We start from the raw sequence: 57,671 nt of genomic DNA on the forward strand, positions 1-57,671 counted from the left end.
GATCGTCCAGGTCCGGCACGTCGCCGCCCGCTTGCGCGAGCGTCTGCGCGAGGATGCTTGCGCCCATGCGATGGCGGCCCTTGCCGAGATCGACGAGGATGAGCGACGTGTCGCCTTCCCTCGCGAGTTGGGGGGTGAGCGTGCCGCGCACGTTGTCGAGGGTCGCGAAGGCGCTCACGATGAGGCTGACGGGCGAAGTCACCTTGCCGCCTTCCCATTGCGTGCGCATCGAAAGACTGTCCTTGCCGACGGGGATCGACACGCCAAGCGCAGGGCACAGCGCCATGCCGACGGCCTTCACGGTCTCGTAGAGCGCGGCGTCCTCGCCGGCCTCGCCGCACGCGGCCATCCAGTTGGCCGAGAGCTTCACGCGTTCGAGTGCGATCGGCGCGGCAAGGAGGTTGGTGATTGCCTCGGCGACCGCCATGCGGCCCGAAGCCGGTGCGTCGACCGAGGCGAGCGGCGTGCGTTCGCCCATGCTCATGGCTTCGCCCGCGAAGCCGCTGAAGTCCGCGAGGGTGACGGCGCAATCGGCGACAGGGATTTGCCATGGACCGACCATCTGGTCGCGATGGGAAAGGCCGCCGACGGTGCGGTCGCCGATGGTGACGAGGAAACGCTTGGAGGCGACCGTGGGGTGGCCGAGGACCTGGATCGCGGCGTCTTGGAGGTTGACGCCGTCGAGGTGAAGGGGGGGGACTTCGCGAGGGAGGGACGCGACGTCGCGATGCATGCGAGGGGGTTTGCCGAGGAGGACCTCGAGGGGGAGGTTGACGGGGGTGTCGCCGCTCGTGCCCCTCACCCCCGCCCGACCCCTCGCTTCGCTCTCCCCCGAGGGGAGAGGGAGCAAGGCAGAACTCCCTCTCCCCTCTGGGGAGAGGGTGGGGGTGAGGGGCACCGCGAGCCCGTCACCCACGACAAGCTCACGATCCTCAGTCGCCACCCCCACCACCGCGAACGGACACCGCTCCCGCTCGCACCACCCCGCGAACCGCTCCAGCCCCTGCGGCCCAATCGCCAGCACATACCTTTCCTGGCTCTCGTTGCACCAGATCTCCTTCGGCGCCAGCCCCGACTCCTCCAGCGGAATCCTGCTCAGATCGAACCGCGCCCCGCGCCCCGCATCGTTCACCAGTTCCGGAAACGCGTTCGACAACCCGCCCGCCCCCACGTCATGGATCGCGAGAATCGGATTGGCCTCGCCCGCGGCCCAGCAATGGTTGATCACCTCCTGCGCGCGCCGCTGGATTTCCGGGTTGCCGCGCTGCACCGAATCGAAATCGAGCTCGGCCGCATTGGTCCCCGTGGCCATCGAACTCGCGGCCCCGCCGCCCATGCCGATGCGCATCCCCGGCCCGCCCAGCTGCACGAGCAGCGTCCCGGCGGGAAACTCGATCTTCTTCGTGAGCCTCGCGTCGATGTTGCCCACCCCGCCCGCGATCATGATCGGCTTGTGATAGCCGCGTTTCACGCCCGCCACTTCCTGCTCGTATTCGCGGAAGTAACCAAGCAGGTTCGGCCGGCCGAATTCGTTGTTGAAGGCCGCCCCGCCGAGCGGGCCTTCGATCATGATCTGCAATGGACTCGCGATGTGTTCGGGCTTGCCGAACCGCCCGCCCCACAGCTTCGACACCGAAAAGCCCGTGAGCCCCGCCTTGGGCCTCGCGCCGCGGCCGGTCGCGCCTTCGTCGCGAATCTCTCCGCCCGCCCCGGTCGAAGCGCCGGGGAAGGGCGAGATCGCGGTCGGATGGTTGTGCGTCTCCACCTTCATCAGCACGTGATGCGTGGCCGCCGTCTTCGCGTACTTGCCTTCTTCGTCGGGCACGAAACGCTCCGCGCGGTAGCCTTCCATCACCGCCGCGTTGTCCGCGTAGGCGATCACCGTGTGCCCCGGCTCGCGCTCGTGCGTGTGGCGGATCATGCCGAAGAGGCTCCTGTCCTGCGCGACGCCGTCGATCGTGAAGTCCGCGTTGAAGATCTTGTGGCGGCAGTGTTCGCTGTTGGCCTGCGCGAACATCATGAGTTCCACGTCGGTCGGGTTGCGGCCGAGCTTGCGGAAGTTCTCGACGAGGTAGTCGATCTCGTCGTCCGCGAGCGCGAGGCCGAACCGCACATTGGCCGCGGCGAGCGCGGCGCGGCCACCGGCCAGCACGTCCACGTGCTCCAGCGGCTGCGGCGCGAGCTCGGTGAAGAGCCGCGACGCGCCATCGCGCGACGGCATCGCGCTTTCGGTCATCCTGTCGTGCAAGAGCGCCGCGACCGCATGAAACGCCGCATCATCCATCCTCGCCGCGCCGAGCGGCCACCGCGCCTTCTGCGCGATCCGGTATTCGACGATGCGCTCGATGCGCTTCACGGCGATGCCGCAGTTGTGCGCGATGTCGGTGGCCTTCGAAGCCCAGGGCGACACCGTGCCCAGGCGCGGCGTGACGACGACGAGCGGCCCCGCCGAAGGCCCGTCATAGGCCTCTCCGTAGGTCAGCAGCGCCGCGAGCCGCGTCACTTCGCCGGGGTCGGGTGCGTGGGCGAAGGCCGCGAGATGGACGTAGCGCGCGGCGATGCCGTCGATGCCGGAGTCGAGCGCCTTCAGGCGGGCGACGAGTTGCTGGGTTCGGAAGTCGCCGAGGGCATTGCCGCCCTCGAACTCTGTGATGTGGAGGGACACTAGCCGGCCTCGAGAGTAGGCCCAGGATTTTACCGGGCATGCGCGGATGCACGCGGGAAGGCGTCCCCGGTGGGATAATTCGACCCATGAGCATCACCTACAAGGACACCGCCGGCATCCAGGGCATGCGCGTGGCCGGGCGGCTCGCCTCCGAGGTGCTCGACTACCTCACGCCGCTCATCAAGCCGGGCCTCACCACGCGCGAAATCGACCGGCTCGCCGCGGAGTACATGAAAAAGCAGGGCACGACTTCGGCCACGCTCGGCTACCAGCCCGCGGGCTATCCGCCCTACCCCGCGTCGCTGTGCACGTCGGTGAACAACGTCGTGTGCCACGGCATCCCGAACGACAAGCCGCTCAAGAAGGGCGACATCGTCAACGTCGACGTCACAGTGATCAAGGACGGCTGGTTCGGCGACACGAGCCGGATGTTCATGGTGGGCGAAGTCTCCATCGCCGCGAAGCGCCTCGTGAACGTCACGTACGAAGCGATGTGGCACGGCATCGTGCGCGTGAAGCCCGGCGTGCGCCTGGGCGACATCGGCTGGGAAATCCAGAAATTCGCCGAAAGCCAGGGCTTTTCGGTGGTGCGCGAATTCTGCGGGCACGGCATCGGGCGCAACTTCCACGAAGAGCCGCAGGTGCTGCACTACGGCAAGCCCGGCACGCTCGAGGAACTCGTGCCCGGCATGACCTTCACGATCGAGCCGATGATCAACGCGGGCCGGCGCGAGGTGAAGGAATTCGGCAACGACGGCTGGACCATCGTGACGAAGGACCACTCGCTCTCCGCGCAATGGGAGCACACGGTGCTCGTCACCGAGACCGGCTACGAAGTGATGACGCTTTCGGCCGCGAGCCCGCCGCCGCCCGCGTTCGTGAAGGGATGATGCTTCAGGCGGCGGATGCGGGCGTCGCATGCGCGGCGCAGGCGTTGCGCGACGACTACCGGACCCGCAAGGACGCCGTGCTCGCCACGCTGCGAGGCAAGGGCGGCTCCACGCGCGGCATCCACACACTGCTGCAGCGGCTCGCCGCGCTCGCCGACGACGCGCTCGGGCAGCTCTGGTCGCGCTCGGGGCTGCCCGCGTCGATCGCGCTCGTGGCGGTCGGCGGGTATGGACGCGGCGAACTCTTTCCCCATTCGGACATCGATGTCCTCGTGCTCCTGCCCGACGGCGTGTCGGCCGACCACGACGCCGAGCTGAAGCGCGGGCTCGAAGCTTTCATCGGCGGCTGCTGGGACGCGGGGCTGGAAATCGGCTCGAGCGTGCGCACGGTCGGCGAATGCGTGTCGCTCGCGCAGGGCGACGTCACGGTGCGGACTTCGCTCCTCGAGGCGCGTCTCCTCGCGGGAGACCGAAAGCTCTTCACGGAGTTCCAGCAGCGCTTCGCCCCCACCGTCGATCCGCAAGCCTTCTTCGTGGCGAAGACGCTCGAGATGCGCCAGCGCCACAACAAGTTCGAGAACACGCCCTACTCGCTGGAGCCCAACTGCAAGGAGTCTCCCGGGGGCCTGCGCGACCTGCAGGTGATCCTCTGGGTCGCGCGAGCCGCGGGTCTGGGCAAGAGCTGGGACGAACTCGCGCGACGCGGTCTCGCGACGCCGCTCGAAGCGCGCCAGATCAAGCGCAACGAAGCGCTGCTCTCGCTCATCCGGGCGCGGCTGCACGTGATCGCGAAGCGCAGGGAAGACCGGCTCGTGTTCGACCTGCAGACGGCGGTGGCGGAATCGTTCGGCTACACGAACACCGTGAAGCCGAACGGCCGCATCGTCGCGCGGGCGAGCGAGGCGCTCATGAAGCGGTTCTACTGGGCCGCGAAGGCCGTGGCGCAGCTGAACCAGATCCTGCTGCTGAACATCGAAGAAAGGCTCAACCCGACCGCGCACGCGCCGCGGCCGATCAACGAACGCTTTCACGAGAAGGCGGGGATGATCGATGTGGCGAGCGACGACCTGTACCGGCGAGAGCCGCACGCGATCCTCGAAACCTTTTTGCTCTTTCAGACGACGGTGGGCGTGAGGGGGCTTTCGGCACGGACGCTGCGCGCGCTCTACAACGCGCGCGACATCATGGATGCGAAGTTCCGCGCCGATCCCGCGAACCACGCGACCTTCCGCGCGATCCTCATGCAGCCGTACGGCATCACCCATGCGATGCGGCTCATGAACCAGACCTCCGTGCTCGGGCGCTACCTGTGGGTCTTTCGCCGCATCGTGGGGCAGATGCAGCACGACCTCTTCCACGTCTACACGGTGGACCAGCACATCCTCATGGTGCTGCGCAACGTGCGGCGCTTCTTCATCGCGGAGCACGCGCACGAGTATCCCTTCTGCTCGCAGCTCGCGGCCGGCTGGGACAAGCCGTGGATCCTTTGCGTCGCCGCGCTCTTCCACGACATCGCCAAGGGTCGCGGCGGCGATCATTCGCAGCTCGGCGCGAAGGAAGTGCGGCGCTTCTGCCGGGACCACGGCATCGAAGGCGACGACTGCGAGCTGATCGAATTCCTCGTGCGCGAGCACCTCGCGATGAGCCATACGGCGCAGAAGGCGGACCTGGGCGACCCCGAGGTGATCGGCGATTTCGCGCGGCGCGTGGGCAACGAGCGGCGGCTCACGGCGCTTTACCTGCTCACCGTCGCCGACATCCGCGGCACGAGCCCGAAGGTGTGGAACGCGTGGAAGGGCAAGCTCCTGGAGGACCTCTACCGCTACACGCTGCGCGTGCTGGGCGGCCGCGCGCCCGACCCCGACGCCGAAGTGGAGGCGCGCAAGCGCGAAGCGCTGGTGCAGCTGCAGCTCTTCGCGCTGCCGTTCCAGGCGCACAAGAAACTGTGGGACACGCTGGACGTGGGCTACTTCATGCGGCACGAGGCCGGCGACATCGCCTGGCATACGCGCCACATCTCGCGCCACGTGGGCACGGGCGCCACCATCGTGCGCGCGCGGCTCTCGCCGGCCGGCGAGGGATTGCAGGTGGTGGTGTACACGCCCGACCAGCCCGATCTCTTCGCGCGCATCTGCGGCTACTTCGACCAGGCGGGGTTCTCGATCCTCGATGCGAAGATCCACACGACGAGCAACGGCTACGCGCTCGACACCTTCCAGGCGGTCACGAGCATGATGCCCGACCACTACCGCGAGCTGATCAGCATGGTGGAGTCGGAGCTGGCCCACACCATCCAGCAGGCAGGGCCGCTGCCCGCGCCCAGCCGCGGGCGCGTGTCGCGCCGGGTGAAGAGCTTTCCCATTGCGCCGCGCATCGATCTGCGGCCCGACGAGAAAGCGCAGCGCTGGGTGCTATCGATTTCGGCGAGCGACCGCATCGGCCTGCTCTATTCGGTCGCGCGCGTGCTCGCGCGGCACAAGGTGAACCTGCAGCTCGCCAAAGTCACGACGCTCGGCGAGCGGGTGGAGGACACCTTTCTCGTCGATGGGGCGGAGCTTCAGCAGAACAGGAAGCAGATCGAGATCGAGACGGAGCTGCTCGAGGCGCTCGGGGCTTGAGGCGACTATCATCCCGTGCAAGATCGGCGAAGCGAGGAAGCCATGCGTCCATCGGTCATTCTCGAAATGAAGCGAGCTGCGATCCGCGATGCGGCGAGCCGGTTTCACGTGGCAAACCCACGAGTCTTCGGCTCGGTGGTACGCGGCAACGATCGAGACGGCAGCGACCTGGATGTTCTCGTCGACGCGCTGCCCGGCGCCACGCTCTTCGACCTGGGCGGACTCCAGGACGAACTGGAATCACTGCTGGGCATTCACGTCGATGTGTTGACGCCGGCGGACCTTCCGGTGAAATTCCGCGCCCTGGTGCTCGCCGAGGCCCGCCCGGTATGAGTGGAAATCGGCTTGCCGACTATCTGAGTCACATGCAGCAGGCTGCGGCCGATGCGTGCGAATTTGTCGCGGGATGCGACAAGGTCGAGTTCACCTCCGACAAGAGGACGCAGCAAGCCGTGATCTTGAGCCTCATCATCATCGGTGAGGCCGCAACCAAGGTCATGGACACATACCCGAACTTCACGAATGCGCATCCGGAGATTCCCTGGCGAAACATGAGAGGCATGCGCAACCGGATTGCTCACGGCTATTTCGAGATCAATCTCGATCTGGTCTGGGACACGGTGCAGACCGCGCTTCCGGAGTTGTTGAAGCGATTGCCGTCGGCGAGCGAGTAGCCATCTCACCCGCCAAGCCGCTCGCAGCGTCGTGGGCGCATTCTTCCATGCAACCCTGCAGTTCGCGAAAGTCACGACGCTCGGCGAGCGGGTGGAGGACACCTTTCTCGTCGACGGGGCGGAGCTTCAGCAGAACAGGAAGCAGATCGAGATCGAGACGGAGCTGCTCGAGGCGCTCGAGGCTTGAGGCGACTCATCCCCAGGCAAGATCGGCGAAGCGAGGAAACTCTGCAGCTTGCGAAGTCATGACGCTCTCAACCCTCGGCATCCGGTGGAACTCCGGCGTCATCGTCCATGCGAATTGCCTGCACTCGAGCAGGAGTGGCCCCTTCCACGGCGGCGCGTTCCCGTCTTGACGCGGAGAAAGCCTTGCTCACCGCGACTCGCTCCTTCTCGGCTTGCTCGGCGCGCTGCCTGGGAGCGTCCCTTGCGTCCCGGATCGACTGCAAGGTCGCGTCCAGTTCTCCAAGCCTCTTTTTCGCCAACTGGAGCGCGTCTTTCGCCTCGACTTCCTCCTGCGCTACTCGGCTTGAAGCCGCCGACAGCTTCTGGAATTTGGGTTGAAGCTCGCGGCCCCGCGACGGGTCGCGCAGTTGCTGAGAAAGCTCAGCAAACTTCATCTGGAGATCAGCGTTCTCTTCTCCAACGCGCTCCAGGGTCCCTTTGATCGACTCGATGCGGGCCGCCACGTCGGCGATTTCGGCGAGAACCGACTCTTCGGTCTGACCCACGGGTCCGTGATCCGCACGGGGCAGGTTCGCCATCTTGACCGCGTCTTTCGACCTGGATTGCGCCGCCCGGGCGTCGTACCATTCGCGCGCTGCCTCAACCTGCTCGCGGGGCACCGTTCCTGGACGGGCGCGTTCACGCCGAAGGGTCTCATCCATGTGATCTCGCACGCGTCGGTCGTAGATCGCTTCGGACGCCTGCGTTCTCGCCCGCACCACGCCCTGCGTCGTGCCGGCCGGCGGCACGTATGAACTTCCCACTTTCGGTGGCATGGAAACTACTCCTCAGTCCGAGCGAGCATGCGTGCGTGCTTCTGCTCGTGGCGCGGTGCGAGCGGCTCGCGAGGGCCGCGCCGAAAAACTCCCTCAGATGCAAGTTGGTAACGTCGTGCGAGAATTCGTTCCACGTCGCGTCGGTGCGCAGCACGCTGTCCGACGATCGGCACGCCAATTCACCACCGAGGGAGCGATTCATGGTCTCCAGTACCGCAGGGCAGGCGCTGCCGGGCGACGTCCCGGCTCTTTACGATATGCGAGGATCGCCCGGCCTGGCCGATGCGCACGATGCGCACGATGGGCGCGTGGAGACTTACAGGCGCGGTCATCCGCATGGCCAGCACGCGCCGAACAGGCTGCCGGGGCGGGCGGATGGACAGTCCTTCCGACTGCGAAGCCCGCATCCCAGGAGGAGCAGCCCGCCAGGCGACGATCAATTCGAAAGGCTGCTGTCGAGCCTGCGAGCGAGCTCGATCGGTCTGGGTCAGGTGCGCAAGGACATACAGGATTTCGCGGTCGCGCCGAGTCCCGAACAGATGCTGGCTCTCTTCGACATTTGCTTCACCCTCGTCGGATTCGAGCAGGCGGAGCAGCTGTGGGCGGATTCGTCATGCACGGCATTGCTGCGCCACCGCCGTCCGGAGGTGGCGTCCCGACTGATCGATGCGTACGCCGCGGCCGGCAAATGGGAACACGCGGCGAAGCTGCTCACGACCGGGAACTTCGGTGACGGCCTCTCCGTTTGCGCGCTGGGTTTTGTCAATCGGTGCATTGCGCCGGAGATGCCCGTGGACGGAAACTTCGTCGAGCGCGTCGAAGTGGCGTTCAGCCTGGTCTATCGCGGCGTGATGCGGGAAGGTCTGGACAGCGCGCTCGCGGTCGTCCTTCGAGCGCTGGCGCGCGGCGGTGCGTCCGTATCCCCTGACATGCTGGACATGTTGTCGCCCGAGTGGCGCGCGCAACATGGCATCACACCGGAGAGATGGGTGGCGCTCAAGTCGGATGCCGGCTTCCGATCGGTCGGGTGAGGCGCCAACGCTGCCATCGCGCCCGACGCAGACTCAGTCGTCTTCCGTCGCTTCGAGTTCGGGAAACAGCACCTCCGTGAACCCGAACCGCGAGAAGTCCCTCACGCGCATCGGATAGAGCTTGCCGATCAGGTGGTCGCACTCGTGCTGGACCACGCGCGCGTGGAAGCCCTCGACGGTGCGATCGATGGCCCGGCCGTACGGATCGACGCCCGTATAGCGAATCGTCTTCCAGCGCGGCACGACGCCGCGCAGCCCGGGCACCGAAAGGCAGCCTTCCCAGCCCTCCTCCTCCTCTTCGCCGATCGGCGTGATGACCGGATTGAGCAGCACCGTGCGCGGCACGATCGGCGCATCCGGATAGCGCGGGTTCACGGCGTCGGCGCCGAAGATAACGAGCTGCAGGTCGACCCCGATCTGAGGCGCGGCGAGTCCCGCGCCGTTGGCTGCGGCCATCGTGTCGAACATGTCGGCGATGAGCGCGTGCAGCTCGGGCGTGTCGAACGCCTTCACGGGCTGCGCGATGCGCAGGAGGCGCGGGTCGCCCATCTTCAGGATTTCATGGACCGTCATGGCGACTCCAGCATCCGGTTTGCGAAAATATCATCGTCCCAGCAACCGGGCACCGCCCACCTTCGAAGCGCCGCGATCGAACGTCCATAGCGGCTCTTCTCCCGCATCCGCCGCCAGAGCGACGTGCAGGCAATCGGCGAAGTCCGCGGAAGACTCGCGGTACAGCTCCAGGGCGACTTCGAGAGCACGTTCGGATTCGAACGTCATCTCGGCCGCGGAGAAGAGCGTGGCGATGACAAGCAGCACTTCGTCCTTCGCGTATCCGAAACTCGAGCGCAGGACCCATTCGAATTCGAGGAGGACGGTGACCGGTATGAAAAGTGTCTGCCCCTCAGCGACGCAACGCGAGACAAGGCGCCGCGCCGACGCCAACTGCCCCATGTCGTCCTGGACGACATAGCGGACGAGGACGTTCGTGTCGAGGGCAGGCAAACGGGAGCCCGCCTCAACGCCACGGATTCATCTGGTCGATGCGCACCCGCTTGCCCTTCGGCGCCTTGAGCATCCCCGCCATGTCGAGAATGGACCGCGTCTTGGCGCGCACGATGATCGTTCCGTCCGGCATGACCGACCAGACGAGCCGGGTGCCGGGCTTCGCATCCACGAAGCCACGGATGTCGGCGGGGACAGTGGTCTGCCCCTTGGCGGTGAGGGTCGATTCGGACATGCGCCGGGCTCCTTACTTTTCGATGGATTGTAATGCAGGACTATCGCCCCTCCCCTCCCCCCGCATCCGATGAGCCTGGGCCCTCACCCCGCGAGCAGCCGCTTCAATCCCTCTTCGTCCAGCACCGCCACGCCCAGCTCGCGCGCCTTCTCCAGCTTGCTGCCGGCTTCCGCGCCCGCGACGACGTAGTCCGTCTTCCTGCTCACCGAGCCCGCGACCTTCGCGCCCGCGGCTTCGAGCATGTCCTTCGCTTCGTCGCGCGTGAGCGAAGGCAGCGTCCCCGTGAGCACCACGGTCTTGCCGGACAAGGGCTTCGGCGCCCGCGCGGCGGGCTCGCTTTCTTCCCAATGCACGCCGCACGCGCGCAACTGCTCGATCACCTCGCGGTTGTGCGGCTGCTGGAAGAAGGTGTGGATGCTCTCCGCGACCACCGGCCCGACGTCCGGGACTTCGAGCAGGCGCTCCACGTCCGCTTCCATGATGGCGTCGAGCTTGCCGAAGTGCCGCGCGAGGTCCTTCGCGGTCGCCTCACCCACGTGACGGATGCCCAGCGAATAGAGAAACCGCGGCAGCGTCGTCGCCTTCGACTGCTCGAGCCCGGCCAGCAGGTTCTGCGCCGACTTTTCGCCCATGCGTTCGAGCGCGACGAGACTGAGCAGCCCGAGCCGGTAGAGATCGGGGAGCGTCTTCACCACGCCTTCGTCGACGAGCTGGTCGACGAGCTTCTCGCCGAGCCCCTCGATGTCCATCGCCCGGCGCTGCGCGAAATGCAGCAGCGCCTGCTTGCGCTGCGCGCCACAGAAGAGGCCGCCCGTGCAGCGATGGTCCGCCTCGCCTTCCTCGCGCACGGCCTCGGAGCCGCACACGGGACAGTGCTTCGGCATCTGGAAGACCTGCGCCTCCTCGTGGCGCCTGTCGGGAACGACCGCGACCACTTCCGGGATCACGTCGCCCGCGCGCCGCACGATCACGGTGTCGCCCACGCGCACGTCCTTGCGATGCACTTCGTCTTCGTTGTGCAGCGTCGCGTTGGTCACGGTCACGCCGCCCACGAAGACGGGCTTCAGCCGCGCCACCGGCGTGAGCTTGCCGGTGCGGCCCACGTACACGTCGATCGATTCGACGGTCGTGATCTGCTCTTGCGCCGGGAACTTGTGCGCCACGGCCCAGCGCGGCTCGCGCGTGACGAAGCCGAGCTTCTTCTGCAGCGCGAGGCTGTTCACCTTGTAGACGACGCCGTCGATGTCGAACGGGAGCCGGTCGCGCTCGCGCCCGATCGCGTCGTGATAGGCCACGAGTTCTTCCGCGCCCCGGCAGACCGCGATGCGGTCGGACACCGGCAGGCCCCACGCCTTCAGCGCATCGAGGACTTCGTGATGCGTCTCGAACGCCGGGCCGCCTTCGATCTCACCCCAGCCGTACGCGTAGAAGCTGAGCGGGCGCTGCCGCGTGATCGCGGGGTCGAGCTGGCGGACGGCGCCCGCGGCCGCGTTGCGCGGATTCACGAAGGTCTTTTCGTTCTTCGCGCCCCTTGCGATCTTCTCGCGCTGCTCTTCGTTCATGCGCTCGAAATCGTCGCGGCGCATGAAGACCTCGCCGCGCGCTTCGAGGACGGCAGGCGCGCTGCCATGAAGACGCAGCGGAATCTGCCCGATCGTGCGGATGTTCTGCGTCACGTCCTCCCCGATCTCGCCATCGCCGCGCGTGGCCGCCTGCACGAGCACGCCGTTTTCGTAGCGCAGGTTGATCGCGAGCCCGTCGAACTTCAGCTCGGCGACGTATTCGACGGGCGGCTCCGATTCGGCCAATGCCAGCTCGCGCCGCACGCGCCCGTCGAAATTCTTCGCGCCCGTGGCCTCGATGTCGGTTTCGGTGCGGATGGAGAGCATCGGCACCTTGTGCCGCACTTTCGCGAACGCATCGAGCGCGCGGCCGCCGACGCGCTGCGTTGGCGAATCGGCCACCCGCAGTTCAGGGTGGCTTTCTTCGAGTGCCTGCAGTTCGCGAAACAGCTTGTCGTATTCCGCGTCGGGAATCTCCGGCGCATCGAGCACGTAGTACCGGTGCGCGTGATGGTGAAGCAGTTCGCGCAACGCGTCGGCGCGTTCGCGGGTCCGGGCGTCGACCATGCGCGGCGCCTCAGCTGAACAGCCGCCGCGCCTGCGCGGACCCGGCCGGCAGGTCGCGCGACTCCAGCGTGTCGTAGAGCGTCTCGAGGTCGTTGCCGATCACGTCGAGCGCCTCCGCGCGGATCACCTCGCCGCGGTCGTCGGTGATGAGGCCGTCCATCGACGCCGCAAGCGCGATGGCCGCGTCGCGCATGCGCACGAAGGGCTGTTCGGTGCGCGACACCTGCGGCACGTCCAGGCTCAGCGTCACTTCGCGCACGGCGGTGTGCGCGGGGTCCTCGGCGAGCGCGGCCTGCGTGTCGAACGACAGCGCCAGCACCGGCAAGCCTCCATCCATGCGCGCGGGCAGCACCATGCGCCCGGGGATGGCGCCGGCGACGAAGCCATGCCGGGCCGCGCTCTGCTGAAGGTAACCCGGGCTCCAGGCCGCGTTGCGCGCGCGCAGCGTGAAGCTCAGTTGCGCGTCGTGCGCGCTGGCGAACTGGTCCAGCTCGCGCGCGCGCGCCACCTCCTGCAGCATCTCCGGAAACTCGGGCGCGGCGTTCACGGCGTCGGCGAAGGCCTGAGCCTTCATCACGAATTCGGAGAATTCGATCTCGTTCAACGCACCGGTGCGGCTCGCGAGCTGCACGCCGGCCTGGAAGGCGGCGTAGCGCCGGCCCGGGCGCGGTGTTTCCCAATGGCCGGTCGCGGCGTCGCGGCCTTCGATGGCGAACGGCTTGCTGCCCACGCGCCGCGTGGGCGGCAAAGCGGCCAGCGCGGCGTCGCCGGATACGGGGGCGTCGACGGCAAGCGGGGCGATGGTGTCGATGAGCGGGTCGAGGGTGGCCTTGCGTTCCGCATGCGCGGGCACGGGGAGTTCGAGATCGAGCGTGGGCTCGGCGGGGGGCGCCGGGTCCCCCGGGGACAGGGAGACGGCGACTTCGGGCTGGCGCGGCGCGTTGCGGCGATTGGCCCAGGCGTTCCAGGCGACGAGCAAGGCGAGGACCAGGCCGCCGAGGATCGCGACACCGACGGTGAAGCCGCTCATGAGGCGGTGCCCTCACCCCAGCCCTCTCCCGGAGCGAGAGGGAGCAAGAAAGGACTCGGGTTCATGCGGCCTCGGCCATCGACACCGCCGACTCCATGTCCACCGCCACGATCCGCGACACGCCCTGCTCCTGCATCGTGACGCCGATCAGCTGCTCGGCCATCTCCATCGCGATCTTGTTGTGGCTGATGAAGAGGAACTGCGTCTCGCGGCTCATGCTCGTCACGAGCTTCGAATAACGCTCCGTGTTCGCGTCGTCCAGCGGCGCGTCCACTTCGTCCAGCAGGCAGAACGGCGCCGGATTCAGCTGGAAGATCGCAAACACCAGCGCGATCGCCGTGAGCGCCTTCTCGCCGCCCGACAGCAGATGGATGGTCTGGTTCTTCTTGCCCGGCGGCTGCGCCATCACCTGCACACCGGAGTCGAGGATTTCCTCGCCCGTCATCACGAGCTTCGCGTTGCCCCCGCCGAACAGCTCGGGGAACATCCGCCCGAAATGCTCGTTCACCGTGTTGAACGTGTTGCCGAGCAGATCGCGCGTTTCGTGGTCGATCTTGCGGATCGCGTCTTCGAGCGTCGTGATCGCTTCGTTCAGGTCGGCCGACTGCGCATCGAGGAAGTGCTTGCGCTCGCGCGCGGCCGTGAGTTCCTCCAGCGCGGCCAGGTTCACCGCGCCGAGCGCCGCGAGCTCGCGATGCAGCCGGTCGATTTCGGCCGACAGGCCCGAAAGCCGTACGCTGCCGTCGCGCACGGAAGCCGCCACCGCCTCGACATCGGCCTGCGCCTCGGCAAGCTGCCCGGCGTACTGCTCGAAGCCGAGGCGGGCGGCCTGCTCCTTCAGTTGCAATTCGGTGATGCGCTGGCGCAGCGGCTCCAGCTCGCGCTCGAGCCGCAGCCGGCGCTCGTCGCTCGCGCGCAGTTTCGCGGTGAGGTCGTCGTATTCGCTGCGTTTGGCGCCCAGCGCCTGCTCGCGTTCCGACTTGAGCGCAAGCGCCGCCTGCAATCCGGCCTGCGCGGCGGCGTCGGTGAGGCGCGCCAGTTCGTCGCGTGCGCGCTGGTCCTCGGCCGCGAGGGAGTCGCCCTGCTGCGTCGCGGTCTCGATCGTCCGCTGCAGCTCGCCCCGGCGCGCTTGGAGCGAACGTTGCGAGAACTGCGCCTCCTGGGCTTCCCGCTCGAGGCTGCGATGCTTCTCGCGCGCCTGCGCGAGCAGGCGCTCGGCGTCGATCACGCGCTCGTCGAGCTGCGCATGCCGCTCCTGGCTGTCGGCGAGCTGCATGTCGAGCGATTCGAACTTCGCTTCGGACGCCACGCGGCGTTCCTGCAGGTCATCGATGAGCGCATCGACTTCCGCGAGGTCGAGCGCGATCTGCTCGCTGCGCGCGCGCGTCTGCTCGGCCAGTTGCGTGAGGCGCACGAACTCCACCTGCAGTTCGTGCGCGCGCTCGCGCGTCTGCGCGCTTTCGCGCCGTGCCGACACGAGCCGCTGCGACGCATCCGTGTACGCGGCCTCCGCACGCACCAGCGCCGCGCGCGACTCCTCGGCAATGAGCGTCTGCGCGCGCAGCTGCTTTTCCAGGTTCTCGATCTCCTGCTGGCGCGCAAGCAGCCCCGCCTGCTCGGAATCCTGCGCATAGAAGCTCACGCTGTGGGACGTGACGCAGTGGCCGCTTCTCACGTAGATCGCCTCGCCCGCGCGAAGCGTCTCGCGCGCGGCCAGCGCTTCGGCGAACGAAGCGGCCGTGTAGCAGCCGTGCAGCCAGTCGGCGAGCAGCGCCTTCTGCCCGGCGTCGTTCAGCCGCAGCAAGTCGGCCAGGCGCGGCAGCGCACCCGCCGTCTCGGGCGACCCCGCCTGAGGCGGCGAGTAGAACGCGAGCTTCGCGGGCGGCGCGTCGTTCGCGAACGCGCGCACCATGTCCAGCCGCGAGACCTCCAGCGAGTTGAGCCGTTCGCGCAGCGCCGCTTCGAGCGCGCCTTCCCAGCCCTGCTCGATGTGGATGCGGCTCCAGAGGCCCTGCAAGCCGTCGAGGCCGTGCCGCGCGAGCCAGGGCTGCAGCTTGCCGTCAGTCTTCACCTTCTCCTGCAGGGCCTTGAGCGCTTCCATGCGCGCGGACAGGTCGGCCTGCTTCGCGCCCTCGTCGTTCACCGCCTGCTGCTTCGCGCGGCGCTGCTCATCGAGCTCAGGCACCTGGTCCTGCAGCTCGTGCAGGCGCGCGTCGGCCAGTTCCGCGGCTTCGGTCGCGGAGGCCGACTGCGCCTGGAGATTCGCAAGCCGCGCTTCGTCGGGCGCGGCGAGCGCGGTGCGGTCCGCGAGCAGCCGCTCGCGCCGCGTGCCGAGCTGGCGCGATTGCTCCTCGATGCTGCGCTGCTCGGCGGCGAGCACCTGTATCTGCTGCTGCACCTCGGCGACGCTCGCGCGCTGCCCCGCGGAGCGGGCCTGCGCCTGCCGCACCGCGTCTTCGAGGTCGGGCAGCTGCCGGTCGTGTTCCTCGACCTGCGCGGCCAGCAGCGCGGCGTTCTCTTCGGCTTCGGCGGCCGATGCCGCGAGTGTCTCGACTTCCGCCGCCGCGTCGTCGCGGCGGGCGGCCCACTGGCTCATCTGCTCCTTCAGCTGCGAAAGACGCTGCTCCACGCGCTGGCGGCCTTCGACCACGAAGCGAATTTCCGCTTCGAGCTTGCCCACTTCCGCGCTCGCTTCGTAGAGGTGCCCCTGCGCCTGGTTCACCTGGTCGCCGGCCGTGTAGTGCGCCTGGCGGATCGTTTCCAGGTCGTTCTCCACGGAGCGCAGATCGGCCACGCGCGACTCGAGGTCGTTGGCCGCGCGGTCGGCATCGGCCTTCAGGCGCACCTGGTCGGCTTCGGCTTCCGCGCGCTTCAGGAACCACAGCTGATGCTGCTTGAGTGTCGCATCCGCCTGCAGTTCGTTGTACTGCTGCGCGACCTTCGCCTGCTGCTCCAGGCGCTCGAGATTGGCGTTCAGCTCGCGCAGGATGTCCTCCACGCGCGTGAGGTTCTCGCGCGTGTCCTGCAGGCGGTTTTCGGTTTCGCGGCGGCGTTCCTTGTACTTGGAAACGCCCGCGGCTTCCTCCAGGAATAGCCGCAGCTCCTCGGGCTTGGATTCGATGATGCGGCTGATCGTGCCTTGCCCGATGATCGCGTAGGCGCGCGGACCGAGCCCGGTGCCGAGGAAGACGTCCTGCACGTCGCGCCTGCGCACCGGCTGGTTGTTGATGTAGTAGCTGGAGGTGCCGTCGCGCGTGAGGACGCGCTTCACCGCGATTTCGGTGAACTGGCTCCACTGGCCGCCCGCGCGGTGGTCGGCGTTGTCGAAGACGAGTTCGACGGAGGCGCGCGAGGCGGGCTTCCTGCTCGTCGTGCCGTTGAAGATGACGTCCTGCATCGACTCGCCGCGCAGTTCGGACGCGCGCGACTCGCCGAGCACCCAGCGCACGGCATCCATGATGTTGGACTTGCCGCAGCCGTTGGGGCCGACGACGCCCACGAGCTGGCCGGGCAGCATGAAGTTGGTGGGTTCGGCGAAGGACTTGAACCCGGAAAGCTTGATGGAAGTTAGACGCACGGCCCCTGCCTTGTAATGCCCGACTTTCTGCTCGGTCGGGGCGATGATACCGTGGGGCGCGTGGAGGCCCCATGGAACCAATCCCCACGCCGGGTTACGAAGTGAAGTGCCCGGGCCTGGGGATTGCGAGCCCGCCGCCGCCCTTGTAATCTGTACTGGCCAGCACCGGATCATCCGACCCAACAGATGCCGTTTTCGCCCAAGGCGATCGCCACGACGAGTCCCCCCGCCGCGGAGGCGGCCGATAACCTTTATACGAGCGAAACGACCCGCGTGTTCCGCCTGCGGGGCGCAACGGGCGCGCATCGCGTGGTCTGCAAGGAATACCTCGGTTCGGGCGCGCAGGAGCGGCTGCGCAACGAACGCACGCTGCTTGCCCGCCTCTTCGGCGTCGACGGCGTCGCGCAGCTCGCCGACTGGACCGGCCGGGCGGGCGTCCTCGCCTTGCGCGATCGCGGCGGCACGAGTCTCGCGCAGGTGCTCACGGCCGGTCCGTGCGACATCGCGACGCTCCTCGCGTTCGCCGAGCGCCTTGCGCGCACGCTCGCCGAAGTCCATCGCGCCGGCATCCTCCACCGCGACATCAATCCCGCCAACATCGTGATATCGGAGGGCGCGGAGCCGATCCTGATCGACTTCGACCTGGCGGCGGACACCGACCAGCGCACCGGGACCGTGCGGCAGGAAGACGTGGTGGGCACGCTCGCCTACCTCGCTCCCGAGCAGACCGGACGCACCGGACACGCGCTCGACCAGCGCACCGACCTCTACGCGCTGGGCGCGACGCTCTACGAGATGGCCACCGGCCGGCCGCCCTTCGAGTCGCAGGACGCGCTGCGGCTCGTGCACGATCACATGGTGCGCGAGCCCGTGGCGCCTTCGGAACTCGACGCGCGCGTTCCCGCCGGCCTGTCGAAGATCATCCTTCGCCTGCTCGCGAAGGCGCCCGACATGCGCTACCAGAGCGCCGAGGGCCTGCGGCACGACCTGAAGCGCCTGCGCACCGAACTGGATCAGGGCCGCGAGGGCGGATTCGATCTGGGCGAACGCGATTTCCCGGCGCGGCTTCAGCCGCCGCGGCAGCTCGTCGGCCGCGATGCACAGGTGGCGATGCTGCGCGAGGCGCTGGCCGATGCCGTTCGCGCGCCAGGCCGCACCGTGCTGATCGAAGGCCCGGCCGGCGTCGGCAAGAGCGCCCTCGTCCACGAACTGCGAAGCATCGTGGCCGAGCGGGGCGGCTGGTTCGTGCAGGGCAAGTTCGACCAGTTGCAGCAGGGCGAATCCACCGCGGGCGGGGTCACCCAGGCGATGCGCGCGATCGGCCGCCTGCTGCTCGCCATGCCGCGCGACGCGCTGGCGGCGATGCGCCAGCGCCTGCTCGCGCAGATGGGAAGCGCCGCTCTCCTCATGTCGCGGGTGTCGCCTGAATTCGCGCTTCTCCTCGGCGACCCGGCCGGGTCGGAGGTCGACCCGCGCCAGGCCGAGGCACAGCTGCAGCAGGCCACCGTGGATCTGCTCGCGGAGGTCGTGTCGCGCGACCGGCCGCTCGTGCTCGTGCTGGAGGATCTGCAGTGGGCCTCGGCGCTGTCGCTGCGCACATTCGAGCGCCTGCACGGCGAAGCGCGGCTGAGGGGCGTGCTGCTGGTCGGCGTGTACCGGGCAAGCGAGGTCGAAGACGACCACGCCCTGCCGAAGACGCTCGAGCGTCTCGACCGCACGAGCCGGCCTCCTGCCTTCATTGCGCTCGACAATCTGCCGACCGCGGACATGGGCGAGCTGATCGCGCGGATGCTGCGCCTTGCCGCCGGGCCCGCGAACGAACTCGCGCGCGCGGTGGGTGCGCTTGCGGGCGGCAATCCGTTCGACACCGTGGAGATGCTCAACGCGCTGCGCCGCGAGGGCGTGCTCGTCCTCGCCGACGAAGGCTGGCGCTGGGACGAAGCGCAGATTCGGCACTTCGTCGGGCGCGGCAACGTCGTGGACCTGCTGGCCGCCCGCATCGCGCGCTTGCCCGCGGCATCGCGCGACCTGCTCGAGTGCCTGAGCTGCCTCGGCAACGCCGCGGAATGCAACCTGCTCGCGACGGCGGCCGGACTGGATGACGTGGCCTTGCGCGAGCACCTGCAGGTGCCCGTCGCCGATGGCCTGCTGCTCCTGGAGACCGGGCCCGGCCAGGACGCTGTGCGCTTCCGGCACGACCGCGTGCAGCAGGCGGTGCACGGCGCGATGGACGACGCGCGGCGCGGCGACCATCAGCTCGCGATGGCGCGGCGGCTGGCGCGCGAACCGGCGTTCGGCGGCGAGGCGGCGCAGCAGTATCTCGCGGTCCTTCACCGGCTGGCCGATCCGCGGGAGCGGCGAGCCGCGGCGCAGCTGTTTCATGAGCAGGCGGTGCGGCTCGCCGGCACGGCGGCCTATGCGCCGGCCGAACGGTTCCTGGCCGCGGCGGCGGGGCAACTCGCGGCGATCGGCGAGCCGGCGGCCTCACCGCTGCGCGAAGCCATCGAGACGGCGCGCCACGCGGCGCTCTACAGCCTCGGCCGGCTCGACGAAGCGGACGCGTGCTACGAGGCACTGCAGGCGCGCGAGGCCGATGCGCTGGACCTCGTTGAGCCCGCGTGCGTGCAGATGCGCAGCTTCGACATGCGGGGCATGATGGAAAGCGCCGTGGCGATCGGCCTTCGCATGCTCGCGCGGCTGGGACTCGCCATGCCCGCCGGACTCGGCGATGCCGAGATCGCGCGCGAACTCGATGGGCTCGCGGCCTGGGTCCGGGAGGACAGCCGCATCGACCCGTCGCGGCGGATGCCGGTCACCGACCGCCGCGTGCTCGCGCTTGCGAAGCTGCTCACGCGCACGGTTCGATCGTCCCTCGTGGCGTACGACACGCGTGCCATCGCGTGGCTGCTGCTTCAGAGCCGGCGCCTCTGGGCGGAACACGGGCCTTGCCCCGAACTCGTGGCGAACCTCGGCCGGCTCGCGAGCATCCTCGTCAGCCTGCGGCAGGACTATCGGGGCGGCTACGAGCTCGCGCGGCACGTGCTCGCGGTGGGCGAGGCCATGGGCTGCGAGCCGCAGGTCTCCGAGGCGCGATTCATCTTCGCGACGTACGCGTGCCACTGGCTCGAGCCCGTCGAGAACATGCTGCACCAGTCGATGCGCGCGTTCGAGGGCGTGAAGGCGGGAGGCGACGTGTCGTACTCGTGCTACGTCCACATCCTCGTGATCACGGGCGTACTGGAGACGGCTGAGACGATCGACGCCTCCGTCGCCGAGGTCGACGCCGGGATCGCCGTGTGCCAGCGCACGGGAAACCTCCACGCCGTCCTCATGCACACGTGCGAGCGGCAGATGCTGCGCGCGCTCCTCGGCCAGACCGTGGACCCCGCGAGCTTCGACGACGCGCAGTTCGGCGAAGCAGCCTTTCTCGCGCGCGTGAGCCAGGCGCCCTACGTCGCGCACACCTATTCGGCGTGCCGCGCGATGCATGCGCTCCTGATGGGCGACGCCGGGACGCTTGCCACGCATGCCGCGATCGCGATGGCGCACGCGCGCAACCTCGCGGGCTACTACATGACGGTCTATGCGCACCTCTTCCTGGGCATGGCCCGGGCCTGGCAGGCTCGCAGCGACGCGTCCGTGCCGAATCGCGAAGCGCTCATCGCCGGACTCGAATCGCACCGCGCGTGGTTCGCCGAGCGCGCGGCCTCGCAGCCCGGCAATTACCTGCACTTGCTGCGCCTCCTGGAGGCCGAACAGGCCTGGACGCTCGGCGACATGTGGAAGGCCACGACCGCGTTCGACGAGGCGGTCGCGCTGGCCGAGCCATCGGCGCGTCCCTGGCACCGGGCGCTCATCACCGAGCGCGCCGCGCTCTTTCAGCTCGCTCGCGGCCTCGCGCACGGGGGCCGGCGCCTGTTGGCCGAAGCACGCGACCATTTCCGTGCGTGGGGCGCCACGGCGAAGGTCGCGCGCATGGAACGCGAGCACGACTTCCTGCGCCCGCGCGCGCCGGGCGCGCCCGCCAGAGCCGACTCGGTCCTGTCGAGGAGCAGCCCGTCGCTGAAGGGCAGCAACAGCGTCTCGGCCGCCGCGCTGGACCTGATGGGCGTGCTGCGCGCCTCGCAGGCGCTCAGCTCCGAAACGAACCTGGAGCGCCTCACCGCGCAGGTGACCGAAGTGCTGGCGGGCCTCACGGGCGCGACCAAGGTGCTCGTGCTCTCGTCGCGCGATGACCAGTGGTGGCTGCTCGCGCCCGAGCCGGGCGAAGCGGCAACCCCGGTGGCCGAGGCCGCTCGGCGCGGCCTCTTGCCGATGTCGGTCTTCAGCTATGCCGAACTCGTTGCCGAGCCGCTCCTCGTGGACGACGCGCTCGGCGACGACCGGTTTGCGCGCGACCCCTACTTCTCGGGGATGGACCGGTGTTCGGTGCTCGCCGCGCCCATCGCGGGCCAGGGGACGCTGCGTGCGATGCTGTATCTGGAAAACCGCCTGGGCCGAGAGGCGTTCAACGCGCAGCGTCTGGACGCGGTCATGCTCATCGCGGGCCAGCTGGCCGTCTCGCTCGCCAACGCGCAACTCTACGAAGGCCTCGAGCAGCGCGTGCAGGCGCGCACGCGCGAGCTGCAGCAGATGCAGACGCAGCTCGTGGACACGGCCCGCCGCGCGGGCAAGGCCGAAATCGCCGCGAACGTGCTGCACAACGTGGGCAACGTGCTCAACAGCGTCAATGTGTCGGCCGGCATGGTGCGGCGCACGATCAGCGAATCGCGCGCGCAGGGCCTTGCGCGTGCCGTGGAACTCATGAAGGCACACGAGCACGACCTCGGCCGGTTCATGGAAAGCGACCCGCGCGGCAAGGCGCTGCTGGAATACCTGGGCCGTGCCGTGGGCGAGTTGCAGGAAGAGCAGAAGACCGCGCTGGACGACCTGGACCGCGTCGTGCGCAGCGTGGATCACATCAGCTACGTCGTGGCCACCCAGCAGTCGCACGCCGGCCCCTCCAGCGTGGTGGAGACCGTGAGACCGCAGGAGCTGCTCGAAGAGGCGCTTCGCGTGAGCGACGAGGCGCTCGCGCGGCACGGTGTCCGCGTGGATCGCGCCTACGGCGACGTGCCGCCCATCGAGCTGGACCGGCAACGCCTCCTGCAGATCATGGTGAACCTGATCGGCAACGCGGCGCAGGCGATGGAAAGCATGCCCGAGGGGACTCGCCTCATCACGCTGCAGACGAGCCTCGTGAACGCGGGCGGCAGCGAAGAGCTTCGCATCGTCGTGAAGGATGCGGGGGAAGGCATCCCCGCGGAGAACCTGACGCGCATCTTCGCGCACGGCTTCACGACCCGCCGCGACGGGCACGGCTTCGGGCTGCACAGCAGCGTGCTCGCGGCCACGGAAATGGGCGGGCGGCTCACCGCGCACAGCGACGGACCCGGCAAGGGGGCGGCGTTCACGCTCGAGATTCCGCTGGTGGTGAGCGGGTGACACCGTGACACCGTGGATGGTGGAGGCGGGCAAGCCGAAAGGCTTGCCCCGGGGCCACGGCGACACGCTTCAATGCGGCATCGCCAGCTGCGGCGCGTGGACCGGGGTCTGCGGCACGGGCGTGGCGATTGCGCTTGCCGGGGGAGCAAACGAAGCCAGCGCCTGAATCAGTTGCGCAGTGGCGTTGTTGATCTTCACCGACGACAGCGACGCGCTGCTGTTGGCGTTTCCGGCGGCATCGGTGAAGCTTCCCGCCGCGATGCCGATCGGAGCCGCCGTGTTCACGAGCCCCGGATCGGGCGTGAACAGCGCCGTGTAGACCAGGTTGCTCGATGCGGATTGGGCAAATCCGCTCAGGCTCCCGTGGGCCACCGAAATGTCGCTCGCATCGAAGGAATTGGCTGCCGCCGCTTCGCTCAACTTGAATGTGAGGGTGGCGGATTGTCCGCTGGTCAGAAGCAGATCGTTGGAGGTGATCGTCACGGTGGGCACCTTCGTGTCCACGGTCACCGGCAGGGGCGCGCTCCACGGGCTCGCGTTGCCCGCAAGGTCCGTCTGCATGACGGAGAGCTGGTGAACGCCGTCGCCCCGGGCGCTCGTGGGGACGATGGAGTAGCTGCCGTCGGCCAGGGCGGTCGTCGATCCGATGACGGTCGCGCCGTCCCTCAGCTGCACCTTGGCGCCCGCCTCGGCCACGCCGGTGATCGTCGGCAATTTCACGTTGGTGATGTTGTCGCCCGGAAGACCCGAATCGCTGGCGGCCGCCAGTGACAGACTGGGTGCCACCGGCGGCTTCGTGTCGACCGCGATGACGGTGCTGTCGCTCGAGAGGCTCGGGTTGCCGGCCGCATCGCTGAATGCGCCATCGGCGACCGTGATCGTCGCGTTGCCTTCATAGCCCGGCGCCGGCGTGAACCTGACCGTGTACGTGAGCTCCACGACCCGCTCGAACAGGCCGAAGAAATACCTTACCGTGGCCTGGCTGAAGTTGCTGAGTGTCCCGCTGCCGGGCGGCACGAGGATCAGGTCGCCGAGGGCGAACGATGTCCCGGACCCGGGGTATTCGGACAGGACGATGGTCAAGGTGCTGTATTCCCCGGCTTTCAGCGCATAGTCGTTCGCGGTGACCTTGACGGTCGGATTCGTCCTGTCCACGGCGATGGACAGGCCCGTCGATGCCGCATTGTTGTTGCCGACGTCATCCGTGAACTGGTTGGCCGCGACGCTGATCAGCGCCGTCCCCGTGAAGGCGGGGTCGGGCGTGAACGTGCCGCTGAACGTGACGTCGTCGCTGGTGGTCAGCTCGCCCATCGTGCCCACGACCTTGCCGGCGCTGTTCTTCACGCTGACGTCGCCGGCGGTGAACGTGCCCGCGGCCGCGGGCTCGCTGAGCGTGAAGGTGATCGTGGGATCGGCATCGCCGACGACCAGCGACAGGTCGCTCGAGATGATCGAGGTGACCTTGGGCGCCACCTTGTCGACCACGATCGCCAGTTGCGGCGAGGCGAGATTGCCTCTGCCGGCCGCGTCGGTGAATCGATCGGCGGCCACGCTGATCAGGGCCGTTCCGTTGAAGCCGGACTTCGGGGTGAACGTCCCGGTGAAGGTCTTGTTGTCGGTGGTCGTCCATCCACTCATCGTGCCGACCACCGCGCCGGTGCTGTCCGTGACGCTGATGTCGCTGGCCGTGAAGGTCCCCGCCTTCGCGGCACCGCCGAGGGTGAAGGTGATCTTCGGGTTGGCATCGCCGTTTTTCAGCGCCACGTCCGTCGATGTGATGGCGGCGATGATGGGGGGGCGCAGGTCCACCGCAATGCCCAGCACCGGGGAAGCGGCGTTGCCGTTACCGACCGCGTCCGTGAATCGATTGGCGGCAACGCTGATCAGGGCGGTCCCGACGAAGCCGACGTTCGGCGTGAAAGTGCCGGTGAAGATCCGGTTGTCTCTGGTGCTCAGGGCGCCCAGGGTGCCGACGACCGTGCCCGTGCCGTCCAGCACGCTGACGTCGGCGGCCGTGAAGCTGCCTGCCGTTGCCGCTTCGCTGAGGGTGAACGTGATGGTCGGGGCGGCGTCCCAGTCGATGAGATCCACGTCGGTGGAGGTGATGGCCGTGACCGTCGGCACGGCGGTGTCCATCGCGATGCCGAGCGTCGACGAGGCCGTGTTCGCGTTTCCGGCGGCATCGGTGAAGCTTCCCGCCGCGATGCCGACCGCAGCCGGCGTCGTCTGGCCCGGATCGGGTGTGAACAGCGCCGTATAGACCAGGTCGCTCGTCGCGGATTGGGCAAAACCGCTCAGGCTTCCATGGGTGACCGAAATGTCGCTTGCATCGAAGGTGCCGCTTGCCGCCGCTTCGCTCAACTTGAAGGTCAGCGTGGCGGTTTCTCCGCTGGCAAGAAGCGGGTCGCTGGAGGAGATCGTCGTCACGGTGGGCACTTTCGTGTCCACCGTCACCGCCAGGGGCGCGCTCCACGGGCTCGCGTTGCCCGCAAGGTCGGTCTGCATGACGGTGAGCTGGTGAACGCCGTCGCCCCGGGCGCTCGTGGGGACGATGGAGTAGCTGCCGTCGGCCAGGGCGGTCGTCGATCCGATGACGGTGGTGCCGTCCCTCAGCTGCACCTTCGCGCCCGCCTCGGCCACGCCGGCGATCGTCGGCAATTTCACGTTGGTCAGGTTGTCGCCCGGAAGACCCGCATCGCTGGCGGCCGCCAATGACAGACTGGGCGCCACCGGCGGCTTCGTGTCGACCGCGATGACGGTGCTGTTGCTCGGCAGGCTCGGGTTGCCGGCCGCATCGCTGAATGCGCCATCGGCGACCGTGATCGTCGCGTCACCTTCATAGCCCGGCGCCGGCGTGAACCTGACTGTGTAGGTGGGTGGCGAGCCCGATGTCTGGCTGAAGTTGCCGAGCGTGCCGCTGCCGGGCGTGACGCTCAGGTCGCCGAGCGTGAACCCAGTCCCGGTTTCGGAAAGGACGATGGTCAACGTGCTGGTTTCGCCCGCTTTCAGCGCATGGTCGCTGGCGGTGACCGTGACGGTCGGAGCGGTCCTGTCGACCGCGACGGACAAGTTCGTCGATGCGGTGTTGTTGTTGCCGACGACATCCGTGAACTGGTTCGCCGCGACGCCGATCAGCGCCGTCCCCGTGAAGGCGGAGTTGGGTGTGAACGTGCCGCTGAACGTGATGTCGTCGCTCGTGGTCAAGGCGCCCATCGTGCCCACGACCGCGCCGGCGCTGTTCTTCACGCTGACGTCGGCGGCGGTGAACGTGCCCGCGGCCGCGGGCTCGCTGAGCGTGAAGGTGATCGTGGGATCGGCATCGCCGACCACCAGCGACAGGTCGCTCGATGTGATCGAGGTGACCTTGGGCGCGACCTTGTCGACCACGATGGCCAGTTGCGGCGAGGCCAGGTTGCCCTTGCCGGCCGCGTTCGTGAATTGATCGGCGGCAACGCTGATGAGGGCCGTTCCGTTGAACCCGGTCTTCGGAGTGAAAGTCCCGGAGAAGGTCTTGTTGTCCGCAGTCGTCAGTCCGCCCATCGTCCCGACCACCGCGCCGGTGCTGTCCTGGATGGTGATGTCGGCGGCCGTGAACGTGCCCGCCTTGACCGCTTCGCTCACGGTGAAGCTGACCTTCGGGTTGGCATCGCCGTTTTTCAGCGCCACGTCCGTCGACGTGATGGCCGTGATGACGGGCGACCTGCGGTCCACCGCGATGCTCAGGACCGAGGATGCGGCGTTGCCGTTGCCGACCGCGTCCGTGAATTCGTTGGCGGCAATGCTGATCAGGGCGGTCCCGAGGTATGCGGCGTTCGGTGTGAAAGTGCCGGTGAAGGTCCGGTTGTCGCTGGTGGCCAGGGCCCCCATCGTGCCCACGACAGCGCCCGTGCCGTCCAGCACGCTGACGTCGCCGGCCGTGAAGGTCCCCGGCGCCGGTGCTTCGCTGAGGGTGAACGTGATGGCCGGGTCGGCATCCGCGTTGGTCACGGACAGATTGGTGGAGGCGATCGACGTGACGGTCGGGGCGACGGTGTCCACCTCGATCACGAGTGTCGACGACGCAGTGTTCGCATTGCCGATGACATCGGTGAACCGGGCGGCCGCGATGCTCATCCAGGCAGTTCCATTGAAGCCGGGGTTCGGCGTGAAGGTGCCGGTGAAGGTCTGGCTGTCGCTGGTGCTCCAAGCGTTCAGGGTTCCCACCACGGCGCCGGTGCCGTCGACCACACTGACGTCGGCGGCGGTGAAGCTGCCCGCGGCCGCTGGCTCGCTCAGCGTGAAGGTGATCGTCGGGTCGGCATCGCCATTGGCCAGCGCGACGTCGCTGGAGGCGATGGAGTTGACGGTCGGCGCCACTTTGTCGACGTCGATGCCGAGGGCGGCGGATGCGGCGTTGCCATTGCCGGGCGCGTCGGTGAACCGATTGGCCCCGACGCTGACGAAGGCCGTGCCCGTGAAGCCCGCATTCGGCGTGAAGGTGCTGGTGAAGGCGATGTTGTCCTTGGTGCTCAATGCGCCGATCGTCCCCACCACGGCGCCGCTGCCGTCCAGCACGCTGACGTCGGCGGCGGTGAAGCTGTCCGCGGCGGCCGCCTCGCTCAGGGTGAAGGTGATCGTGGGGTCCGCGTCGCCGATGGCCAGCGCGGTGTCGCTGGACGCGATGGAGGCGATCGTCGGCGCCACCTCGTCCACCGCGATGGCGAGCGCCGACGAGGCGGCGTTGCCGTTGCCGGGCACGTCGGTGAACCGGTTGGCCCCGACGCTCACGAAGGCCGTTCCGGTGTAGCCCGCATTCGGCGTGAAGGTGCTGGTGAAGGTGATGTTGTCCTTGGTGCTCAATGCGCCGATCGTCCCCACCACGGCACCGCTGCCGTCCTGCACGCTGACGTCGGCGCCGGTGAAGCTGTCCGCGGCGGCCGCCTCGCTCAGGGTGAAGGTGATAATCGGGTCGGCATCGCCGATGATGAGGGAGTTGTCGGTGGTGGTGATCGACGTGACCGTCGGCGCCACCTTGTCCACCACGATCCTCAGCGTGGATGAGGCTGTGTCGTTGCTGTTGCCCGGCACGTCGGTGAACCGGTTGGCCGCGACGCTGATCAGCGCCGTGCCCGTGAAGCCGGCATTGGGTGTGAAGATGCCGGTGAAGGTCTGACTGTCGGTGGTGCCCAGCTTGCCGATCGTTCCGACGATGTTGCCCGTGCTGTCCGTGACGCTCACGTCGCTGGCCGTGAAGGTGTCCGGGGCCGCGGGCTCGCTCAGAGTGAACGTGATGGCGGGATTGGCATCGCCGGCGAGGAGGGTCAGATCGGTGGAGGTGATGGACGTGACCGCCGGCGCCACCTTGTCGACCGTCACGTGAAGGGTAGGCGACACCTGGTTGCCGATGCCCGAGGTGCTGGTGACGCGGTTCGCCGCGACGCTGATCAGCGCGTCACCGTTGAATCCGGCATTGGGCGTGAGGGTGCCTGTGAAGGTCAGGTTGTCGGTGGTGCTGAGCGCGCCCACCGCGCCGACGGTATTCCCCGCGCCGTCTTTGACGCTCACGTCGCCGCCCTTGAACGTGCCCGCGGCCGCGGGCGTGTTGAGCACGAAGGTGATCGTGGGATTGGGGTCGCTCGCGATGAGCGAAACATCGCTGGACGTGATCGAAGTGATCAGCAGTGCCAGCGAATAGGCGCCCAGATCGGGCGGGGCACCGCGCCCCAGGCCGCGCTGATCCACCGTGATGCCGGTGCCGGCGGCGCCGGCCTGCAGGGCCGCGGTGCTTGCAGTGGTCAGCGCGATGGTGGGTGTCGGCCCGCCGTTGTCGGCCAGCCCGGCCGGATCGAAGTTCGGGTTGGTGCCGGCGACCAGCGCGCCGGGCGCGAGTCCGTTGCTGCCACTCGCATTGAGCGTGACCAGGTTGTTGCTGCTGGCCGAAAGATCGGCCGCCTGGCCGCCCCCGTTGGTCGTGGCGAAGAAGTCGGTCACGCTGGTGGCCGCGTTCTGCCCGAGGATGCTGTTCTTCAGGGTCACGGTGGCCCGCTGGCCGCTGCCGTCGCTCAGTACGAAGAGGTCCGTTCCGCCCTGGGCCGCCGTGTTGCCGCTCATGGTCACGAAGGTCGCGTTCAGCGTGCCGTTGCGCACGAAGACGGCGCCGCCCCTGCCGCTGCCGGCGCCGCCGTCCCCGGCAGCCGAGCCGCTGCCGGTGCCGCCGATGCCGCCGGTGGCGCCGTTCTGCGTAAACGTGCTGTTGACCAGCGTGATCGTCCCGCCATTGCTGAAGATGGCGCCGCCAAGGCCGGCACCGCCACCGCCACCGCCGCCCTTGTTGTTGAAGGCGCCGCGGCCGCCGTTGCCGGCGCCGAAGCCACCGGCGCCGCCGAGGCTGGTGCCACGCCCACCGCCACCGCCTCCTCCACCCCCTCCGAAGCCGCCGAAGCCGCCGTGGCTGAAGTTGCCACCGCCGCCACCGCCGCCGCCCAGGCCACCCGCGCCTCCGGGACGGCCGATCGACGTGCCATTGGCGCCGCCGCCGCCGCCGCCGGCCCCGCCGCCGAGGCCACCGAGGCCGCCTGCATTGAGGATCGGCCCGCCATTGGCACCATTGACCCCGCCGCCGTGGCCGCCTGTTGTTCCCGAGGCCGCCGAGCCGGCGGCGCCCATGCCGCCACCGCCGCCGCCGGCTTGCGAGCTGCCCGCGTCGGTCGAGCCACCCTTGCCGCCCTGGGCCTGGTTGTTGACGAAGGTGACGCCATTGGCGGTGAAGCTGCTGGTGCTGCCATCCACGAGTACCGCGCCGCCCAGGCCCGCACCGCCGCCGCCGCCACCCCCGACACCGCCGTTGCCGCCCGCCCCACCCAGGGCGTAGCCACCTGTCAGCGTCGTGTTGATCAGGCTCAGGCTGCCGCCACCCTCGACGGCGAAGAGCCTCGTCGCCCCGACGCCGTCGATGGTGATGCCCCGCATGCCCGCGCCGAGCGAACCGTCGATGGTCACATCGTCGGCGCCGATGACGAAGGCGGTCTGCCCGTAGGGATTGACGTAGCCGCCGGGAACCGTCGACAGGATCGCGCTCAGCGTGATGGTGCTTGCGCCGGCGAAGACCGAGCTGTCGAAGGTGATGGTGTCGACGACGCCGTCCAGGCTCGCCTGGTACAGGCAGTAGCGCAGGTCGCCGCTGGTCCCCGAGCCGGTGCCGGCGCTGGAGCCGGATGCATCGCCGGTGATGTTGACGAGGAAAGTGGTCATTGTGTTGCTTTTGTCCGGTTGAAATTCAAGTTCGATTTTCGGCGCGCAATAATAGCTGCTTAGTTTGTTCAATCTCGAAAAATTAGTTTCTTTGATTTATTCATCGAACACGGTCGACCACCTGCGTGCTCGCGCGCTCGCGCACCACGAGGCCGGCCGTTTTGCGGACGCGGCGCGCGACTACCAGCGCCTGCTCGAACAGAGGCCCGGGGACCCTGACGCGCTGCACCTGTTCGGCCTGCTGCACCGGCAGTGCGGCTATCCGCAGCGTGCACTGGAGTTGATCGGTGCCGCCATCGCGCTGCGCCCTCGGGTAGCCGCATTCCATGCGAACCTGGCCGAGGCGCATCGGGCTTTGGGACAGTTCGGCTCCGCCGCCGAGTGCTGCCGCGAGGCCTTGCGGCTGCAGCCCGATGACCCCGACGCAGCCAACAACCTCGGGCTGGCCCTGCACGGCCTGGGGCGCTTCGATGAAGCGCTGGAGCAATTCGATTGCGCGCTGGCACACCGCCCCGGTTTCGCGCTGGCGCAAAACAATCGAGGCACCTCTCTGGTCCAGCTGGGCAGGTTGCGCGAAGCCGAGGCGGCCTACGCCCACGCGATCGGAATGGATCCCGGGCTTGCGATGGCGCATTCCAACCTGGCGCGTCTGCGGCAGCTGGATGGCAGGCTGGACTCGGCCGTGCCCCACGCGGAGCGCGCCGCAGGGCTCGAGCCCGGCAACGCCGGCCTGCAGCAGCACGCGGCCATGCTGCACGCCCTGCGCGATGATTGGGCGAACGCCATCCCCTTTTGCGAGCGTCGCGTCGCGCTCGCGCCGGGCGACGCCGATGCGCTGTGCGATCTGGGCTTCGCATACCAGTCGCGCGAGCGGACTGCGCTTGCGCAGGCGACGTTGCAGCGGGCGCTGGACCACGATCGCAGTCATCTGCAGGCGTGGCTCAACATGGCCGACCTGCATGAGCAGCAAGGTGCGCTGGACGAGGCGCAGGCGTGCTATCGCAAGGCGCAAGCCTGCCACCCGCAGTCGCTGCTGCCCGCTGCCCACCGAGCTCAACTGGCGCCACACTGTACGAGCGACTCCGAGCGGGACCGTCTTCGCTTCGCGCTGTATCGGCACGACCTCGAACCGCAGGAGCGCGCCTGCGCGCTCTTTGCGCTGGCGCAGGTGGCCGATGCGCGCGGCGACTACGCCGAGGCCGCCGCCTGCCTGGCACCGGCCAATGCGCTCACGCGCGGGCTGCGGCGCGCAAGTGGGCAGCACTACGATCCGGATGAACACATGCGCTACGTCGACTGGCTGATGGCGGCGTTCACGCCGCAGCTGTTCGCGCGGCTCGGCGCAGGCGGCGCAGGCGGCGCAGTTGGCGCAGTCGGAAACGACTCGGCGCAACAGGTCTTCGTGTTCGGCATGCCGCGCTCGGGGACCTCCCTGGTCGAGCAGGTTCTGTCCAGTCACCCGCGCATTCACGGCGCGGGCGAACTGACGCTGGTGCGGGATGCGATGGACTCGTTGCCGGTTCCCGCCGGTGAGCCGGGCGAACCGCTGCCGGATCTGGCCTTCCTGGAGGCCGCCGACGTGACGCGCCTGGCTGCCGGCTACCTCGGCGGCTTGCGCGGGGTGCTCGAGCGGCAGGGCGTGGCAGGGATGCATGGGGCCGAATCGCCGGCGGCCACGCGCGTCGTCGACAAGATGCCGGACAACTACCTGTATCTCGGCATGATCGCGCTCATGTTCCCGCGCGCGACGCTCATCCACGTACGGCGCGACCTGCGCGACGTGGCGCTCTCTTGCTGGCAGACGCGCTTTCGCAGCGTGCGCTGGGCCGACGACATGCATGACCTGGCCCACCGCATCGGCAACTACCGGCGGCTCGGCGAGCACTGGCGAGCCGTGTTGCCGGGGCGGGTGCACGAAGTCCACTATGAGCGACTTGTCGGCGACTTCGAGGCGCAGGCGCGCCGGCTGGTCGCCGCCTGCGGCCTGGACTGGGAGCCGGCATGCCTCGCGTTCCACCGGAATTCGCGGCCGGTGCGAACCGCCAGCCTCGCGCAGGTGCGCCGGCCGCTCTACACCGGGTCCCTGGCGCGCTGGCGCCGCTACGAGCCTTACCTGGGTGCCTTGTTCGAGGCGTGCGCGGACGGCCGCGAGCATGAGCTCGAGATGCGAGAAGCCGCGATCACGCCGATCAACGCGGGAGACCACAACGCCGTCCATTGATGGGCAGGCGGCGTGATAGCTTCCGGTCCATGGCGGGTCGTGTCTTCATCGGCGTGTCGGGCTGGCGGTATACCCCGTGGCGCGGACACTTCTATCCGAAGGGGCTCGCGCAATCGCGCGAACTCGAGTACGCCTCGCGGCAATTCCATACTCTGGAACTCAACGGCTCGTTCTACTCGCTGCAGCGGCCTTCGAGCTACGCGGCGTGGGCGCGGGCCACACCGCCGGGCTTCATCTTCGCGGTGAAGGGTAGCCGCTACATCACGCACATGCTGAAGCTGCGCAACATCGAGACCGCGCTCGCGAACTTCCTTGCTTCGGGACTGTTCGAGCTGGGCGACAAGCTCGGTCCGATCCTCTGGCAGTTCGCGCCGCAGATGCGGTTTCATGCCGATCTGTTCGACGAGTTCCTCGCGCGACTGCCGAAGACAGCGAACGCCGCGGCGAAGATCGCGCGAGGCCGGGATGCCCGTGTGCGCGACCGCGAATCGCTCGTGCCCGATCGCAACCGGCGCATGAGGCACGCCGTCGAAGTGAGGCACGAAAGCTTTGTCGATGCGGCCTTCATCCGCATGCTGCGCAGGCACGGCGTCGCGTGGGTGGTGGCCGATACGCCGAATTCGTGGCCGCTCTTCGAGGACGTGACGGCGGACTTCGTGTACGTGCGCCTGCACGGATCGACCGAGCTTTACAACAGCCGGTATTCGCCCGAAGAGATCGCCTACTGGGCGCGATGCATCCGCGCGTGGGCGCGAGGCGGGCAGCCGCGCGGCGCGCGGCTCATCTCGAAGGAGAAGCCGCGCGAGCGCGCCTCGCGCGACGTGTACTGCTACTTCGACAACACGGACAAGCGCTGCGCGCCGGAGAATGCGAGGGAGTTGATGGCGCGCACGGAGCGCGACATCACGTCCTGCTGACCGTCGGCAACGCCCCTTCTAGCGCTGAGCGAAGGCGCTGAGCTCGCCGGCGAGTTGGATCAGTTCCGTGAGAGCGGCCGGGTTGCCTTGCTCGATCCAGGCTGTCCGAGCGTCCCCAAAGAGAGTCACGAGGCCCGCGTTCGTCGAGAACAGGGGATTCGCGATGTCTTCGGCAATCCGCTCGATCAGCTGCATAGCTCTGGGCTCTCCCTGTGCCGGTGTCCACGTGGTCAGGGCATTGCAGAAGTGAAGCAGGCTTTCTCGCGAGCCCAAGGCTTGTCCTTCACGATTCAGGAAGTTGCCGGCGCCGCTGCTGCTGCCGCTGTTGCCGATCTCGGCGTACGGCGGAGGCCCACCATCGACGGCGCTGCTGCTGCTGCTTCCGCTACTGCTACTGCTGCTGCTTCCGCTACTGCTGCTGCTTCCGCTACTGCTGCTTCCGCTTCCTGCGCTGCTCGCCTCACTGTAGGGCGGCGGCGGCGTGTCCTGCGACGGATCCTGATCTTCCGGCAACGGCACCGATTCCCTCTGGATTTCCCTGACGATCCCTTGCATGACAGCGGCGTTCCTCACTCCTTCTCTCCACGCAGCCAGCTTATCAAGGAACTGTGCCTTGAGGCCTTCGTCGAGCTGGAATCCTCTGACTCCCGCCAGCAGGTCGCGTTCGATCGCTGCCAGGTGTTCATCCTTCTTCGAGAGAGGAACGTTGCCCTTGGCAAGAAACTTCTGGCAATTGGAATTCAGGCTCTCCATCGTTCCGGCCGTGGTCGCAGGCAACTGCGAGGCGCCGGCATTCGCCTGGGCTCCATTGGCTTGCCTGGCTCGGCGCACGAATTCGGGCACGACCTCCGGGTGCCGGTACGGGCCCGCCTCGTCGGCATCGCCTGCGAGCAACTGCCGGTCGAGCAACGCGACGTCCGGCAAAACGCCGGCACGGGCAACGATCCTGGCCTGGACAATCTGCTTGACCCGCTCGCTCTCCGCCGGCGCAACGAGCGCCGGGGGCCACCGCTCGGACTGCGCACCCTCGGACGACGAATGGCCGAGCGAGTTCGCGAGCGCGCTGCCATAGCGCGCGACAGCCCCCTTCATGTCGGCCACGGCGGCGCGGGCGCGGCCCATGAAACTTGCCCTTCGCGCATCGGAAGGCGAGACGGGCTTGTGCTCCTCTTCATGCGGCTTGTGCTCTTCCGTCTTGAGGAAGCGCTTGTGAAAGTCCCGCCTCACCAACCCGTGGACCTCTTCGATGGCATGCTCCAGAAGAGCGGTCAGTACCCGGAAATCCCATGGTCCCACCGCCTGGTTGCGAAGCAGGTTCCACTCGTGGAGGATTTCGCCTTGCGTGTAGCTCGAGACATTGAGCTGCATCGGGCTGCTTGGGCTGAAATAGGTGCGGAGAACCTGCCGAAAGAAGTTGTACTGGGCAAAGGGTGGCGAATTGGCCGGCAGCTTTCCGAATTCGAACATCGTCTCCATGAACTTGACGTTCTCGGCGCAATGCGCTTCTTCCGCCGATCTGCTCATCCGCTCATGCCCCTCGGCATAACGGAGATGGTCGTTGAAGTCCGGCTTGGCACTCGTCGAGCGGCGGGTGGCCGATCCCCTGCTGGAAGGAGTGTCGGATTCCCAGGGGTCGCTGCTGCCCCAGAGTTCCTCCGTGCCGCTTTCGCTCTTGCCGTTTCGTCCGGAGCGAGGCGTGGTCGGTGCGATGCTCGGGCTCGCCGGTCTCGCGATGGTCGGCGTGACAGCGGCAGTCTCTCTTCTGCTGGGCGACTTGCTGGGCCCTCTGCTGTGCGCTCTCGGACGCATGAAGCTTTCCAGACGCGACAACGAGGGAGAACTGCCGGGCAAGGCGAGCGTCTTCGATCCGCCACCGTTGCGCGAACTGCCGCCGGTTCGCGAGTCGCCGCCCGATCGCTGGCCATTCGTCAACGAGCCTTCTCTCGATGAAGGCGGCGTGTCCGCGGCGGCCGGCATGTCGTGCGAGGATTGACTCGCGCTGGACGCGCTGGACGCGCTGGACGCGCTGGACGCGCTCGACCCGCTTGCCGTCGTGCCGGATGCGGAAGACGATGAAGCGGTGGACGTCGAGACGCCCGAGCCGCTGCTGGAACTCCCGCCGGCGGCAGCAGAACGCTCCATTGCGGCGTCGATACTGCCCGAAACGAAGCCGGGGCCGGCCTGAATCCCGCCGTTGCTCGTAGAGGACTGAGGTGGCTGGGCCGACGCATCGCCATCGACGGGCGAAGGAAGGGCTTGCGAAGTGAAGACTGTTGGACGGGTGGAATCCATGATGGGTGGTAGGTAGGAATGGGGATGGACGGGCTGCGCTGCGCCAAGTCTCACGCGATGTGCAACAGCATGTCGAGCGGCGGACTCTCGTGCTCGTGGCCGCGATCGACCGCGACGGCGGGCAGGTCCTCGCGGCATTGGACGATCGTGTCGATGCCCTTGTTGATCAATTCATACAGACCGCTCGGTGAGGCTTCGAAAAGCGAATAGACGTATTGCAGGATCGCGTCGCCGGTGGCTGGGTTTCGGCTGAACACCGGCGGGTTCACCTGCAGCAGAACGAAGTTGGCTTCGAGGAAAGCCTGGAACTGAACGGACGCACGCTCGCGGTCCTCCCCCAGGGGACCTACTTCGAAGACGACGAACACGTGGTCGGGGCTGACGTCCGGTCGATGCACCAGATTGACGATCATGTCGCGAAAGATCACGTGAAACGCGACCAGGCCGTTGGCGTCGGCCTTCAGTGCGGGCGGCGCAACGCCGATCACTTCGCAGAAGCCGGCGCACAATTCCTCGAAATTTGCAATTGCCACGGGAGAGCGCTGCCTTTCCTCAGTCAGCTGTCTGCTCCCCTGGAAATGCCGGTCCCGGGCGCGTGGCGCGGGTTACGTCTTCCTGGGTTCGATTATTCGCAATCGAACGTTCAATTTCACCTAGACGGAAGTCGGGGTCCCCGAACCCGCAGGCGTTCGGACCCCGCTCACGCGGCAGCGGCGGGCTGCTCGTTTCGTTGTCTGCCAGGCACGCCCTCGAGGGGACGCAATACCGGCGTGCCCATGGCCGGCGCGGCCAGAGGAGCGGCAACCCTCTTGCCGGCGGCGTTCCAGTAAGTGATCCGGGTCGCGCGCAGCAGCGCATCTTGACCCTCGCCCTCGGCGCGAACTTCCTTCACCGAGTCGGGCAGATCGAGCCTCAGTGCTTCATTCCGAAACCGGATCGCGAGTGTTTCGAGTTGGAGCGCATTGCCGCGCAGCCCGCGCAAGTTCATGTAGATTCCCTCGTCTGGCGCCGCCACGGACAAGGCGGTGAGGGGCGAGAAGCAGGCGAGCCCCGCCACGAAGTCATCGTCCAGGTCGACTCCATCAGGCAGAGCGAGCCAGGCGGTGCCGCCTTCGCCGGCATCCAGACTGCAATCCTGCAGCGCCATGAAGGCCTCCTGCGGCAGGAACTGCAGCCATGGAACGAATTCGGGATCGAGGCGCCTGAAGTCCCATCCGAACCTGCCCTGGGCATCGAATTCGGCACATTCCAGGAAGGCGTGGGCAATCGTTGACGGGTCATGATCGGAAAGCGCGTCCATACCCGAGAACACATCGGTCAGTGTGTCGAGCAGAGCCTCTCCGCCGACAGGGCGGTGAACGTACGCCGCGTCGAGATCCTGGCCCGTCGCGCCCTGGCGCGTCACTTTCCACCGCGACGGCGTTTCCGCGTCGGCCGACTCTTCGGCACGCACGGTTGTCACGATGGCCGGCACGGTGATCCACAGCGCCCTGTCCTTCGCCTCGCGGATGACGACTTCGCCCAGGTACACCCCCGGCCCCTGCAAGGCGCCAAGATCCACGAAGAGGCTTCGAGCAGGCGCCGCCACCGAAAGCCTGCAAAGCGGCGACAGTTGCTTCAGGCACGTCACCAGATAGGCATCGATCTCCAACCCCTCGGGCAAGGCGAGCCAGGCGGTGCCCGTGCCGGCGCGTTCGGCGCTGTCCTGCAAGGCGACGAAAGCCGCAACGCCGAGCGCCTGCACCCAGGGCAGATGCTCGGGCGGCACCTGCCTGAAATCCCAGCCGAAATCGCCGGATCCGTCGAGACTCGCGCAGTCCATGATGGCTTGAGCCACCACGCCCACGTCCATCTCGCTCTCCGCAAAATCGGGTTCTTTGGCGATCACCGTGAGGATTTCGACGAGTCGCTCGCGCAGCACGGGGTCGCCGGTGCACGGACAAGCCTCGGCCTGCGGCGTCGCGGGCACGACACGCGCCGGGGCGCTCGCCCCCGGGGCATCGCCCGCCTTCGCACCGCGGACTTCCCTCGGCGCCATGACGGTCGTCCCGCCGTGTCCGTGCACGATCACGTGCTGCAGCTGCGCAAAGCACTCTTCGTTGAGGACGTCCTCGAAGAGGAGGAGCCCTTGGGAATCGACGTGCACGTGCGCAATCCCGATCCCGCCACTGCTCGCCACCGCCTGCACCAGCGCCTTCACGTCGTCTTCGGTGAGCGAACGCAGACACTGCTGCAGCTCGTCGCTCGGCGCACACAGGTTCAGCTTGAGCCCGGAGATCCGCGCATCCAGATCCGCGGCCACGCTCTCGACATCGAATGCGGGGCGCGAAGGGTCCTCGCGTTCGGCCACGCGGCGCAGCACTTCCACCACGCCAGGCCTCACGAATCTCACCCGCGGCATCCCTTCGTCGTCCTGCAGGCCGCGTTTCTCGGCGTGGTCCAGGAACGGGTAGAGGGGATCGCGCATCACGGTCACGCAATGCAGTTTCGCGAACGTGCGCTGGAAAAGCGCCGGACGCACGATCGCAAGGCTGTCCGCATCCACCTTGAGATGCGTGACGTTCTGTCCTGCCTCTTCGAGCACCTTCTGCAAGTCGCGCCAGTCGTCGGCGGAGAAGGCGCGAAGCAGATCGGCCAGCTCGGGACTCATCCCACGCAGATCGATTTCGCCGCCCTGGACGCGTTCGCGCAGCTGCGACGCAGCGCGCTCGGGGTCGAGCGGGACCTTCATGGAACCGGACACCGACGCCACGGTACCGAACAGCTTCAAGAGCGACTGCAGCAAAGGATCCTGCAGCCTGGGGGTGTCCCCGGTGCCGCTCACCTGCTGCTTGAGTTCCGGCCTGGCCACGAAGTCGAAGAACGACGCATGCGGCGACGCATACGCCAGCAACATAACCTCACCGGCCATGACCTTCCCCCCAGAATAATCGCAAAGCGCCGAGTCTAACCCGAAAGATAACTACTCCCAAACCGGACTGATACTCCAGACCAAAGTCTCTGCGCGCTCGAAACACGTGGCGCCTCTGGGGACCGACGGGAACGCTCACCCCGGCCGCGTTACCCAGAACTCTCCAGGAGATCGGCCCCGTGTTTCTCAATTCCCGCAGCCTCGAGCAATGCTTTACCGATGCCGAGCCCGGCAACTTCTTCGAAGCAGAGTGGATCGCCGGCAACGCGGCACCCCCAGAGTTCGACCCGCTCGTGGCCGATCCGCCATTTCGGGTGGAAGCAGCCGGCGAGCGACGATCGCCGCCCGAGGACGACCTGTCGCTCGCGACCGACGCCCTCCGGAGCGCCAACGATTTGCTGCACGCCGGCCCTGAGCGCGCTGCGAACGGGGCGGCCGCGGCGAGCCGAGGTCTCGGGGCCCATCTGGCGCAAGCGTATCGGCATGCGTGCCGGATCGATCGGAAGTCGGCGAGGAATTCCCTCCTGAGCCTGATCGCGGACGCCTGCGCCGATGGCGTGCGCAGCGGGATGGATGTCGGCACATGCGCCGCCTTGCTGGAGACGATGGGCAGGGCATGCCCCGACTGCGAACCGGTCAGGATTCGGCTGCAGGGCGCCGCGAGACCCCGCCAGCCGCAGGCCGCACAGAAGCGCGCCCGCCCCGCCGAACAGGAAGAGCCGTCGACGCGCGGCCTTTCCGCCTTGGACTTTCCCACGTTGGGCTTTCCTGCATTCGGCTTTCCCGCATTCGGCCTTCCTCCGTTCGCCCCTCCAGCCTTCGCCTTTCCCGTCTTCCCGTTCGCACCCTGCCCTGTGATGCCGCCTCCGGCCTGGATCGGTTGGCCGCCTCCCCCCGCGTTGCCCGCGCTCACGGAAAGCGAGCTTCCGCCCTTGCTCGCGAAGCTTCTGAAGGACCCGCGCCTTCTGCAGACCGCGACTGTCGCCGAACGTGTCGAGGCGTTCCCGCTGATCGACGAGCACTTCGCCCTCCTGCAGCCCGAAGCCGCCTCGACGCTTCTCGACTGGATGCGAAGCCAGATGCCGGAGATCCAGGCTTGTCTCGAGGGCATGGGAAGTGCCGAGCCGCAATCCCTGGACGCCGCGCAGATGAACGTGCTCGATTGCGCTCTCACGCATCTGAGTCTCGTGAAAGACGAGGCCATGCCCCGCTTCCTCTGCGCGATCGCGCGCGCATGCCAGTCGGCAGAACTCTCGCACCGGGACAAGGTGTGCAAGCGCCTGATCGGGATCGTGAGCAGCATGCCCCCGCGTCTGCGCAACGAGGTCATGCCGCAGCTGCTCGAACCTCTGCTGGATCTCGCCGATCGCACCGTATTCTCCCGCAGCACGCTGCCCCTGGATCGGTACCGGACCCTCGCGCGCATCGACATGTCGCCGCAGCTTCGGTTCCGGGTGGTGGCGCACGCCGCGAGGCAAGCCGGGACCGCGTCGGGGCCCCTCGAGACACTTGACTGCCGCTCGATCGAGCGCGGGAACCGCGATGAGATCGCCAGGCTGAGCCTCGAGGTGGACCCCCACGGAACGTCCCACAGCGCGATCGACCCGGCTTTCGCCTACGGCGGCTGGCTCGCGCAACTGCGCGATGCCTACCGGTCGCCGCAAGCGCCGCAACTCGCGGGCACGCAGCCCGCCGAGGCTCGGGCCGCGCCGCCGAAAACGAGAAGGAAGTCGGACGTGCCGCGTTCGTGAGCGCGCGGGCGTGGACGCCTGGCGCTATGCCATGAGCGCCGGCCGGGGCGGACTGGCTGGCGGTGCTGGGTTCCGCCGGGAAACCGGATCGTCTCTTCCGTTACCAGGATGTCATCTTTAAGGAAGGTCCGATGCCATTGACGATGACACTCGCGCAGTGGTCCGCGCTCTGTACTGCAGACGACTTCGGGGAGGCCTGGGCCGGCGGCCGGTATTCAATCCACGACGACACCGCCCCGCTCGCGAGCCGGGTGACGATCCATCTCGAGCGTACACGGCGCGAAATCGCGACCCGGGAGGCGGCCGTCGCTGGCGGCTACGTGGGCGACGTGGAATTCACGGACCCCGAGACCATGCACACGGCCTTGCCTCGCGCCCAATTCGCACTCGAGCAAGGCCTCGATCAGATCAGGCGCGTCGGCAATTGCCGGGAGCAGGACGCGCGGCCGCGCACACATCCGTTGCCGGCGCAGGAAGCGGCGCGCGCCGAGCCGGCCGGCAAAGACAGCGACAGCGACGGCGACGACGGGGGCACGGGCGCCGCCGCCTGGCTGAATCAGGCCGTGCGGTACGCCGCGGGGATTTCCAGCGAAGACCTTCGCGAGAGGGTCCGCGGGTTGGCGGCGCGGGCATGCGCACAGGCTGTGGCCCACGGCATCGATGTGCGGGAATGCATGAAGCTGCTGCGCTCCCTCTCGAACGATCCGGACATGACCCCGGACAGCGTGCGCGAGGCGCTGCGGTGCGCCGGGCAAGGGCCCGAGTGCCGTCTTCCCGCACTCCCCGAGGGGCCGTGTTCGCACCCCGCGTTGCGCATGGTTCTGGATCATCCCGAAGCGCTCGGCATGGCCGCAATCCTCGAATGCGTGGAGACGTTCGATGCGATCGACCGGCACATCGACTCGGTGATGCCCGCGGAGGCCGAGAAGCTGCGCGATTGGCTGGGCGCCCAGATGCCGCGCGTCCATGGCTGCCTCGCCGAGCTAGCGGCGGCGCGCACACGGCTCGATTGCGCCCAGCTTGCCCTCCTGAAGTGCGCCTGCAGGCAGCTCCCGCTCGTCGAAAAGAGGTTCCGGCCGGACTTCGTCGGAGTGCTCCTCGCGGCCGGCTCGCATGCCGGCCCGTCCGATCGCTACTCGGTATGCTGCTGCCTGATCGGCGCCATTGCAGCCGAGCCGTGCAGCGACACGCGCAGCCGCATCGCCGCTGCCGTGCTGCATCGTCTTCTCGAGCTCGCGGATGATTCCTTGCCGAGCGACAGCGTCCTGCCGTTCGAACTGTACGAGGCCATCGCGCGGCTCGACTCCGATCCGAACCTGAAGCGCGAAGTCATGGACCACGCCATCGCGAAGACCAAAGCCGCCGGGGCCGACGTGAATCTCAATCCCGCCGCCGCCTTCAGTTTGCGGCTCGACCCCAGGGGACGCAACCATTTCGGCGAGTACAGCACTCCGATCTACCCTCCATGGCTCGTGAGCCGGCGGCAAGTCCTGAAAGAGCGCTTCGCCGATTGCGACCCGGCGGCGCGCGGGATGCGGGAGTTGATGGTCGCCGCTTTGGACAGTGCACCCGCGAAGAAGAGAAAGGCGGGATGACGGGATGACGTGGTGACGGGACGCGCGGCGGGATAATCCGCCGGATGAATCCCCTGCTCGCACGCCTGCAGCCCTACCCCTTCGAGCGGTTGAAGCAGCTCTTCGCGGGCGTCACGCCCAACCCCGCGTACCGCCCGATCTCGCTGGGCATCGGCGAGCCGAAGCATCCCACGCCCGACTTCATCAAGCGCGCGCTGAACGACGCGATGTACACGCCCGGGATGGACCTCACGGGCTATCCGCCGACCGCCGGCATGCCCCTGCTGCGCGAGGCTTTCGTGAGCTGGCTGCAGCGCCGCTACGGGCTCGAGCTCGACCCGGCCACGCAGGTGCTGCCCGTGAACGGCTCGCGCGAGGCGCTCTTCGCCTTCGCGCAGACGGTGATCGATGCGACACGGCCCGCCACCGTCGTCTGCCCGAATCCGTTCTATCAGATCTACGAGGGCGCGGCGCTGCTCGCGGGGGCGGACGCGTACTACGCGCCGAGCGATCCGGCGCGCAACTTCGCGGTGGACTGGGCGAGCGTTCCGGCCGACGTCTGGCGCCGCACGCAGCTCGTCTTCGTATGTTCGCCGGGCAATCCGACGGGTGCGGTCATGCCGCTGGCCGAGTGGAAGAAGCTCTTCGAGCTCTCGGACCGCTACGGCTTCACCATCGCATCGGACGAGTGCTACAGCGAAATCTACTTTCGCGACGAGCCGCCGCTCGGCGGGCTCGAAGCGGCGGCGCGGCTCGGGCGCGATTTCGAAAGACTCGTGGCCTTCACGAGCCTTTCCAAGCGCAGCAACGTCCCGGGCATGCGTTCGGGCTTCGTGATGGGAGATGCGGACATCCTGAAGCAGTTCCTCCTCTATCGCACGTATCACGGCAGCGCGATGAGCCCGGTGGTGCAGGCGGCGAGCATCGCGGCGTGGAGCGACGAGCATCACGTCGTGGACAACCGCGCGCAGTACCGGCGCAAGTTCGCGCAAGTGACGCCGGTGCTCGCCGAAGTGCTGGACGTGAAGCTGCCGGACGCGGGCTTCTATCTCTGGGCGGGGGTGCCGGGCAGCGACGAGGAATTCGCGCGCGAGCTCTTTGCTCGGTTCAACGTGACCGTGCTCCCCGGCAGCTATCTCGCGCGCGAAACGCAGGGGGCCAATCCGGGCGCGGGACGCGTGCGCATGGCGCTCGTGGCGCAGACTGCGGAATGTCTCGAAGCGGCACAGCGGATCGTGGAATTCGTCGGCGAAGTGCGCTGACACAGGTAACCGGTTGAACGCCCGCCGGGAACCGGTCTCGCATCGGCGTTACTCAGTCGAAGCCTCGCGATCCCGCAGATGCAAACTCCTGGAGAGACTTTGATGCAAGCAACTCGAGCCGCCCCTCTGGCGCCCGCAAATCAGCCCTTCGACCAGCCCCTGGTGGTGCACACCCCCGTGCAGAATGGCGAACGCCGGACCACCGAGCGGCAAGCCGTGCCCTTCGTGTCCGCGAGGGCGCAGTTCGCGAATCGCGTGACACTGGCCCGGACGCCCGTTTCGATCCCGCAATTGCGCCCGGACGGGACCATGGAAAGCGAGATCCGGAGCGACGCCCGGGGAGACATCTTCCTCTCGTACAGCGACCGGCGTGTCTCGGACCAGAGCGAAGTGTGCACGACGTTCTCGTTGCCGGCCCGGCTTGCTCCGGATCTGTCGGCAGCAGTGGCCAGGAGCCTCGGCGTCGAAGACTTCAACATTGTGCTGTTGCCGCAAATGTTGCGGCAACTCTGTGCCAGGGAGGACGGGACATTCAGCGTGCACGAGGCACTAACGCGCCTCGAGGGACTGGAAGTTCCGTTCGCCAGGACCATCGTCACCACCTTCGACAGTGGCAGCCAGCGGATCGAGCACGACCCCGCGCAACCGGGTGCGACCCAAATGATCATGAGAAACGTCGAGGGAAACATCGCACTCTCGTGCTTCTACCTGAGCGACGGGGACGATTACGAAAACGAAGAGAGCTTTGCGATTTCGTTTGCCCCCGAGCATGCTGCGGCTCTGGCGAGCGCGACGACTCCGAACATCGGGGGACACGAACCCGACGCTGCGAGGTTGCCGCAGATGCTGCAACGATTCTGCGGCACCGACGACGCAGGCTTCAGCGTGAGCGGCGCGCAAGGGGACCTTTACAACCTGGGAGTCCCGTTTACCGTCACGGACGACGGAGGTGACCATCGGTGCGACGCATCGGGCACGGCAATCGTTACGCACTGGGTCACCATGCATCAGGTCGCGGCAGCTTCACCTGTCCACCTGGTCCTCAAGGCGCCCACAACCCAATGCGACATCATGCGAGACGAGATGGGCAACATCAGGCTGGTCTACGCCGATTGGACCTACGACTTCGATGAGTCTTGGCAGGTCAACTTCGCAGCGGCCGATGCTCAGGCCTTGGCGGAGGCAGTCGCCGCGAGGTGGCAGCTCCCGAGGTTCGAAGTTTCGGAGCTGCCCGAGATGCTGAAACGCGTGAGTTCCGCGGATGGCACAACTCTCACGAAGCCCGTGCCGAAGTTTTCAGACCTTGGGGTTCCGTGCACCAATCCCGTAACATTCAGCAGGTAGGGCAGGAAATCCTCTCTGCCCGAGGATCGCGCCGACCCCTCGTGGGCGAGGCGACCTGATGTGCCTCAGACCTCGCCTTCCGTCGGCAGATGGAGGCCAGGGTCCATGGAGTCGTGCAGCACTCGGAGAACCTCCAGGGTCCGATCCTCACCGGGTGCGAGCCGGAACATCAGCAGGTGGCGTCCACGCCGGCCCTTGCGCGCCACATGCAGGCTCAGAAGTCCCTTTGCGATTTCATCTCTCGATCGAACCCCCGGCTGGACAGGCCCCGCGCGCAAGGCATCGACGCAAAGCGCCAGGGTTGTCGCGTAGACCCTGGCCTGACCCGCTCCGAATCTGTCCCTCGACCATCCGACGATCTCCCGGAAGTCGCTCTCGGCAATCTCCGTCAGGCGAACGGTCCATCCGGCACTCACCTTGAATCGCGAGGGCCGCGCGCCGGCTCCTCGTCGGCGAGCGTCCGCAAATGGGCCCGCAATGCGGCGCTCGACGCGAAGCTGCGATATCGCCCGGCATCCGCATCCGCGATGCCTCGCTTCACCGCTTCCCGAAGCGCCTTGATCCGGGCTCGGGCTTCGGCCTCTTCCTGCTCCACGAGCCGCAGCCCATCCCTCAGCACTTCGCTTGCGTTCTGATAGCGGCCGGTCGCGACGAGGCGATCGACCATGGCGGCCTGGCGCTCGGTGAGCACCACGTTGCGGGTCGGCATAGTATTCCTTGCGGCTGGGGCGATTGCCTTGCGGCTGGGCGATTGGCACATTATGCCAACACCCCAGCTGGCGCTTGCCGGCCGCGGGGCGGCACGCCCTACTACAATGACGTGCCGCATCACCGCGCAAGCCATCCAGCCCTGCGACCTTCCACTCCCATGACCCAGCAACTGCAGAAGATCATCGACGACGCGTGGGAAAACCGCGCCAACCTGTCCTCCAAGTCAGCGCCCAAGGAGGTGGCCGACGCCGTCGAACACGTGATCGCGGAGCTGAACAACGGCCACCTGCGCGTCGCCACGCGCGAAGGCGTGGGCCAATGGACCACGCACCAGTGGATCAAGAAGGCGGTGCTCATCTCCTTCCGCCTGAAGGACAACGAGGTCATGCGCGCGGGCGACCTGGGCTTCTACGACAAGGTGCCCACAAAGTTCGCGCACCTCACCCCCGAAGAGATGGCCGCCACCGGCGTGCGCGTGGTGCCGCCCGCCGTGGCGCGGCGCGGCAGCTACGTCGCCAAAGGCGCGATCCTCATGCCCAGCTACGTGAACATCGGCGCGTACGTCGACGAGGGCACGATGGTCGACACCTGGGCCACCGTCGGCTCCTGCGCGCAGATCGGCAAGGGCGTGCATCTGTCGGGCGGCGTGGGCATCGGCGGCGTGCTGGAGCCGGTGCAGGCCAACCCGACGATCATCGAGGACAACTGCTTCATCGGCGCCCGCTCGGAAGTCGTGGAAGGCGTGATCGTCGAGGAGAACTCGGTGATTTCGATGGGCGTGTACATCGGCCAGAGCACGAAGATCTACGACCGCGAGACGCGCGAGGTCCACTACGGCCGCGTGCCCGCGGGCTCGGTCGTCGTGAGCGGCAACCTGCCCGCGGCCGACGGCAGCCACAGCCTCTATTGCGCGGTGATCGTGAAGCGGGTCACGGCCGCGACGCGCGCGAAGACTAGCCTGAACGACCTGTTGCGTGATTGAATGGGAGCAGCCTGAACAGGAACCACCGGACGAAGAGGACGCAGAGCTCGCAAAGGGACGCAAAGAGCGCAAAGAAAATCCAGTATTCATGCCTTTGGTTTCCTTCGCGTCCTCTGCGATCCTTCGCGTCCTCTGCGTCCGGTCTTGGTTTTGGTCTTGGCTTTGGTCTTGGCGGTCTTGATTCCCGAGGAGCATATTCATGAGCACGATGGAACGCATCCTGCGCCTGATGGCCGAGAAGAAGGCCTCGGACGTCTACCTTTCGGCCCACGCGCCGGCCCTCATCAAGATCAACGGCCAGTGCCTGCCGATCAACAACCAGCTGCTGCCGCCCGATGCGCCGCACACCCTGCTCTCCGAAGTCCTGCCGGAACACCGCATGGCCGAGCTGGACGAAACCGGTGAGCTGAACATGGCCCGCGCCATCGAAGGCGTGGGCAACTTCCGCTTCTCGGCGATGCGCCAGCGCGGCACCTACGCGGCGGTGATCCGCTACATCGCCACCGAAATCCCCGCGCTCGGCTCGCTGCAGGTGCCGCTCATCCTCGGCGACCTCATCATGGAAAAGCGCGGCCTCCTGCTCATGGTGGGCTCCACGGGCGCCGGCAAGAGCACGACGCTCGCGGCCATGATGGATCACCGCAACGAACGCGTCTCGGGACACATCCTCACCATCGAGGACCCCGTCGAATTCATCTTCCAGAACAAGAAGAGCATCGTGAACCAGCGCGAGGTCGGCAGCGACACGCAGTCGCTGCAGACCGCGCTCAAGAACGCGCTGCGCCAGGCGCCCGACGTGATCCTGATCGGCGAAATCCGCGACCGCGAAACGATGTCCGCCGCCATCGCCTACGCGCAGTCGGGCCACCTGTGCCTCGCCACGATGCACGCGAACAACAGCTACCAGGCGCTCAACCGCATCCTGTCGTTCTACCCGGTGGAAGTGCGGCCCACGATGCTCGGCGACCTCGCCGCGGCGCTGAAGGCGGTCGTCTCGCAGCGGCTCCTGCGCACCGTCCACGGCGGGCGTGCTCCGGCGGTGGAGGTGATGCTCAACACCAAGCTCATCGCCGAGCTCATCGAAAAGGGTGACTTCTCCGGCGTGAAAGAAGCGATGGAGAAGTCGATGGCCGAAGGCTCGCAGACCTTCGAGCAGGACATCGCGCGGCTCATCATCGAAGGCATCGTCGACAAGAAAGAGGGCCTCGCCTACGCCGACTCGCCGACCAACCTGCAGTGGCGGCTGCAAAACGACTTCGCGGGCAAGGATGCCGCGCAGGCCGAGGAGGACGAGGAAAGCGACGAGCCGTCGTTCACGGAAATCACGCTGGACGTGAAGCATTGAGCCGAGCGCTTCACCTCACCGAACAGCTCATCTCCCGCCGCTCCGTCACGCCGGAGGACGGCGGCTGCCAGCGCATCCTCGCCGAACGTCTCGCGCCGCTCGGCTTCGCATGCGAAACGATCGTGAGCGGGCCGCAGGATTTTCGCGTCACGAACCTGTGGGCGAAGCGGCAGGGCCGCTCCGAGAAGACGGTGGTCTTCGCGGGCCACACGGACGTCGTGCCGACCGGCCCGCTGGAACAGTGGTCGAGCGACCCGTTCACGCCGTCGCACCGTGAAGGCAAGCTCTACGGCCGCGGCGCCGCGGACATGAAGACGTCGATCGCGGCCTTCACCGTGGCCGTGGAGGAATTCCTGCAGGCGCATCCCGACCCGGCGCTGTCCGTCGCGCTGCTCATCACGAGCGACGAGGAAGGGCCTTCGGTCGACGGCACGGTCGTCGTGTGCCAGGAACTGCAGCGCAGAAGCGAGCGCCTCGACTGGTGCATCGTGGGCGAGCCGAGCAGCGTGGAGCGGCTCGGCGACATGATCAAGAACGGACGCCGCGGCACGCTGTCGGGCAAGCTCACGGTAAAGGGCATCCAGGGCCACATCGCGTATCCGCAGCTCGCGCGCAACCCGATTCATCAGGCGCTGCCCGCGCTTGCCGAACTCACCGCAACCGAGTGGGACCGGGGCAACGAGTTCTTCCCGCCCACGAGTTTCCAGATCAGCAACATGCACGGCGGCACGGGCGCGGGCAACGTGATTCCCGGCTCGGTCGCGATCGACTTCAACTTCCGCTTCGCGAGCGTGAGCAATGCGCAGGACCTGAAGCGCCGCGTGCACGAAGTCCTCGACCGGCATGGGCTGGAATACGAGCTCGACTGGGTGCTCGGCGGCGAGCCGTTTCTCACGACGCCGGGCGATCTGGTGGACGCGGTACGCGATGCGATCCGCGCGGAAACCGGCGTCGAAACGCGCCTGTCGACCACCGGCGGCACGAGCGATGGACGCTTCATCTCGAAGATCTGCCCGCAGGTGGTGGAGTTCGGGCCGGTCAACGCCACCATCCACAAGATCGACGAGCACGTGCGCGTGGCCGAGATCGAGCCGCTCAAGAACATCTACCGGCGCACACTGGAACTGTTGGACGCGAAGGCGTGACCTTGATCGAGGTCGTGGAGGCGGCCGCGCGCAAGCTCGAGCTGGGCGGCGTGGTGTTCGGCCACGGAACCACCAATGCGTTCGACGAAGCCGCGTGGCTCGCGCTCTGGAAGCTCGGGCTGCCGCTCGACGCGCTGGACGAAAGCGCCGAACGCAACGTGAGCGCGGTGGAGCGCGGCGCGATCGACATGCTCGTGGAAAGACGGATTCGCACGCGCCTGCCGGCCGCCTATCTCACGCAGGAAGCGTGGCTGCAGGGCGTGCCGTTTCACGTGGACGAACGCACGATCGTGCCGCGCAGCTTCATCGCGGAAGTGCTGGCGGCGGGATCGATCGATCCGTGGTTGCCGGGCGAAGCGTCGCGCGTACTCGATCTGTGCACCGGCGGCGGCAGCCTTGCGGTGCTCGCCGCCATGGCGTTCCCCCATGCGCAGGTGGACGCATCGGACCTCTCGGAGGATGCGCTCGAGGTCGCGCGCATCAATGTGGTCAGACACGGGATGGAAGATCGCATCCGGCTCGTGCGCTCCGACGGGCTCGATGCGCTCACCGGACCGTACGACCTGGTGCTGTGCAACCCGCCTTACGTGAACGCGCGCAGCATGTCGAGCCTGCCGATGGAGTATCGGGCCGAGCCGCGGATTGCGCTGGCGGGCGGCCTCGATGGGATGGATTTCATTCGGCGGCTGATGACCGACGTGCCCCGGCGGCTCGCGGACCACGGCGTGCTCGTGCTCGAGATCGGCAACGAGCGGGGGCACTTCGAAGCGGCGTTTCCGCAGCTGCAGGTGGTCTGGCTCGAGACGAGCGCGGGGGAGGATCAGGTGTTGCTTCTGACGAAAGAAGCGCTGCGCTAGAGCTTCGGCTTCGCGACGACCTCCCGTCTGCGAAAATGCGCTCATGCCCCGCGACATCTCCACCCGCATCCTGCACTCCGACCGCCTCGCCGGCATCGAACACGGCGCCACGCACAAGCCCCTTCACATCGCGACCGGCTACGGCTACGACAGGACGGAAGACCTGGTCGCCGTCTTCCAGGGCGAAAAGAGCGGCTACGTCTACGGCCGCCAGGGCAACCCGACCACCGCCGCGCTCGAAGCGAAGGTCTCCATCATGGAAGACGCCGTCGGCACGGTTTCGTTCGCGACCGGCATGTCGGCCATCTGCTCGACCATGATCGCGCTCCTGCGCGGCGGCGACCATGTCGTCGCGAGCAAATACCTCTTCGGCAACACCGCAAGCTGGTTCAACACGCTGCAGACGCTCGGCTGCCACGTCACGTTCGTCGACGCAACCGACGCGAAGGAGGTCGAACAGGCGCTGCAGGCGAACACTCGCATGGTGTTCGTCGAAACCATCGCCAACCCGCGGACACAGGTCGCCGACCTCGCGGGCATCGGCCAACTCTGCAACGAACGCGGCATCGTCTACGTCGTCGACAACACGCTCACCACGCCCGCTCTCTTCCAGCCGAAATCGGTGGGCGCGACGCTCGTCGTGCACTCGCTTTCCAAGGGCATCTGCGGGCATGGCAACGCGCTCGGCGGATCGATCTCCGACACCGGCCTCTTCGACTGGGACCAGTACGCGAACCTGCTGCCCGCATATCGCAAGGGTGCACCGGCGACCTGGGGGCTGCTGCAGATTCGCAAGAAGGGCCTGCGCGACACCGGCGGCACGCTGAGTTCCGAACACGGCCACCGCATCGCGGCGGGCGCGGAGACGATGGGACTGCGGATGGAACGTGCGAGCGCCAATGCCCTGGCCCTCGCGCGGTGGCTCGAAAGGCAGCCGAAGGTGGCGAAGGTGCACTACCCCGGGCTCGCGAGCCACGCGCAGCACGAACGCGCGGGTGCGCTTTTCAAGGCATTCGGCGGCCTGCTCTCGTTCGAGACAGCCGAAGGCCTGGACCCTTGCGATCTGCTGAACCGCCTGCAGCTCGTGATCAAGTCCAGCCACCTCGGCGACAACCGCACGCTTGCCCTGCCCGCGGCGCGCACCATCTTCTGGGAGATGGGCGAAGAGCAGCGGCAGAGCATGGAAATCGCCGAGTCGCTCATCCGCGTTTCGGTCGGCATCGAGGCGACGGCGGACCTGCTCGAGGACTTCGAGCAGGCGTTCGCGAAGCTCCAGTGATCGCGCTGCGCGACGTCGTCCTTCGCCGCGGCGCGAAGGTGCTGCTCGATCATGTGTCCACGAACATCAACCCGGGCGAAAGCGTGGGCCTCGTGGGGCGCAACGGCGCGGGCAAGTCGACGCTCTTCGCGCTGCTTTCGGGCAAGCTGCACGAAGACAGCGGCGACTTCACGCTGCCCGCGCAATGGCGCCTCGCGGAAGTCGAACAGAGCATGCCCGAGACGGCGCAGCCGGCGACTGATTTCGTTCTCGCGGGCGACGCGCGCCTCATGACCTTGCGCGAGGAACTCGCGCGCGCCGAAGCGGTCGGCGACGGCATCGCGATCGCGCATGCGCATTCGGACCTGGCCGATGCGGGCGAACACGATGCCGTGCCGCGCGCGCAGACGCTGATCCTCGGCCTCGGCTTCCTGCCTTCGCAGCTGGACGATCCGGTGAACAGCTTCTCCGGCGGCTGGCGCATGCGGCTGCAACTCGCGCGTGCGCTGATGGCGCCGTCGGACCTGCTGCTGCTCGACGAGCCGACGAACCACCTGGACCTCGACGCGCTCGTGTGGCTGGAAGCGTGGCTGAAGCGCTACCCGGGCACGCTCGTCGTGATCAGCCACGACCGCGAGTTCCTCGACGCGGTCACGAACGTCACGCTGCACATCGACAACCTGAAGCTCACACGGTACGGCGGCAACTACACGGCGTTCGAGCTGCTGCGCGCGCAGCAGCTTCAGCTGCAGCAGGCGGCGTATTCGAAGCAGCAGGACCGCATCGCGCATCTGCAGAAGTTCATCGACCGCTTCCGTGCGAAGGCGACGAAGGCGCGGCAGGCGCAAAGCCGCATCAAGGCGCTGGAGCGGATGGAGAAGATCGCGCCGGTGCTCGCGAACGCGGAGTTCACGTTCGAGTTCCGGGAGCCCGCGAACCTGCCGAATCCGATGCTGGTGGTGCGGGATGGGGTGTTCGGGTATGCGGTGCCGGGCCACGAGCCCTCACCCCCGCCCTCTCCCGCAAGCGGGAGAGGGAGTTCTGCCTTGCCCCCTCTCCCGCTTGCGGGAGAGGGTTGGGGTGAGGGCCCCCGGCACGTCGTTCTCTCGCAAGTCAGCCGCAACGTCCTCGCCGGCCAGCGCATCGGCATCCTCGGCGCCAACGGCCAGGGCAAGTCGACCTTCGTGAAGACGATCGCGCGCACGATGCCCGCGCTGGGCGGCACCGTCACCGAAGGCAAGGGCCTTGCCATCGGCTACTTCGCGCAGCAGGAACTCGACGTGCTGCGGCCCGGCGACTCACCGCTCGAACACATGACACGGCTCGCGCGCGAGCAGGCCGCCGCGGTGGGCCAGAGCGAGCGCGAACAGGACCTGCGCAATTTCCTCGGCCAGTTCCTCTTCACGGGCGACATGGTGCAGCAGGCCGTGGGCACGATGAGCGGCGGCGAGAAAGCGCGGCTCGTGCTTGCGATGATCGTGTGGCAGCGCCCCAACCTGCTCCTGCTCGACGAGCCGACGAACCACCTCGACCTCACGACGCGCGAGGCGCTCTCGGTCGCGCTGAACGAATTCGAAGGCACCGTGATGCTCGTGAGCCACGACCGCGCGCTCCTGCGCTCGGTGTGCGACGAGTTCTGGCTGGTGGCAAAGGGAACGGTCACGCCCTTCGACGGCGACCTCGACGACTACCAGAAGTACCTGCTCGACGAAGCGAAGGGGCGCGCGGTGGTGGCGGCGAATGCATCCACGGCAGCGAAGCGCGATGTCCCCTCCCCGTCTCTCCCCCAGAGGGGGAGGGAGGAAGAGAAGCAGCAGCGGCAGCAGCTCGCGGCGCGGCTGCGGCCGCTCAGGAAGGAAATCGAACAGGTCGAAGCGAAGATGACCGCGCTCGAAGAAGAGCGCGCCGTGCTCGAAGCGCGCCTGTCGACTCCGTCAGCACCATCGGACATCGCCGAAGCGGGCCGCAGGCTCAAGGCCGTGACCGAGGAACTCGCCTGGCTCGAGCACCGCTGGCTCGAGCTGGGCGAAAGCATCGAGTCGATCGGCGCGGGCGGCGGTTGAGCGCGGCTTCGCCGCGGCTGCGCATCCGGCCGAAACGTTCACAACGCTCGCAACGCTCACAACCGCGGATGCCCGCGACTCGGTCAATCGTCGAGCGGCGGCTTGCCGCCGCCCTCGCCTGCAGGTTGGATACGTCGGAGACAAGGCCGCCGCCCCGAAGAAGTAGGCGCAGCGGTTCGGGTTCAGAGTTCGCGGTACGGTCGGCCCGAGCGGAAGAGTTCGAGGCGACTGGCCGCTCCTTTGCCTTTCCAGCCCATCTCGCTCACGATCTTGTTTTGCCAGCGCACCGCCTCTTCGAACTGTCCGCTCTCCGCATAGGATGCAGCGAGGGTGTCGATGAAGCGCGGATTCTTCCAGTTCGTCAGTTCGCATGCCCTGCGCGCGCTCTGGAGCGCAAGGTTGCCGTCGCGCACGCCGTCGTAGGGGGAGGTCGCGAGCAGCCACGCGAGCGTGTTGTGGGCCGTTGGATTGTCCGGGAGCGCCTTGACTGTCTGCTCGAAGTCCGCGCGGGCGAGCAGGTGCCGCCCCGCCTGACGATGCACGCGTCCTCGCATGAAGACGACATCCGGCAGGTTTCGATCGAGCTCCATCGCCTTGTCCACGTCGAGCCCGGCTTGATCGACCCGGCCGCCTTCGAGGTGCAGGTCGGCGAGCGCGATCCAGCCTTGCGCCGAGCGGGGCTCGAGTTCGAGGCCGATGACCAGCGTTGCGGCGACCACCGCGACCATCGCGGCAGTGATCGCGCGATGCAGGAGTTTGCGGGTCTGCGGCATCGGTCCGAGCGGGTCCGCGAGGCAAGTGCCCAGAATGAGGCCGCAGGCCAGGCCGCCAAGGTGGCCCGCGTTGTCGGTTCCCTGCTGCGTGAACCCGTTGAAGAGGTTGTATCCGGCAAAGAGCAGGAGGCTGGTGCGTTCGCGAGTCATCACGGCGGCCGGGACGTTGTTGCGCCGATCGAGCACGTACGCGAGGAGTGCCCCTAGCACGCCGAAGATCGAACCCGAGGCTCCGATGGAAGCGACCTGCGAATGCCACGCGATGCTCGCGAGCCCGCCTGCGATCCCGCAGACGAGATAGATCGCAAGAAAGCGCACGTGGCCGAAGATGCGTTCGACCACCGGCCCGAGTTGCGCGAGCACCACCATGTTGAACGCGATATGCAGCACGTCGGCATGCATGAACTGGTAGCTCAGCAGCCTCCACCACTGGCCGTTGATCGTCGCCGGCCCGTAGTTGCCGAAGGGCAATGCAAGCGCCGCTACCGCCTGGAAGTTGAAACCCAGCAGGAGCGATAGCACGGAAAACACCGTCAGGTTCAGCCCGATCAGCACCCAGACGATGTAGACCCTGGGAGTGCGCGAGACCAGCCACTGGCGGAATTCCTGCCATTCCAGCAAGTCCGGCACGAAACCTTCCGTCCACCGGGCCGGCAACAGGTTTTCGATTTCCTCGGCCGCCGCTTCGTCGCTCGCCCAGAATGTCAGCAGCGGGGTCTTGCTGCCTTTGCGGATCGATGGCAGCCGTTCGGCATCCGCCTCGGCGAGTTCGAGCCGCAGCTTGTCGCCGGCCCGCTGCACGTTCTGAATGCCCTCGCGCGGCAGGCGCAGAACGATTTCCTCGCCCCATCGCAGGAATTTCCTGCGCCGCCCGGTGATGACGACCTCATGCTGTGCAAACTCGATTCGCCCCTTGCCCGAGAGGCCGAAGCGGTTGCCGACAACGTAGGCATCCGCGTCGCTTGTCCGCGAGAACTCGATGGGGAAGGACTGCGGGCCTTTGAATGATGTTTCCAAAGAACCGTTTCTACGGGCCGATCAGGGAGTACCCGGCCCATACCCGCCGGCCCTGGGAGGTGGGGCTGGGCTCTCGGAGTATGAGCGTTCGCTCGAGCTCGTGTCAATGCTCGCGCCGCCGTCGCCGGGAGCACGCTCCGCTGCGGCGGCAAAGGTTGGGGGAAGAGAGGAAGAGGCAGAGAAATCGCCGTTCAGCGCCGCGCGCCGTTCGCCCGCGCCTGGGCCAGCTGCTGCTGCGCCGACGCATCGCGAGCCTGCTCGGGTTTGCCGAGCACTTCATAAGCGCGCGCGAGACGAGCCCACCCGGCCGGGTCGTCCGGATTCGCCTTCAGGCGCGCGGCAAGACGCGCCACCATGTCTTCGGGATTGGGAGCACCCATTGCCGCAGGCGGCGCCGCCTGCGCGGTCGTGGTAGCGGTCGCGGTAGCGGTCGCGGCAACGCCGGGCAACCCGCCCTTCCCGCGCGCGTCGTCGATGGCCGCCTGCACTTCCTGCGCCTCCGACGAGCCGGGCTCGAGCTGCGCCATCAGCTTTTCCCACCAATGGACCGCGCCGGCATAGTCGCCGTCCCGATACGAGGCCGTGCCCATCAGCATGAGCCCGATCGGATGCGCCGGCTGCAAGGCGAGCGCCTTGCGCACGATCTCGATGGGCCGTCCTTCGAGGCTTGCCGTGCGCGCGGCCAGAAGATCGGCGTAGCTCACCATGACATCGGGGTCGGTCTGCAGCAGGGCGCCGGAGCGTTCATACGCTTCCTCGGCTTCCCGCAGCCTGCCCATCACCTTGTACGAGCGGCCCAGCATGGCCCAGCCCTTCGGATTGTCGGGGTTGGCTTTCAGCTTCGCGGCCAGGCCATCGACCATGCGCGCGATCTGGTCGCTCTGCGCGTCTTGCGCGCGCGCGGCGTCCACCGCCGACGGCGAACCAAGCCAGCCGTACATCGCCGCCGCGGCGAACGGCACCGACAGGGCCACGGCCAGCGCCGTCTTTCGCGCCGGTGCGGGGCGGGCACTGCCCTGCTCCCGTTCGCCGTCCGCGACGCGCGGGCGCAGCAGCGGCACCATCAGCACGGCCACGACGGCCAAGGTCACCAGCGACGCGATGAAGAAAAAGGCGGTCATGCGGTCTCCAGGTCGTTGTCCGTATCGTTTTCGCCGCGCCGGCCGCTACACACCGTGCGCACGAGCACATACCCGCCGCCCGCGAGCAGCAAGAGCGGCCCGAACCACAATAGCCACGTGAGCGGCTTCACGCGCGGGCGGTAGAGCACGAAGTCACCGTAGCGCGAGACGAGAAAGTCGAGAATCTCCGCATCGCTCCTGCCCTGCCGGATCTGGCCGCGAATCTCGCGGCGCAGGTCTTCGGCGAGCTCCGCGCGCGACCCCGCGAGCGATTCGTTCTGGCACACGAGGCAGCGCACTTCCTCCGCGATCGCGATGAGGCGCTGCTCGACGGCCGGGTCCTGCGCGAGCGGCTGCGCCTCGCCCGCGCGCGCGATAAGCGCCGCGCACAACGCGCAGATCGCAAGCAGCGCCACGATGAGCCTGTTCATGACTGCTCCAGTTCCTTCACAAGCGGCAGGACCTTCTGCACGAGCACTTCGTCCGTGACCGGGCCGATCACCTTGTGACGAATCACGCCGTTCCTGTCGATGACGAAAGTCTCCGGTACGCCGTAGACGCCGTAGTCGATGCCGATGCGGCCGTCCGGGTCCGTCGCGCTCAGCATGTAGGGGTTGCCGAACCGCTGCAGCCAGTCGCGGCCTTTCTCGGGTGCGTCCTTGTAGTCGAGGCCCACGAGCTTCACCCGGCCGCTCTTCGCAAGCGCCATCAGCACGGGATGTTCGGCGCGGCACGACACGCACCAGGAAGCCCAGACGTTCAGGAGCCACACCTGTCCGCGCATGTCGCGCGGGGAGAAGCGTTCTCCGCTTGCCGTGTGCAGCCTGAGCGTATCGAACATCGGCGCGGGCTTGCCCACGAGCGGCGAAGGCACTTCACGCGGATCGCGCGTGAGGCCGACGGCGAGAAACGCCACGAGTACCGCGAACACCGCGAGCGGAATCCAGACGCGCTTTTTCATGCCCGCGCTCCCACGGCCGCGGCGGGCACGGTGCCCGGGCGCGTCTTGCGATAGCGGCGGTCCAGCGCCGCGGCGATGCCGCCGATCGCCATGAGCAGCGCGCCGCCCCAGATCCAGTCGACGAAAGGCTTGTAGTAGACGCGCACGGCCCAGGCCGTCATGCCCGCGTCGAGCGGTTCGCCGAGGGAGACATAGAGGTCGCGCGTGACACCCGCGTCGATCGCGGCTTCGGTCATCGGCATGCTGGAGGAGAGGTACTTGCGCTTCTCGGGCTTCAACGTCGCCACGACAGCGCCGCCGCGCGTGATTTCGAATTCACCGACTTCGGCGACGTAGTTCGGCCCCGGTTCGCGCTTGAGGCCCGTCATGCGGAACTGGTAGCCGCCGACCGTGACGGTATCGCCGATCGCCATGCGCACGTCCTTCTCCTGTTCGTAGCCTTTGACGAGCGTGATCCCGATCACCGCGCAGGCGATGCCGATGTGCGCGACGTGCATGCCCCAGAACGTGCCGGTCGTGGCGCTCAGGCGGCCGGCCGCCTTCAGTTGACGGCGGATGTGCGTGAGGCTCGTGAGGATGATCCACAGTGCCGCGGCAAGCCCGAGCGCCGCAAGCGGCGACCAGGTGCCGAGCGCGAACGGCAGCAACGCGCCCGCGATGACGGCCACGGCCGCCTCGATCCGCATCGGCTTCAGCACGTTCATGACGCGATCGCTCTTCCACTTCATGCGCGGTCCCGCCGCCATCAGAAGAAGCACGGGGATCATGAGCGGCACGAACACCGCGTTGAAGTAAGGCGCGCCGACGGAGAGCTTGCCCATGCCGAGCGCGTCGACGATGAGTGGGTAGAGCGTGCCGAGCAGTACGGTGGCCGCGGCGGTCGCGAGCAGGAGGTTGTTGGCGAGCAGCAGCGTTTCGCGCGAGCCCGGCTCGAAGCTGCCGAGCGCCCGCGCCGCGCCGGCGCGCATCGCATACAGCGTGAACGAGGAGCCGACCACGGCCGCGAGGAAGATGAGGATGAAGACGCCTCGCTTCGGATCGGCCGCGAACGCGTGCACCGAGGTGAGCACGCCCGAGCGGACGAGGAAGGTGCCGAGCAGGCTCAGCGAGAACGCGATGATCGCGAGCACCACGGTCCATTGCCGGAAGAGGCCGCGCTTTTCCGTGACGGCGAGCGAGTGCAGCAGCGCGGTGCCGATGAGCCACGGCAGGAACGACGCGTTTTCCACCGGGTCCCAGAACCACCAGCCGCCCCATCCGAGCTCGTAGTACGCCCAGCCCGAGCCGAGCGCGATGCCGAGCGTGAGGAAGATCCAGGCCGCGAGCGTCCACGGCCGCGACCAGCGTGCCCAGGCCGCGTCGAGCCGGTTCACGAGCAGCGCCGCGATCGCGAAGGCGAAGGGGACCGAGAAGCCGACGTAGCCCATGTAGAGCATCGGCGGGTGGATGACGAGCCCCGGGTCCTGCAGCAGGGGATTCAAGTCCTGTCCGTCCGCCGCCGCGGGCACGAGGCGCAGGAACGGGCTGGACGTGGTCAGCATGAAGAGCAAAAAGCCCGTGCCGACGAGGCTCATCACGCCGAGTACCCGCGCGACGG

At 67.6% G+C, this 57,671-nt stretch carries 39 protein-coding genes (2 of these 39 running past the window's edge); 20 read left to right on the plus strand and 19 right to left on the minus strand.

The window, feature by feature from the left end:
* Positions 1-2,665: the 5' portion of a phosphoribosylformylglycinamidine synthase gene (gene purL / locus VHA82_RS07565; protein WP_325542077.1), read on the minus strand. The gene continues 1,457 nt to the left of window position 1, outside the view; only the first 2,665 of its 4,122 coding nucleotides appear in the window; it begins with the start codon at positions 2,663-2,665; its stop codon lies off the left edge, out of view.
* 86 nt (positions 2,666-2,751) lie between these two features.
* Here purL and map point away from each other — a divergent pair, with 86 nt between their 5' ends.
* From map to VHA82_RS07590, 5 genes are read left to right on the plus strand one after another with little or no spacing between them, the layout of a single operon-like run.
* On the plus strand, positions 2,752-3,555 hold the full coding sequence (map, locus tag VHA82_RS07570) for a type I methionyl aminopeptidase (protein ID WP_325542079.1): 804 nt from the start codon (positions 2,752-2,754) through the stop codon (positions 3,553-3,555).
* Positions 3,555-6,173 (plus strand): [protein-PII] uridylyltransferase, encoded by a 2,619-nt coding sequence (locus tag VHA82_RS07575; RefSeq protein WP_325542081.1) that lies wholly within the window; start codon positions 3,555-3,557, stop codon positions 6,171-6,173. The genes map and VHA82_RS07575 overlap by 1 nt, the downstream gene beginning before the upstream one ends.
* A 42-nt stretch (positions 6,174-6,215) precedes the next feature.
* A complete protein-coding gene (locus tag VHA82_RS07580; RefSeq protein ID WP_325542083.1) occupies positions 6,216-6,506 on the plus strand; it encodes a nucleotidyltransferase family protein in 291 nt (96 codons plus the stop codon).
* Positions 6,503-6,847, plus strand: coding sequence for a DUF86 domain-containing protein (locus VHA82_RS07585; protein ID WP_325542085.1), 345 nt, complete (start codon positions 6,503-6,505; stop codon positions 6,845-6,847). The genes VHA82_RS07580 and VHA82_RS07585 overlap by 4 nt, the downstream gene beginning before the upstream one ends.
* Positions 6,848-6,878: 31 nt before the next feature.
* The gene (locus VHA82_RS07590; RefSeq protein WP_325542087.1) at positions 6,879-7,034 is read left to right on the plus strand and encodes a hypothetical protein; all 156 of its coding nucleotides are present in this window, start codon (positions 6,879-6,881) and stop codon (positions 7,032-7,034) included.
* A gap of 67 nt (positions 7,035-7,101) precedes the next feature.
* On the opposite strand, the gene VHA82_RS07595 is transcribed toward VHA82_RS07590, so the two are convergent.
* Positions 7,102-7,848, minus strand: coding sequence for a hypothetical protein (locus tag VHA82_RS07595; RefSeq protein WP_325542089.1), 747 nt, complete (start codon positions 7,846-7,848; stop codon positions 7,102-7,104).
* A 35-nt stretch (positions 7,849-7,883) separates the two neighbouring features.
* Here VHA82_RS07595 and VHA82_RS07600 point away from each other — a divergent pair, with 35 nt between their 5' ends.
* On the plus strand, positions 7,884-8,879 hold the full coding sequence (locus VHA82_RS07600; protein ID WP_325542091.1) for a hypothetical protein: 996 nt from the start codon (positions 7,884-7,886) through the stop codon (positions 8,877-8,879).
* Positions 8,880-8,912: 33 nt separating this feature from the next.
* Here VHA82_RS07600 and def read toward each other — a convergent pair whose 3' ends face one another.
* The 6 genes from def to smc form a co-directional block, all read right to left on the minus strand.
* Positions 8,913-9,452 (minus strand): peptide deformylase, encoded by a 540-nt coding sequence (def, locus tag VHA82_RS07605; protein ID WP_325542093.1) that lies wholly within the window; start codon positions 9,450-9,452, stop codon positions 8,913-8,915.
* Positions 9,453-9,482: 30 nt separating this feature from the next.
* Entirely contained in the window at positions 9,483-9,884 is a 402-nt protein-coding gene (locus VHA82_RS07610) for a type II toxin-antitoxin system VapC family toxin (RefSeq protein ID WP_325542096.1), read from the minus strand.
* Between the two features lie 13 nt (positions 9,885-9,897).
* Complete coding sequence (locus VHA82_RS07615; RefSeq protein WP_325542097.1) at positions 9,898-10,119, minus strand: AbrB/MazE/SpoVT family DNA-binding domain-containing protein; 222 nt, start codon at positions 10,117-10,119, stop codon at positions 9,898-9,900.
* A gap of 83 nt (positions 10,120-10,202) precedes the next feature.
* Positions 10,203-12,248, minus strand: coding sequence for an NAD-dependent DNA ligase LigA (gene ligA, locus VHA82_RS07620; protein WP_325542099.1), 2,046 nt, complete (start codon positions 12,246-12,248; stop codon positions 10,203-10,205).
* 10 nt (positions 12,249-12,258) lie between these two features.
* Positions 12,259-13,278 (minus strand): cell division protein FtsZ, encoded by a 1,020-nt coding sequence (locus VHA82_RS07625; RefSeq protein ID WP_325542101.1) that lies wholly within the window; start codon positions 13,276-13,278, stop codon positions 12,259-12,261.
* Between the two features lie 61 nt (positions 13,279-13,339).
* Positions 13,340-16,855, minus strand: coding sequence for a chromosome segregation protein SMC (smc, locus tag VHA82_RS07630; RefSeq protein WP_325542103.1), 3,516 nt, complete (start codon positions 16,853-16,855; stop codon positions 13,340-13,342).
* A 186-nt stretch (positions 16,856-17,041) separates the two neighbouring features.
* Here smc and VHA82_RS07635 point away from each other — a divergent pair, with 186 nt between their 5' ends.
* Positions 17,042-22,339: a trifunctional serine/threonine-protein kinase/ATP-binding protein/sensor histidine kinase gene (locus VHA82_RS07635; protein WP_325542105.1), complete on the plus strand. Its 5,298-nt coding sequence runs from the start codon at positions 17,042-17,044 to the stop codon at positions 22,337-22,339.
* 69 nt (positions 22,340-22,408) lie between these two features.
* Here the strand turns inward: VHA82_RS07635 and VHA82_RS07640 are convergent, their stop codons facing one another.
* A complete protein-coding gene (locus VHA82_RS07640) occupies positions 22,409-29,569 on the minus strand; it encodes an Ig-like domain-containing protein (RefSeq protein WP_325542107.1) in 7,161 nt (2,386 codons plus the stop codon).
* Between the two features lie 64 nt (positions 29,570-29,633).
* Between VHA82_RS07640 and VHA82_RS07645 the strand changes: the two genes are divergently transcribed.
* Both VHA82_RS07645 and VHA82_RS07650 read left to right on the plus strand, forming a co-directional pair.
* Positions 29,634-31,790: a tetratricopeptide repeat-containing sulfotransferase family protein gene (locus VHA82_RS07645; protein WP_325542109.1), complete on the plus strand. Its 2,157-nt coding sequence runs from the start codon at positions 29,634-29,636 to the stop codon at positions 31,788-31,790.
* A gap of 29 nt (positions 31,791-31,819) precedes the next feature.
* The gene (locus tag VHA82_RS07650; protein WP_325542111.1) at positions 31,820-32,707 is read left to right on the plus strand and encodes a DUF72 domain-containing protein; all 888 of its coding nucleotides are present in this window, start codon (positions 31,820-31,822) and stop codon (positions 32,705-32,707) included.
* Positions 32,708-32,725: 18 nt separating this feature from the next.
* Here the strand turns inward: VHA82_RS07650 and VHA82_RS07655 are convergent, their stop codons facing one another.
* Positions 32,726-34,231: a hypothetical protein gene (locus VHA82_RS07655; protein ID WP_325542113.1), complete on the minus strand. Its 1,506-nt coding sequence runs from the start codon at positions 34,229-34,231 to the stop codon at positions 32,726-32,728.
* 34 nt (positions 34,232-34,265) lie between these two features.
* On the opposite strand from VHA82_RS07655, the gene VHA82_RS07660 reads away from it, so the two are divergent.
* A complete protein-coding gene (locus tag VHA82_RS07660; RefSeq protein WP_325542115.1) occupies positions 34,266-34,700 on the plus strand; it encodes a hypothetical protein in 435 nt (144 codons plus the stop codon).
* A 349-nt stretch (positions 34,701-35,049) separates the two neighbouring features.
* Here VHA82_RS07660 and VHA82_RS07665 read toward each other — a convergent pair whose 3' ends face one another.
* Together VHA82_RS07665 and VHA82_RS07670 are read right to left on the minus strand one after the other, a co-directional pair.
* A complete protein-coding gene (locus VHA82_RS07665) occupies positions 35,050-35,532 on the minus strand; it encodes a CesT family type III secretion system chaperone (protein ID WP_325542117.1) in 483 nt (160 codons plus the stop codon).
* Between the two features lie 167 nt (positions 35,533-35,699).
* Positions 35,700-37,910, minus strand: a complete 2,211-nt coding sequence (locus VHA82_RS07670; RefSeq protein WP_325542119.1) for a hypothetical protein — start codon at positions 37,908-37,910, stop codon at positions 35,700-35,702.
* Between the two features lie 179 nt (positions 37,911-38,089).
* Here VHA82_RS07670 and VHA82_RS07675 point away from each other — a divergent pair, with 179 nt between their 5' ends.
* The 4 genes from VHA82_RS07675 (at position 38,090) to VHA82_RS07690 (ending at position 43,841) form a co-directional block, all read left to right on the plus strand.
* Positions 38,090-39,661 carry a hypothetical protein gene (locus VHA82_RS07675; protein ID WP_325542122.1) on the plus strand — a complete coding sequence of 524 codons (1,572 nt, stop codon included), beginning with the start codon at positions 38,090-38,092 and terminating at the stop codon, positions 39,659-39,661.
* Positions 39,662-39,804: 143 nt separating this feature from the next.
* The gene (locus VHA82_RS07680) at positions 39,805-41,256 is read left to right on the plus strand and encodes a hypothetical protein (RefSeq protein WP_325542124.1); all 1,452 of its coding nucleotides are present in this window, start codon (positions 39,805-39,807) and stop codon (positions 41,254-41,256) included.
* 44 nt (positions 41,257-41,300) lie between these two features.
* Complete coding sequence (gene dapC / locus VHA82_RS07685) at positions 41,301-42,497, plus strand: succinyldiaminopimelate transaminase (protein WP_325542126.1); 1,197 nt, start codon at positions 41,301-41,303, stop codon at positions 42,495-42,497.
* A 102-nt stretch (positions 42,498-42,599) separates the two neighbouring features.
* Entirely contained in the window at positions 42,600-43,841 is a 1,242-nt protein-coding gene (locus VHA82_RS07690; protein ID WP_325542128.1) for a hypothetical protein, read from the plus strand.
* A gap of 65 nt (positions 43,842-43,906) precedes the next feature.
* On the opposite strand, the gene VHA82_RS07695 is transcribed toward VHA82_RS07690, so the two are convergent.
* Together VHA82_RS07695 and VHA82_RS07700 are read right to left on the minus strand one after the other, a co-directional pair.
* On the minus strand, positions 43,907-44,257 hold the full coding sequence (locus VHA82_RS07695; protein WP_325542130.1) for a type II toxin-antitoxin system RelE/ParE family toxin: 351 nt from the start codon (positions 44,255-44,257) through the stop codon (positions 43,907-43,909).
* Complete coding sequence (locus VHA82_RS07700; RefSeq protein ID WP_325542132.1) at positions 44,254-44,550, minus strand: type II toxin-antitoxin system ParD family antitoxin; 297 nt, start codon at positions 44,548-44,550, stop codon at positions 44,254-44,256. Before VHA82_RS07700 ends, VHA82_RS07695 begins: the two co-directional genes overlap by 4 nt.
* A gap of 159 nt (positions 44,551-44,709) precedes the next feature.
* Between VHA82_RS07700 and dapD the strand changes: the two genes are divergently transcribed.
* From dapD to VHA82_RS07730, 6 genes are all read left to right on the plus strand, one after another.
* On the plus strand, positions 44,710-45,534 hold the full coding sequence (gene dapD / locus VHA82_RS07705; RefSeq protein ID WP_325542135.1) for a 2,3,4,5-tetrahydropyridine-2,6-dicarboxylate N-succinyltransferase: 825 nt from the start codon (positions 44,710-44,712) through the stop codon (positions 45,532-45,534).
* Between the two features lie 199 nt (positions 45,535-45,733).
* Positions 45,734-46,879 carry a PilT/PilU family type 4a pilus ATPase gene (locus VHA82_RS07710; RefSeq protein ID WP_325542137.1) on the plus strand — a complete coding sequence of 382 codons (1,146 nt, stop codon included), beginning with the start codon at positions 45,734-45,736 and terminating at the stop codon, positions 46,877-46,879.
* The gene (dapE, locus tag VHA82_RS07715) at positions 46,876-48,024 is read left to right on the plus strand and encodes a succinyl-diaminopimelate desuccinylase (RefSeq protein ID WP_325542139.1); all 1,149 of its coding nucleotides are present in this window, start codon (positions 46,876-46,878) and stop codon (positions 48,022-48,024) included. The genes VHA82_RS07710 and dapE overlap by 4 nt, the downstream gene beginning before the upstream one ends.
* Positions 48,021-48,881, plus strand: coding sequence for a 50S ribosomal protein L3 N(5)-glutamine methyltransferase (gene prmB, locus VHA82_RS07720; RefSeq protein ID WP_325542142.1), 861 nt, complete (start codon positions 48,021-48,023; stop codon positions 48,879-48,881). The genes dapE and prmB overlap by 4 nt, the downstream gene beginning before the upstream one ends.
* Positions 48,882-48,924: 43 nt before the next feature.
* Complete coding sequence (locus VHA82_RS07725) at positions 48,925-50,160, plus strand: cystathionine gamma-synthase family protein (protein WP_325542144.1); 1,236 nt, start codon at positions 48,925-48,927, stop codon at positions 50,158-50,160.
* A complete protein-coding gene (locus VHA82_RS07730; RefSeq protein ID WP_325542146.1) occupies positions 50,157-52,202 on the plus strand; it encodes an ATP-binding cassette domain-containing protein in 2,046 nt (681 codons plus the stop codon). Before VHA82_RS07725 ends, VHA82_RS07730 begins: the two co-directional genes overlap by 4 nt.
* Before the next feature lie 182 nt (positions 52,203-52,384).
* Here the strand turns inward: VHA82_RS07730 and VHA82_RS07735 are convergent, their stop codons facing one another.
* The 5 genes from VHA82_RS07735 to VHA82_RS07755 form a co-directional block, all read right to left on the minus strand.
* Positions 52,385-53,992, minus strand: a complete 1,608-nt coding sequence (locus VHA82_RS07735; protein ID WP_325542149.1) for a rhomboid family intramembrane serine protease — start codon at positions 53,990-53,992, stop codon at positions 52,385-52,387.
* A gap of 191 nt (positions 53,993-54,183) precedes the next feature.
* On the minus strand, positions 54,184-55,113 hold the full coding sequence (locus tag VHA82_RS07740) for a TPR domain-containing protein (RefSeq protein ID WP_325542152.1): 930 nt from the start codon (positions 55,111-55,113) through the stop codon (positions 54,184-54,186).
* A complete protein-coding gene (locus tag VHA82_RS07745; RefSeq protein WP_325542154.1) occupies positions 55,110-55,544 on the minus strand; it encodes a cytochrome c-type biogenesis protein in 435 nt (144 codons plus the stop codon). The genes VHA82_RS07740 and VHA82_RS07745 overlap by 4 nt, the downstream gene beginning before the upstream one ends.
* Entirely contained in the window at positions 55,541-56,074 is a 534-nt protein-coding gene (locus VHA82_RS07750) for a DsbE family thiol:disulfide interchange protein (protein ID WP_325542155.1), read from the minus strand. Before VHA82_RS07750 ends, VHA82_RS07745 begins: the two co-directional genes overlap by 4 nt.
* Positions 56,071-57,671, minus strand: the 3' portion of a protein-coding gene (locus VHA82_RS07755; RefSeq protein WP_325542157.1) for a heme lyase CcmF/NrfE family subunit. The gene runs 361 nt beyond the window's last position; 1,601 of the gene's 1,962 nt are visible here — the last part of the coding sequence; its start codon lies off the right edge, out of view; it ends in the stop codon at positions 56,071-56,073. The genes VHA82_RS07750 and VHA82_RS07755 overlap by 4 nt, the downstream gene beginning before the upstream one ends.

It is taken from the genome of Ramlibacter sp. (assembly GCF_035548915.1).
Taxonomy (GTDB): domain Bacteria; phylum Pseudomonadota; class Gammaproteobacteria; order Burkholderiales; family Burkholderiaceae_C; genus Ramlibacter.

Bases quoted from the DNA above. Each gene is read 5' to 3' on its own strand.
- VHA82_RS07750 (WP_325542155.1), bottom strand. From the start codon at position 56,074: ATGAAAAAGCGCGTCTGGATTCCGCTCGCGGTGTTCGCGGTACTCGTG.
- VHA82_RS07635 (WP_325542105.1), top strand. From the start codon at position 17,042: ATGCCGTTTTCGCCCAAGGCGATCGCCACGACGAGTCCCCCCGCCGCG.
- VHA82_RS07670 (WP_325542119.1), bottom strand. From the start codon at position 37,910: ATGGCCGGTGAGGTTATGTTGCTGGCGTATGCGTCGCCGCATGCGTCG.
- VHA82_RS07680 (WP_325542124.1), top strand. From the start codon at position 39,805: ATGACACTCGCGCAGTGGTCCGCGCTCTGTACTGCAGACGACTTCGGG.
- VHA82_RS07580 (WP_325542083.1), top strand. From the start codon at position 6,216: ATGCGTCCATCGGTCATTCTCGAAATGAAGCGAGCTGCGATCCGCGAT.
- VHA82_RS07710 (WP_325542137.1), top strand. From the start codon at position 45,734: ATGAGCACGATGGAACGCATCCTGCGCCTGATGGCCGAGAAGAAGGCC.
- VHA82_RS07745 (WP_325542154.1), bottom strand. From the start codon at position 55,544: ATGAACAGGCTCATCGTGGCGCTGCTTGCGATCTGCGCGTTGTGCGCG.
- VHA82_RS07650 (WP_325542111.1), top strand. From the start codon at position 31,820: ATGGCGGGTCGTGTCTTCATCGGCGTGTCGGGCTGGCGGTATACCCCG.
- dapC (WP_325542126.1), top strand. From the start codon at position 41,301: ATGAATCCCCTGCTCGCACGCCTGCAGCCCTACCCCTTCGAGCGGTTG.
- VHA82_RS07625 (WP_325542101.1), bottom strand. From the start codon at position 13,278: ATGAGCGGCTTCACCGTCGGTGTCGCGATCCTCGGCGGCCTGGTCCTC.
- VHA82_RS07700 (WP_325542132.1), bottom strand. From the start codon at position 44,550: ATGCCGACCCGCAACGTGGTGCTCACCGAGCGCCAGGCCGCCATGGTC.
- VHA82_RS07585 (WP_325542085.1), top strand. From the start codon at position 6,503: ATGAGTGGAAATCGGCTTGCCGACTATCTGAGTCACATGCAGCAGGCT.
- VHA82_RS07740 (WP_325542152.1), bottom strand. From the start codon at position 55,113: ATGACCGCCTTTTTCTTCATCGCGTCGCTGGTGACCTTGGCCGTCGTG.
- ligA (WP_325542099.1), bottom strand. From the start codon at position 12,248: ATGGTCGACGCCCGGACCCGCGAACGCGCCGACGCGTTGCGCGAACTG.
- VHA82_RS07690 (WP_325542128.1), top strand. From the start codon at position 42,600: ATGCAAGCAACTCGAGCCGCCCCTCTGGCGCCCGCAAATCAGCCCTTC.
- map (WP_325542079.1), top strand. From the start codon at position 2,752: ATGAGCATCACCTACAAGGACACCGCCGGCATCCAGGGCATGCGCGTG.
- VHA82_RS07615 (WP_325542097.1), bottom strand. From the start codon at position 10,119: ATGTCCGAATCGACCCTCACCGCCAAGGGGCAGACCACTGTCCCCGCC.
- VHA82_RS07575 (WP_325542081.1), top strand. From the start codon at position 3,555: ATGCTTCAGGCGGCGGATGCGGGCGTCGCATGCGCGGCGCAGGCGTTG.
- VHA82_RS07595 (WP_325542089.1), bottom strand. From the start codon at position 7,848: ATGCCACCGAAAGTGGGAAGTTCATACGTGCCGCCGGCCGGCACGACG.
- dapD (WP_325542135.1), top strand. From the start codon at position 44,710: ATGACCCAGCAACTGCAGAAGATCATCGACGACGCGTGGGAAAACCGC.
- VHA82_RS07640 (WP_325542107.1), bottom strand. From the start codon at position 29,569: ATGACCACTTTCCTCGTCAACATCACCGGCGATGCATCCGGCTCCAGC.
- VHA82_RS07725 (WP_325542144.1), top strand. From the start codon at position 48,925: ATGCCCCGCGACATCTCCACCCGCATCCTGCACTCCGACCGCCTCGCC.
- VHA82_RS07655 (WP_325542113.1), bottom strand. From the start codon at position 34,231: ATGAGCAGATCGGCGGAAGAAGCGCATTGCGCCGAGAACGTCAAGTTC.
- def (WP_325542093.1), bottom strand. From the start codon at position 9,452: ATGACGGTCCATGAAATCCTGAAGATGGGCGACCCGCGCCTCCTGCGC.